The following is a 55554-nucleotide window of genomic DNA, read 5'->3' as shown; positions in this document are numbered from 1 at the left end:
GATCGCCTCCGGTCGTACCGACAGGTACGGGAACTCCAGGCCACAGCCGGCCACCCGGGGAGCCGGTCCGACGAAGTCCTTGCCGGTCAGCCCGACCATCACCAGCAGCGGTTCCACGTCCAGCTCCGGGCCGAGCGTGGGACCCGCGCCGGTCACCGTGGCCCGATCGTCGGTCACCTCGATCGGCAGCAGGCCGGCGCCGCACTCCTGGACCACCTCACCGGCACCGAACCAGCCGCGCCGCCGGGCGGTCACCGCCGCCCCGATGCTCGGGTGCCCGGCAAACGGAAGTTCCTGCTCCGGGGTGAAGATCCGGGCCCGGTACGTCGCCGTGGCGGCCGTGGACGGCAGCACGAACACCGTCTCGGAGAGGTTGAACTCACGGGCGATGGTCTGCATCTGCTCGGTCCCCAGTGCGTGGGCGTCGAAGACGACCGCGAGCGGGTTGCCGGCGAACGGGCGGTCGGTGAAGACGTCCACGATCTCGTACGCCAAGGTCGACATGTTGGTAAAGCCTAGGCGCATAGGCTTGCTCCCGTGACCACGCCGACCCGGGTGTACATCGCCCGCCTTGCCGGGCTGGCCGTCTTCGACCCCAACGGGGATCAGGTCGGCCGGATCCGGGACGCGGTCGCCCGACTCCGCACCACCAGCCGGAACCCGCAGATCGTCGGCCTGGTGGCGGAGCTGGCGATGCGCCGGCGGATCTTCCTGTCGATCAACTGGATCACCACCATCGACGCCGAGTCGGTGCTGCTGGCCAGCGGAACGCTCAACCTGCGCCGGTTCGAGAAGCGCCCGAACGAGTTGCTGGTGCTGGAGGACCTGCTCGACCGCCGGGTGGTGATCGAGCCCTCGGGGCGGCCGGGCACCGTGGTCGACGTGGCGATGGAGTCCAACCGCCAGGGCGAGTGGTCCCTGACCCGGGTCGCCGTACGGGAGCAGACCAGTCGGCTCAGCCGGCGGGGGCACCTGCACCAGTTGGAGTGGGACCGGGCCGGCGGCCTGCTCGGGTTGCCGGAGACGCGGGGCACCGCCAACCTGCTCTCGGTGCTGGAGAACATGCGCCCGGCCGATCTGGCCAACGCGCTCCAGGATCTGCCGGACGCCCGCCGCAACGAGGTCGCCGCCGCGCTGGACGACGAGCGCCTGGCGGACGTGCTGGGTGAGCTGCCCGAGCACGACCAGGTGGAGATCCTGGCCGGGCTGGACCGGGAGCGGGCCGCCGACGTGCTGGAGGAGATGGACCCGGACGACGCCGCCGACCTGCTCAGCGAGTTGCCCCCGCCGGAACAGGACATGCTGCTCGACATGATGGAACCGAACGAGGCCGACCCGGTCCGCCAGCTGCTGAAATACCAGTCCGGTACGGCCGGCAGCCTGATGACCTCCGAGCCGGTGATCCTGCCGCCGGACGCGACCGTCGCCGAGGCGCTGGCCCGGATCCGGGACCCGCAGCTCTCCCCGGCCATCGCCGCCCAGGTTTTCATCGTCCGGCCGCCGATGGCCACCCCGACCGGCCGGTACCTCGGCATGGTGCACTTCCAGCGGCTGCTGCGCGAGCCCCCGGCGGAACTGCTCGGCAGCCTGCTGATCAACGACATCGACCCGTTGCAGCCGTCCACCGGGCTGAACGAGGTGACCCGCCGGATGGCCACCTACGACCTGGTCGCCTTCCCGGTGATCGACCCGTCCAACCGGCTGGTGGGTGCGGTCACCGTCGACGACGTACTCGATCATTCGCTGCCGGCCGACTGGCGTGACCGGGACGCGGTGGTGAGCACGGCGACGGCCGGGGCCGACCCGGGCGCCGGCCGGCCCGCGTCGGGCGGCGACGATGACTGAACCACGCCGGCTGGAACGGCTCGACCAACCGCGCGAGCCGCGCCGGCTGCGTCTGCCCCGGTTCGACCCGGAGGCGTTCGGGCGCTGGTCCGAGGGGATCGCGCGCGGCATGGGTACGGCGAACTTCATCGTCTACATGACCGTGGTGATCGCGCTCTGGTTGCTCTGGAACACCCTCGCTCCCCGGGAACTGCGGTTCGACCCGTACACGTTCACGTTCCTGACCCTGCTGCTGTCGTTGCAGGCGTCGTACGCGGCACCGTTGATCCTGTTGGCGCAGAACCGGCAGGCGGCCCGGGACCGGCTCGCCTCGGAGGAGGACCGGCGGCGGGCGGCGTTGCAGAAGGCGGACACCGAGTACCTGGCCCGGGAGATCGCCGCGCTGCGGATCGCCCTCGGCGAGGTGGCCACCCGTGACTTCCTCCGGTCGGAGCTGGGCCGGCTGGCGGAGGAGCTGGACGAGCAGGCGCAGCGCCGGCAGCGGCTGGAGCAGCGGCAGTACCGCAAGGACCGGCAGCGGCAGGCGGGGCACCCGGTGCCGGCGGAGCGGATCGAGGAACCGCTCGACGAGCTGGACGTCGAGTGAGCGGCGTCGGCCCCCGGCAACCGTGCTGAGCGGGAGGAAGAGCGGGCCGCGCGCCTCAAGGGGCTAGGCGCGCGGCCCAACCTCGTCGATCGTTACACCCGGACGGGTACGACGTCCAGCCTCGAATCGGTACATCCGTATCCCTCGCGCGGCCCGGATCGGGCTGTTTCGGCACTGCGGAGGGCTGGAAGCGGCTGCGGGACGGCCGGGCGCGGACCGCTGCGAATCTGATCGCTCACACCGGGTGCCCGCGACCGCCAACGGGATCCCGTATGCGACGTACGATTGCAGGCATGTCAGCACCCGTCAGCACCGTCGAGGAAGCGGTCCAGGCCGCACTGGCCACCGTCGACGATCCGGAGATCCGCCGGCCCATCACGGAGCTCGGCATGGTGCGCTCCGCCGTGGTCGACGCGGACGGCCGGGTACGTGTCGAGCTCCTGCTCACCGTTGCCGGCTGCCCGTTGAGGGACAAGTTGCGTACGGACATCACGGCCGCCGTCAGCGCGGTGCCGGGGATCACCGGCGTGGAGATCGACTTCGGCGTGATGACGCCGGAGCAGCGGCAGTCGTTGCAACAGCGGCTGCGTGGCGGCGGCCCGGCGACCGAGGAGCCGGTGATCCCGTTCGCCCAGCCCGGCACCCGCACCCGGGTCTACGCGGTGGCCAGCGGCAAGGGTGGGGTGGGCAAGTCGAGTGTGACGGTCAACCTGGCCGCCGCGCTGGCCGCCCGGGGGCTCTCGGTCGGCGTGGTCGACGCGGACATCTACGGCCACTCGGTTCCCCGGATGCTCGGCACCGAGGCCCGGCCGACCCGGGTCGAGGACATGATCATGCCGCCGCAGTCGCACGGCGTGAAGATCATCTCAATCGGGATGTTCACCGACGGCAACGCGGCGGTCGTCTGGCGCGGGCCGATGCTGCACCGGGCGTTGCAGCAGTTCCTGGTCGACGTCTACTGGGGCGAGTTGGACGTGCTCCTGCTCGACCTGCCGCCGGGCACCGGCGACGTCGCCATCTCCCTGGCCCAACTGCTGCCCAACGCCGAGATCCTGGTGGTGACCACGCCGCAGACCGCCGCCGCCGAGGTGGCCGAGCGGGCCGGCGCGATCGCCCTCCAGACGCACCAGCGCCTGGTCGGTGTGGTGGAGAACATGTCCTGGCTGGAGCTGCCCGACGGGTCCCGGATGGAGGTCTTCGGCTCCGGTGGCGGCACGGCGGTGGCCGAGTCGCTCACCCGGGTGGTCGGCGCACCCGTCCCGCTGCTGGGTCAGGTTCCGCTCGACACCCGCGTACGCGAGGCCGGCGACCGGGGCACCCCGATCGTGCTCGCCGACCCGACCGCGCCCGCCTCGGTGGCGCTCAACAAGGTCGCCGACCGGCTCGCGGTACGCCGGGAGTCGCTGATCGGCAAGCCGCTCGGGCTGCGCCCGGCCGGTCGCTGACCCGCACCCGTCACGTTCGGTTCCGCCCGCGTCCGATCCGTCGGAGCGGGTGGAACCCCGTTTCCGGGTCCGCTCGGGCTCAGGTGGCGTCGTCGTCGTACGACCGCGCCTGTGGGCCACCCGCGGGCGCGGTGGCGGCGGTGCCGTTGACCGCCCCGGAGCCGTTGCCGGCGGCGCTCGCCGTACGGCCGCCGTTGCGCAGGTCGGTCGCGGCGGCCACGTCCTTCAGCTCGTCGTGTACGCCGCTGAGGTCGGACTTGACCGTGTCGTAGAGCCCCTGCAACGGCTTGCGCAGCGCGGCCTCGTCGTCCTCGCTGAGCAGGTGCTTGCGGATGAACGCCTTCGGGTGCAGGTCTTCGAGCTGGATGTCGGTGCCCAGCTCGCGGCTGAGATCGCCGGTGGCGTTGCTGGCCATCCGGCGCAGGTTGCGCAGCATCCGCAGCCCGTCGTTGATCACCGTCGGCAGCTTGTCACCGAAGATCAGCAGCGCCAGGAGCAGCAGCGCGCCGATCTCCCACCAGTTCAGGTTTTCGAACACCTCGCCGCCTCCTCGTGCCGGTCCAGGGCAAGACTACGCACGCCGGGGGCGGATCCGGGAGGGGGTGCGGACCGGCTACTTCGCATCTGCGGCGAGTGTCACTGAAGCCTGCTGCCGATCGGTGCCGCGACGGTACTCGACGGTCACCACCGAACCCGGTGCGTATTTGCGGACCAAAGCGATCAGATCAGTCGGTTCCTCCAGGACCCGGCCGTCCAGCCGGAGCAGGATGTCACCGGTCCGCAGACCGGCAGTGGCCGCCGGCCCCGCCGGGTCGACCCCGGCGACGCGTACGCCGCCCTCGGCACCGACCCCGGCGCCGCTGACCTGGGCCCCGATCACCGTACGGCGGGCCTTGCCGGTGTCGATGATCTCCTGGGCGACCCGCTTGGCCTGGTTGATCGGGATCGCGAAGGCGAGCCCGATGTTGCCCGCCGCCGACTCGTCCACCGCCAGCGACTTGATCACCGAGTTGACGCCGATCACCCGGCCCGCGCCGTCGACCAGCGGGCCACCGGAGTTGCCCTGGTTGACCGCGGCGTCGGTCTGGATCGCCGCGTAGTAGCGCACCTGCCCGCCCGGTTCACCGGCGCTGATCGTCCGGTCCAGCGCGCTGACGATCCCCGACGTCACGGTGTTCGCCAGGGCCAGCGGGGTGCCAAAGGCCAGCACCGGGTCACCGACCGCGATCGACTCCGAGTCACCGAACTCGACCGGAACCAGCCCCGGCCGGGACACCTTGATCACGGCGAGGTCGGACTCCGGATCGGTGCCCACCACCGTCGCGGGCGTCGTGGACCCGTCGTTGAAGACCACCGTCGCGCGCCCGTTGCTCCCCTCGACCACGTGATCATTGGTGATCACGTAACCGTCGGTCGACGCGACGAAACCGGAGCCCACGCTCGACCCGCCGCCGCCGTTCACGCGTACGGTCACGACGCTCGGCGCCAGCCGCTCGGCCACCCCCGCCAACGTGTCCGGCTTGCGTTGCGTGGCGGCCGGCGCCTCGGTGCCCTGGCGGCCGAGGACCGTGGTCGGCCCGCCGACCCCGCTGCGGGACGCGAAGACGTACCCCAGGGTGCCGCCGAGGGTGCCGGCCAGCAGGGCGGCGACCAGCGCCACCAGGAAGACCGGGCCGGTCGCCCGCTGGCGCGGCGCGTCCGGGTCGGTGACCGGCTCCGGCAGGGCACTCGCCTGAAGCGGCGGCGCCTGCACCACCACCGCCGTGTGCGTACGCGGGTCCCGCCACGGATCACCCATCGCGTCGGACCACCAGGCCGAGGGCGCCGACCCACCGGCACCCCCCGGTACGGAGGGCACCGTGCCCCCGCCACCACCAGGTCCCGCCGGTATTCCACCCGGCGGGCCCACCAGCGGCGGCACAGGTGCCGTCGTCGGTGTCCCGTCGGGCTGGCGCCAGTTCCAGCCGTCGGTCACGTGCCCTCCCAGTCCGTCCCGGAAAGCGTTCGCCGACCACACGGCGTGAGCCGCTCTCCGGTCGGGGCGTACGGGTTCCGCCTCCAGGATTGCACGGATAGCCGAAGAGCATTCAGCGGTTGGGTCCGGCGTGGACGGGGAACCGGTGGGACGACTGTCGATCACGTACCGGCGCCCTTAGGCTCATAGCGTCACCGCCCCTGTCCACCCCTCACCGTCGCGGAGGTACGCCATCGCCATGGTCGCCCGGTCAGTCACCCCGATGACCGCCCAGGCCCTCCAGTTCACCGAGGCGTACGTCGCCGAGGACCTGGTCCTGCAGACCGCTCGCAGCCTGGCGCGGGAGGTCGGCCTACCGGCCATCACCCCCGGTGCCGGGGCGGCGCTACGGCTGCTCGCGGCAGCCGGCAGTGCGCGTTCGGTGGTGGAGATCGGCACCGGCACCGGCGTCAGCGGGCTGTGGCTGCTGCGCGGGATGCGTCCCGACGGCGTGCTGACCACGATCGACGTCGAGGCCGAACACCAGCGCATCGCCCGGCGGATCTTCCAGGAGGCGGGCTTCGCGGCCGGGCGTACCCGGATCATCACCGGTCGGGCGCTGGACGTGCTGCCCCGGCTCGCCGACGGGGTCTACGACCTGATCTTCGCCGACGCCGACGCGACCGAGTACAGCGCCTGCGTCGAGGCCGCCCTGCGGTTGCTGCGCCCCGGCGGCGCACTCGTGCTGCACGGCGCGCTGGCCGGCGGGCGGATCGGCGACCCGGCCGCCCGCGACCTGACCACGGTGACCGTACGCGAGATCGTCAAGGCGGTACGCGAGTCCGACGACTGGATCCCGGCCCTGCTGCCGGCCGGCGAGGGGCTGCTGGCGGCGATCAAGCGCGGGTGACGGGGGTTCGTCCGCGTCAACCCTTGACGGCGCGGGCGGAGTTCCACAGCACGCCCCGGTTCACCCGGCCGGGGTGCAGGGCGACCATGTAGTCGTACAGCTCCAACGTGGTCTTCGTGCGCGCCATGCCGGCCTCGAAGTCGCGCAGGTAGCCGCGGGTCTCCTCGATGATGTGCGGCCCGTCGTCGGCGCCGTCGCGCTTGTGTCCGGCGACGACGGCACCGGGGCCGAGCGCCTCCACGGTGTCCAGGGCGGCCAGCCACGCCCCGATGCCGCCGTTGCCGGCCTCGCCGAGGTAGAGATGCACGTCGTTGTAGACCGAGTCACCGGCGACCACCAGCCCGATCGACGGTACGTAGAGCGCGGTCGTGTCGTCCGTGTCGCTGTGGCCGAGTTCGACCACGACCAGCCGCTCCCCCTCCAGGTCGAGGGTGTGGTCGGTCAGCGGTTCGGCGACGACCAGCCGGTCGGGCAGTTGGCCGGGGAACTGGACCCGCCAGATGCCGTCGAGCCACCGGGGACCCAGTTGCTGCCGCATCCGCTCGACCACGTGGGCGGTCGCCACCACCTTCGCCGCCGGGAAGCGGTCCAGTACGACGGAGGTACCGAAGAAGTGGTCGCCGTGGCCGTGGGTGATGAAGATCGTGGCCAGGTTCTTGCCGCTGGCGGCGACCCAGTCGGCCAGGCCGGTCGCCTCGTCGACGGTCATCAGGGCGTCCACCAGGACCGCGTCGCGCTCGCCGGAGATGAGGGTGGCGGTGGTCGGAGACCATTTCCGCTGCGTCTCGCCGGGCGGCAGGTCGTCCGAGACCGCCGGTTTGGGCGGCGCGACGTACGTGGAGTAGCTCAGCTGTGCCATGTCACGTCCTCGTGGTTGTCCGGGGTGGCCACGGCGTCGAAGCCGTCCCCGGCCCACACGTAACCATCCGGGAGGTGTCTCCCGTGGCGTAACCGGGCACACCGCCCCCGAGGACGCGCGGCGACGGCTACCCCAGATCACCCAGCCAGCGCAGCAGCGTACGGACGCCGTAGCCGGTGGCGCCCTTGGCCACCGGGCCGTCGTTGCCCTCGGCCCACGAGGGGGCGGACATGTCGACGTGCACCCAGCGGTCGCGCAGCGCCCCGGTGAACTCGCGCAGGAAGAGCGCGGCGGTCACCGAACCGGCACCCCGGTCCGGGGCGCTGTAGAGGTCGGCGATGTCGCTGCCGAGGTACTCGACGTAGTCGTTGGGCAGCGGCATCCGCCAGGCCAGTTCGCCGGCCCGGCGACCGGCGCCGATCAGCGCCTCGGCCAACTCGTCGTTCTCGCTGTAGAGGGCGGCGTGCCGCTTGCCGAGGGCGACCGCGTTCGCACCGGTGAGGGTGGCGATGTCGATCAGGAGATCCGGGGCGAGCCGCTGCACCGCGTACGCGAGCGCGTCGGCGAGTACCAGCCGGCCCTCGGCGTCGGAGTTGGTGGTCTCGCTGGTCAGCCCTCCGTAGTGGCGGACCACGTCACCGGGGCGGAACGCCGAGCCGCTGACCATGTTCTCGGCGAGCGGGGCGAGCGCGGTGATCCGTACCGGTAGGTTCAGCGCGGCGGCGCCGATGGTGGCGGCGGCGATCGCGGCGGCACCGGCCATGTCCTTGCGCATCAGCTTCATCGCCTCGCGCGGCTTGATCGAGATGCCGCCGGTGTCGAAGGTGATGCCCTTGCCGACCAGCACCACGTGGGTGCTGGCGCCGGCCGGTTGCCAGCTCAGTTCGACCAGGCGGGGGCCGGTGGCCGAGCCGCCGCCGACGGCCAGGATGCCGCCGAAGCCCTCGCGGTCGAGCTGCTCGGGTTCGCGGACCTCGACGGTCAGGCCGGGGTGCTCGGCAGCAGCGCCGACGATCTGGTCGGCGAGCCACTGCGGCGACTTCGTCGAGGACGGGGTGTTGATCAGGTCGCGGGCGAGCCGGGTGCTCCGGGCGGTCACCCGGGCCAGTTCGAGGGCGGGTTCGTGGGCGGCCGGGTCGGCGACCGCGACCAGCACCTCGCCGGGGCCGGTGGGCTCGTCCCGGTCGGTCAACCGGAACCGGTACGACGCCAGCCACAGTCCCTCGGCCAGTCCGCGTACGGCCTCCGAAGTCGCATCGACCGGCATGGCTATCGTGATCGAAGTCTCATGAGCGGTACGGGCGATCGCCGCCCCGGCGGCCCGCCAACCGGCCTCGTCGGCGGCGCCCACCCCGACCAGCAGCAGCCGGCTGGGCTGACGCAGCGGCCGGACCGAGAGGTGGGTGGTGCCCGGCGCACCGGTCTGTCCGACCAGCGGCAGCAGTGCCGCCGCCTCGGTCAGCAGGTCGTCCGGGAGGTCCAGCGCGGTCGGCGGCAGCTCGGCGGCGGGTCGGTCGGCGCGGTCGGTGTCGTCGACCCGATCGGGTGCTCCGGTGGCCGTGGCCGGGTCGGTGGCCGTCGCGCCGCTCGGGCGGACGGGCAGGGCGAGGGCGTCGAACCCACCGGGATCGGCGACGAGACGGATGGTCAGCACGCCGACCGTACCTCCAGAAGATCGTGGAACGGACGGGCCGGTGGCGCGGCTGAGCGCGCCCGGACCCGGTTAAACGTGCTGGGCCACCGGCGTCACCGGTGGCCCAGCACGAACGAAGGTCCGGGCACGCGGCGCGCCCGGACCTTCATGATCACTTAGCCCGCGGCGGCCTTCAGCGCGTCACCGAGCGCGTTGGCCTCGTCAGGAGTCATCTCGACGACGAGCCGGCCACCACCCTCCAGCGGAACCCGCATGACGATGCCCCGGCCCTCCTTGGTGACTTCCAGCGGACCGTCGCCCGTCCGCGGCTTCATCGCCGCCATGTTGTCTCCCCTCAGACCTTCATCAGGGTCGGTGGGTTGCCCCACATCCACTTCGTCGGCATCACCGCGCTCACGGCCCGCGGTGCCGACCAACGATTTTCCCTGATGAACACCGCCGGACCCAAACCGAACCAGCAACGCTGTAACAGCGTCTAGCATATCTTGCGAAGGGCTGTCACAATGTGCGGTCATGCAGGCACGGTCGGCACTCTTCGACCTCTACGGCGACTATCTCCGCGCCCGAGGTGGTCGCGCGCCGGTCGCCGCCCTGGTCAAGCTTCTCGCACCGCTGGGCATCGCGCCACCGGCGGTACGGACGGCGGTCTCCCGCATGGTCCGCCAGGGTTGGCTCTACCCGACCCGTCTGAGCAGTGGACCCGGCTACCTGCTGAGTCCGAAAGCCGGCCGCCGGTTGGACGAGGCAGCAGCTCGAATCTACCGTACCGGCAAGATCGGCTGGGATGGTCGGTTCGATCTCATCGTCCTGCAACCCCCGCCGGCCCGCCGGGACCGTCAACGGCTCGACACCAGCCTCGCCTTCCTCGGCTACGGCATGATCGACGAGCAGACCTGGGTCGCCACCCGCACCGGCGAGGAGGTGGACGGGATGCTCAACGAGGCCGGCGTACGTTACGAACGCTTCTCCGCCACCCACACCGCCGGTACGCCGGGCGCGATGGGCCTGGTCCGGCGGGCCTGGGACCTCGACGAGATCGGCCGGGCGTACGACGGGTTCATCGCCGAGCAACGCGCACTCGTCGGCGCGGTGACCGTACGCAGCAGCGACGAGGACGCGTACGCGGTCCGCTTCCGCCTGGTGCACGCCTGGCGTACCTTCCTCTTCCGGGATCCGCAGTTGCCACCGGCGCTGCTGCCGGAGCGGTGGCCCGGCACCAGTGCGGCCGCCTTCTTCGACCGGCACGCGGCCCGCCTGCGTCCCGCCGCCGACCGGTACGTCGAGCACTGTCTCGACGTCAGCAGCAAGGTTCCCCGACAGAAGGGTCCGGAGAAATCGTGACCGAGCCGTTGCTCATCGAGCGTGCCGACGCCGTCGTCACCCTGACCCTCAACCGCCCCGAGGCGATGAACTCGCTCAACGTCGAACTCAAGATCGCGTTGCGTGACACCCTGGCCCAGCTGGAGACGGACCGGTCCTGCCGGGCGGTGGTGCTCGCCGGTGCCGGCCGGGCCTTCTGCACCGGGCAGGATCTGCGCGAGCACGTCGAGACCCTGCGCACCGGCCGGGCCGACCCGCTGAGCACCGTACGGGCGCACTACAACCCGATCGCCGCCCGGCTGGGCAACCTGCCCAAACCGGTGGTGGCGGCGGTGCGCGGCATGGCCGCCGGTGCGGGCGCGTCGCTGGCGTTCCTCTCCGACTTCCGGATCGGCGGCCCCACGACGAAGTTCCTGATGGCGTTCGCCAAGGTCGGCCTGGCCGCCGACACCGGCGCCTCGTGGTCGCTGCCCCGCCTCGTCGGGCACGCCAAAGCGGTCGAGCTGCTGATGCTCGCCGAGCCCGTACCGGCCGCCGAGGCCGACCGGCTGGGCCTGCTCACCCAGCTTGTCGACGACGACGAGGACGTCCTACCGGCCGCCCAGGCGCTGGCCGCCCGGCTCGCCGCCGGTCCGACCGTGGCGTACGGGGCGATCAAGCGGCAGCTGTCGGTCGGCGACGCCGGCACCCTCTCCGAGGCGCTCGCCGCCGAAGCCCAGGCGCAGGCGATCTGCGGTGCCACCGAGGACCACCGGGCCGCCACCGCCGCCTTCGTCGACAAGCAGCCGGCGGTTTTCGTCGGCCACTGAACCGGACTACCCGGCTCTTCGTCGGCCACCGAGCCGGGTGCCCGGAACACCGGTCGCACCCGGCTAAGGGCGTCCCCAGGGCAGCTCGGTGTGCTGGAACCACCAGCCGTCCTGCACGTCGTTCGGCTTGTCGTGGTACGCGCACCGACCCACGAACACCGGGATCTCTCGGTAGATCTCGCGGTAGCGTTCGCACTCGGCCTCGTCGTAGTACGGTCCGCTCGGGTACCAGGTCGCGGCGGACGCGGGTCCGGCCGCCGACGTGGCGAGAATCAGTCCGGAGAAGCAGGTGGCCACTGCCACGGCGACACGGTTGCGCATGACGTCTCCCAGCCTCGACACAGGGGGCACCCCATTATCAACGCACGTCTATCGATGCGACAGCCCCCCGTGGCAGGAATGGGCCCTAGTCGTCGTCCTCTTCCGGGTCCTGGTTGGCCTCGACCCCGAGCACGAACGCCTGCATGGCCAGCTCGTTGCCGGCCGGCGAGACGAACGCCGGCAGCTCCTGCGGCCCGAGGTCGCGCACGTAGGACCAGAAGATCCCGACCGCCTCGGCCGGTGACGCGGCCTCGATCGGCAGGTCCAGGCTGACCAGCCAGGTCTTCCGGTCCGGCGGCGGCCCGATCCGGTCGGCCAGCGCCCGGTAGGTGTCCGGGTCGACCGGGGTCAGCGGCCCGTCGAGGGTGAGCTGGTCGATCTGGGCCGGCCGGTCGAACACCCGCCGGGTGTACGTCACCACCAGCGCGCCGGGCCCCTCACCGTCGGGATCCCGGTCCTGCTCGATCGCGTACGGGGTGATCCGGCCCAGTGCCACCAGGAGTGGGCTGCCGCCGTCGCGCAGCACCAGCACCGGGTCGCCGTTGGCCGGCCGGTGCCGCCCCGCCAGGCCGGTGAACTCCACGGTGTCGTGGTGGAAGAGCCGCTCCGCCTCGTACCGCTCATCGCTGATGACCACCGCCCAGGCGCTCATGCCCGAGCCTCGTTCCGCTGACCCATGGCCCTATCCCATCACGGCCGCTACCGGCGGCTCGGAACGACCGGTGGGGTTCTCCCGTCGGACGTGGCAGCCGACGAGGTGGTCGTCGACCATCCCGGTCGCCTGCATCAGCGCGTACGCGGTGGTCGGGCCGACGAACCGGAAGCCCCGCCGCTTGAGTTCCTTGGCCAGGGCGGTCGACTCGGCTGTACGGGCCGGCACCTCGGCGAAGGAGCGCGGTCGGGCCCGCTGCCCGGTCCGGGCGAAGCTCCAGAGCAGGGCGGAGAGCCCGTCAGGCAGGTCGAGCGCGGCACGGGCGTTGTTGACGGCGGCCTCGATCTTGCTACGGTTACGAACAATTCCGGCATCACCCAGCAGTCGTACGACGTCCGACTCGTCGTACCCGGCGACGGTCTCCAGGTGGAAGCGGTCGAAGGCGGCCCGGAAGGCCTCCCGCTTGCGCAGGATGGTCAGCCAGGACAGGCCCGACTGGAACGCCTCCAGGGTGAGCCGCTCGAAGAGGGCGTCGTCGCCGCGCAGCGGCCGTCCCCACTCCTCGTCGTGGTATATCGCATAGTCCGGCGTGCTCGCACCCCAGCCGCACCGGGCCAGCCCGTCCACGCCGATCACCAGATCCGTCACGGTCACTACGGTAGGTCAGGCCAGCGGCCGATGCTAACCCGTCGGCAAGGCCGTGATCAGGGCAACTGCCCGCTCTCGACCAGCCGGGCGAACCGCTTCAGCGCCTGGCCGAGGCTGAGCTTCGACCCGGGCCAGAGCAACGGCCAGGCCCACCGGCCGACCGTGCCGCCGGGTAGGTGGAACCACTCGTGCCAGACCACCTGGGTCCGCTCACGGTCCATCGGGGTGCAGCGCAGCACGCCGGGACCGCGCAGCAACCGTCCACAGTGCAGCACCCGCAGCTCGTACGGGGCGTCCACCCGGGTCACCCGCATCTCGTCGCGCAGCACCGCCGGGCCGACCGTGGTCACCGCCTCGACCAGGCTGCCCTCGCCGCCGTCACCCTGCACCACCCGGACCCGGGTGAACGGGATCCACTCACCCTGCCGTTCCCACGCGGTGAAGGCGGCGAACACCGTCGCCGCCGGCGCCCGCACGATCACCGTCGCGGTGACCTCACCGGCACCCGGCGCTACGGTGCCGTCCAAACCGTCCGGACCGGTCCCGGTCACCCGCGCTCCGACCGGAGCGCCGGCCCGGCGCTCTCCGCCGGCACGTCCTCCCGCGCCGGTACGTCCTCCCGCGCTGGATCAGGCGCGGGTCCGGTACCGGTCGGCGCGGCGTCGGCCGGTGCCGAGGCGGCGTCCGGCACGGCCGCGCCGGCGCGCGCTGCCGGGGTGCCGGCGCCCGCGCCAGCTGCCGAGATGCTGTCGCCCGGCGCCGCGGCACTGTCACCCGGTACCGGGGTGCCGTCGCTCGCTGCCGGAACGCCGGGGTCGGCCGCGGTGGCGACTGCCGGTGCGGTGACATCGGTCGGGGTGGTCTCGGGTCGGCGGACCGGTGAGGCGTCCGGCACGACCTCTGCCCCGTTGGCGGCCGGCGCGAGCGCCGCCACCCGGGCCCGGTGCAGCGCGTCGGCGTCGGCGGCACGGCCCTCGCGCAACGCCGTCACCTCCGCCTCCAGCACACCGATCAGTTCGTCCTTGTAGCCGATGTCGTAGGCCGCCCGCTGGAACGCCTGGTCGACCTGGCTCATCCGGTACCCGCGCAGCGCGGTGTCGAACCGCACCTCACTGACATCGGACTCCGCCAATGGCCGGCTGCCCGGCAGCGGCACCGCCCGGCCGTCCGGCTCGGCCGGGGCGAGACCGGGATCGCTGCCGGTCAACAGCACGGTCACGCCGAAGACGACCGCCGCGGCGGTCAACGCCACAACCAGGAGGAGGAGAAACTGACCCATAGAAGAATCGTGTCACGACGGGCCCAGCCGGGCGACCCCGCCACCCCGCCGGACTCCCGTCGCACCCGGTCGGTGCCGGCCGGTTAGCGTCGGGACCATCGGTGTCGGCTTTCGAGGGAGGTTCCGGATGGGCCGGACGTTACGGCTGGGTACGCAGACCTTCGGCCCCGGTGACCTGGCCGTGATGGCGATCGTGAATCGTACGCCGGACTCGTTCTTCGATCGCGGCGCGACGTACGCGGCCGACGCCGCCCTGCGCGCGGCCGAACGGGCACTCGCCGAGGGAGCGCAGATCATCGATATCGGCGGGGTCAAGGCCGGACCGGGCGCGGAGGTCGGGGTGGCCGAGGAGATCCGCCGTACGGTGGCCACCATCGCCGCCGTCCGGGCCGCCTTCCCCGACGTGGTGATCTCGATCGACACCTGGCGGGCCGAGGTGGCCGTCGAGGCGGTGGCCGCCGGGGCGGACCTGCTCAACGACACCTGGTCCGGCGCCGACCCGGCCCTCGCACAGGTCGCCGCCGACACCGGCACGGGCCTGGTCTGCTCGCACGCCGGTGGGCTGAGTCCGCGTACCCGCCCGCACCGGGCGGCCTTCGACGACGTGGTGGCCGACGTGGTGTCGACGGTCACCGGGCTCGCCGAGCGGGCGGTCGCGCTCGGCGTACGCCCGGACGGGATCCTGATCGACCCGGCGCACGACTTCGGCAAGAACACCCGGCACTCGCTGGAGATCACCCGTCGGCTCGGTGAGTTGACCTCGACCGGCTGGCCGGTGCTGGTGGCGCTCTCGAACAAGGACTTCGTCGGCGAGACGCTGGACGTACCGGTCGACGAGCGGCTGGAGGGGACGCTCGCGGCGACCACGGTCTCGGCCTGGCTGGGCGCGCGGGTGTTCCGGGCGCACCAGGTACGCCAGACCCGGCGGGCGCTGGACATGGTCGCCTCGATCCGGGGCGACCGTCCGCCCGCGCTCTCCCGGCGCGGCCTGGCCTGAGCCTTCGGCCGACCCGCGCCTCAGTCGGACCAGCGCAGGATGTTCTTGCGCCAGGCGTAGAGGATGCCGAGCGCCAGCACGGCGACGAAGATCGCCATCTCGACGACGGTGACCAGGCCGAAGCCGGGACGGTCGAAGACGACCGCCCAGGGGAAGAGGAAGACCGCCTCCACCGCGAAGAGCACGTACAGGTAGGCGTAGACGTAGTAGCGGATCTGCACCTGTGCCCAGCCGCTGCCGACCGGGTCGACCCCGCTCTCGTAGCTGGTCCGCTTGCCCGGCGGGTCGGCCGGGTGGGCCGGCCGGAGCAGCCGGTTCGCCGAGAACGCCCCGACGAAGACCAGGACGCTGGCGAGCAACAGGAGCCCGAGCGTCGCGTACGACCCGAGATAGCCGCTCATGCGCGGCAGCCTACCGGTACTCCGGGGCCGGTCAGGGCTGACCGGCGCGCAGCAGCCGGCGGCGGGTGCCGTACCTGCGGCGGACCTCGGTGGTGGTGACGCCGAGCGCGAGCGCGATCTGGGGCCAGTTCAGGCCGGCGTTGCGGGCGCGCCGTACCTGGATCGCCTCGGCCTTCTCGGCGCTGCGGCGCCACTCTCCGGCGGCGCGCAGGGCCCGCCGGGGGTCGTCGTCGGATTCCTGTGCGACCAGTGACATGACGGCACCTCCCAGTTCCTACCGTCAACATACGTTGACGAAACCGGATCGTCAACACATGCTGACGATGGCACCCGGACGTTACGGATTTGTTCCGTGTGGAGTCGGCGCACCCGGCCCGGCCGCGTCGAATAATGAGGCAGACCAAGCGGCACCACCGGAGGACTGATGGCAGGCGTGGAGTTCGAACCACGTACTCGCACACCTCGGCACACCGTCCCCCGGGCCGCCGGCCGCAGCCGTACGCCGGGCCGGGCGCGCGCCGGCGCCGCGCTGGCCGTCGCCGCGCTCATCGTGCTCACCACCGTCGGGTCCGCCGCGATCACGGCCGCCGGAGCGGGCCGGGCCGCCGCGACCACCCGCGCGGTGCCCGAGTCGGCGCAGCCGACCGGCGGCGGAACCGCCCCGGAGGAGCCGGAGCCGAGCCAGCCCCCGGAAACCGGACAACCGACGGTCGCCCCGACCACACCACCGGCCACCGAGCCACCGACCACGGGCCCGACAACGAGCGGGCCGACCGACCCGCCCCCGCCGGGCACCCCACCCCCGACCGGCGACCCCGGCACCACCCCGTCCACCCCGCCACCGCCCGGCATCCCGCCCAGACCGCCGACGCGGCCGGGCCCACCCCGCCTCGGGGTCACCGTCACCACCGGCGACATCACCCTCACCGACGCCTACTGGAGCGCCCGGAGCACCACCGCCGAACTGCGGGTCACCGTGACGAACACCGGTGACGGGCCGGCGCTCGTCGGGCTGCGGTACACGCTGCCCGACGGCGTCACCGACGCCGGCACCGAGGGCTGTTCGGCCACCGGGCGTGGGACGTACCAGTGCGGCGCCTGGACCACCACGGCCGGTGCCCGGTTCAGCGCCCGGATCCGGGTGCTGGTCGCCGGCGACGCCTGGCAGCGACTGCCGCTCGACGGCTCGGTGCAGGTCAGCGCCACCGACCCGGTCCGGTCGGGGGTGGCGGCGGTGACCGACGACGAGGGCTTCGCGGTGCTCTTCCCACCCGGCCCACCGTCGGCCGGGGTGACACTCGGCGCCGACGAGGTCAGCTTCGACGTGACCGGGACGCCGACCACGCTGGTGGTCCGGCTCGGCAACACCGGTGCGGCCGACGCGGCGGGCACCATCGAGGTCGTCCTGCCGGCCGGGGTCACCGTGCCGACCCCGCCGGCCGGGTGCCGATCCACCGCGCCGTCGCCCGCCACCCCGGCACCGAGCGGCCCCGACCCGGCCGGCACGTCGCGCGTCGGCTGCGACCTCGGCCGGATCCGGGCCGGGCAGACGGCAACCGTACGGCTGCCGGTCGCCGCGACACCCGACGCCCAGCGGATGGCACCCCTGTCCGGTGCCGCCATCGGCACCCTCACCCCGGCGCACGGCCGGACCGGCCGGATGCAGATGAGCTTCCGGATCAGCGCGGTCGCCGCCGGCACCACCACGACGGCCGGCGTGACGCCGGTCGGTTCGCAGGGGGTCCTGCCGGTAGTGCGACCCGTCTCACGCCCGGACGACGGGCTGACCGGTGTGCAGCGAACCGCGATCGGGCTGATCGTGATCTCCGGTCTGCTGGTGGCGCTCGCGCTGACGCTCGCGGCCGTGACGCTGCGCCGGCACACCCTCTGACCGGCACGGACCTTCGCGATCGTGCGGACTTCAGGAACTGCCGGGCAATCAGCGGTGACGGCGTCGACCTCGGGCGATGATGGATCGGGAAGCGGACCGAACCCCAGTGATCTGGGTTACGTCGATAAAGTTTGACCGGGCAAATACCGGCAAATCCGCTTTCTTGCCCTTCCCATCCGACGGACCTGGGGGAAGGTTTACCTAAGGGTCCGACGTAGGCTCTCGATGAGAGACAGGGCGGGGACAGACCGCAACGTCCGAACCGCCGCCGGCGACAGGAGGTCACGTGACCAAGCAGGTCCGTCAACTGGATCGGGTGGTGATCCGGTTCGCCGGCGACTCCGGCGACGGGATGCAGCTCACCGGCGACCGCTTCACCTCGGAAACCGCGCAGCTCGGCAACGACATCTCGACGCTGCCGAACTTCCCCGCCGAGATCCGGGCACCCGCCGGCACCCTGCCCGGCGTCTCCAGCTTCCAGGTGCACTTCGCCGACTACGACATCCTCACCCCGGGTGACGCGCCGAACGTCCTGGTCGCGATGAACCCGGCGGCGCTGAAGGCCAACCTGACCGACCTGCCCCGTGGCGCGGACATCATCGTCAACACCGACGAGTTCACCAAGCGCAACCTGGCCAAGGTCGGCTACACGGTCAGCCCGCTCGAAGACGGCTCCCTGGACGCGTACGCGCTGCACCCGGTCGCGCTGACCTCGATGACCATCGGGGCGCTGGCCGAACTGAACGTGGCCAAGAAGGACGCCGAGCGGGCCAAGAACATGTTCGCCCTCGGCCTGCTCTCCTGGATGTACTCCCGGCCCTACGCCTCCACTATCCGCTTCCTCGAACGCAAGTTCGCCAAGCGGCCGGAGCTGATCGCGGCGAACACCGCCGCCTTCAAGGCCGGTTGGAACTTCGGCGAGACCACCGAGGACTTCGGCGTCCGGTACGAGGTCAAGCCGGCCAAGATGAACCCCGGCACGTACCGCAACATCACCGGCAACGCGGCCCTGTCGCTCGGCCTGGTCGCCGCCGGAGTACGCGCGAAACTGCCGGTCTTCCTCGGCGCCTACCCGATCACCCCGGCCTCGGACATCCTGCACGAGCTGAGCAAGCACAAGCGGTTCGGCGTCACCACGATGCAGGCCGAGGACGAGATCGCGGCCATCGGCGCGGCACTGGGCGCGTCGTACGGCGGTGCGCTCGGCGTGACCACCACCAGCGGCCCCGGCGTCGCCCTCAAGGGCGAGACCATCTCGCTCGCGGTCGCGCTCGAACTGCCGCTGGTCATCGTCGACGTGCAGCGGGCCGGCCCGTCGACCGGCCTGCCGACCAAGACCGAGCAGGCCGACCTGAACATGGCCCTGTACGGCCGGCACGGTGAGGCACCCGTCGCGGTGATCGCCCCGAGGTCCCCGTCGGACTGCTTCCACGCCGCGATCGAGGCGGCCCGGATCGCGCTGACGTACCGCACACCGGTGATCCTGCTCTCGGACAACTACGTCGCCAACGGCTCCGAGCCGTGGCTGCTGCCCGAGGTCGACTCCCTGCCCGACCTCCGGGTCGAGTTCGCCACCGAGCCCAACGGCGAGGACGGCACCACGTTCCTGCCCTACCTGCGCGACCCGGTGACCCTGGCCCGGCCGTGGGCCATCCCCGGCACACCCGGCCTGGAACACCGGATCGGTGGGCTGGAGAAGGCCGACAAGACCGGCGACATCTCGTACGACCCGGCGAACCACGACTTCATGGTCCGTACCCGGGCGGCCCGAATCGAGGCCATCCCGGTGCCGGACCTGGAGGTGGAGGACCCGGACGGCGACGCCCGGGTGCTGGTGCTCGGTTGGGGTTCGACCTACGGCCCGATCGGCGCCGCCTGCCGGGCGCTGCGGCAGAACGGGCTCTCGGTGGCCCAGGCGCACCTGCGCCACCTGTCGCCGATGCCGGCCAACGTCGGCGAGGTGCTGAAGGCGTACGACCGGGTGGTCATCCCGGAGATGAACCTCGGTCAGCTCGCGCACGTGATCCGGGCCCGTTTCCTGGTCGACGCGATCAGCTACAACCAGGTCCGGGGCCTGCCGTTCACGGCCACCGAGCTGGAGTCCATGCTGGAAGAGGTAGTGAAGAATGCCTGAGCCCCTCGCTCTCAAGCTCACCGCCAAGGACTTCAAGTCCGACCAGGAGGTGCGCTGGTGCCCCGGCTGCGGTGACTACGCGATCCTGGCCGCCGTGCAGTCGTTCATGCCGGAGTTGCAGATCCCGCGCGAGCGGACCGTGTTCGTCTCCGGCATCGGCTGCTCGTCCCGGTTCCCGTACTACATGAACACGTACGGGATGCACTCGATCCACGGGCGGGCGCCGGCGATCGCGACCGGCCTGTCGGTCTCCCGGCCGGACCTGTCGGTCTGGGTGGTCACCGGTGACGGCGACGCCCTCTCCATCGGCGGCAACCACCTGATCCACGCGCTGCGCCGCAACGTCAACCTGAAGATCCTGCTGTTCAACAACCGGATCTACGGCCTCACCAAGGGGCAGTATTCGCCCACCTCGGAGGTCGGCAAGATCACCAAGTCGACCCCGGTCGGCTCGGCGGACTCGCCGTTCAACCCGCTGTCGCTGGCGCTCGGCGCGGAGGCGACCTTCGTCGGCCGCACCATCGACTCCGACCGCAAGCACCTCCAGTCGGTGCTCCGGGCCGCCGCCGAGCACCAGGGCTCGGCGTTCGTCGAGATCTACCAGAACTGCAACATCTTCAACGACGGCGCGTTCGACCAGCTCAAGGAGCCTGGCACGCGCGACGACTACCTGATCCGGCTGGAGCACGGTGCGCCGATCACGTTCGGCGCACAGGGGCAGTTCTGCGTCGTACAGACGCCGGGCGGCTTCGGCCTGGAGGTGCGCGACACCGCCTCCGTACGCCCCGAGGACATCGTCGTGCACGACACCGGTGTGACCGAGCCGGCGTACGCGTTCGCGCTCTCCCGGCTGCCCGGCTTCGACCTGCGCAACACCCCGATCGGGGTGCTCCGCAGCGTCTCCCGGCCGTCCTACGACAGCATCGTGCAGGAGCAGGTGGCGACCGCCGTGGCGGGCAACACCGACACCCCGGAGCAGCAGCTCGCCGGCCTGCTGAACAGCGGCGACACCTGGACCATCATGTAGTCCACCGGACATCGGCAGACACGAGCAGGGCCCCGCGGTCGTCCGTGGGGCCCTGCTCGTGTCGTACGGGAGGGGTCGGAGCGGTCAGACCTGTGCCGTGGACGGGCGGTCGTCGCGTACGTAGACGAGCATGTCCCCGGTCTCGATCCGCACCCCGGCCGGTTCCACCACCGAGACCACCTTGCCGCGCCGGATCAGCGCGATGACCAGCGCCTCCACCTCACGGGGCGAGGTGCCGACCTCGTGCCGCTCGGCCGAGCGCATGGCCAACGCCATGCCCTGGCCGGGGGTGAGCAGGTCCTCGACCACGTCGATCAGCGGCGGGGCGGAGGTGGACAGGCCGAGCAGCCGACCGGCGGTGGCCGACGAGACGATCACGTGGTGCGCGCCGCTCTGCTTCAGCAGGGGGGCGTTCTCGGCCTCGCGTACGGCCGCGATGATCCGTACCTGGCCGGCGGTGAGCTGCCGTACGGTGAGCGCGACCAGCACCGACGCGTCGTCGCTGTCGGTCGCGATGATCACCGCTTTGGCGTTCTTGACGTGCGCCTCGTTGAGCACGGAGGACCGGGTGGCCGAGCCCTCGATCGCGACCAGACCGGCGGCGGTGGCCTGCCGTACGGCGGTCGCGCTCCGCTCCACCACGACGATCTTCGACTTGTCGTATTCGGTCTCCAGCAGGGCGCTGATGGCGCTGCGCCCCTTGGTGCCGTAACCGCAGATGATGACGTGGTCTTTCACAGTTTTCCTCCACCGCGTCATGCGGAGGTTGGTGCGGTACTGCTCGGTCAGGACTTCCAGCGTGGTACCGACCAGGATGATCAGGAACAGCACCCGGGCCGGGGTGATGATCAGGACGTTCACCAACCGGGCGGAGGGTGAGATCGGCGTGATGTCGCCGTACCCGGTGGTCGAGAGGGTGACCACCGCGTAGTAGGCGGAGTCGAGCAGGGTGAGGTTGTCCTCGTTGACATCCCGGTAGCCGTCCCGGTCGATGTAGACCACGAAGACGATGATCAGCACCAGCCCGATGGCGGCGAGAAGTCGCAGGCTGAGGGCACGCAACGGGCCCTGCCGGACGGCGGGGAAATGGATCACCGCGGGTCCGGTCCGGTCGCCACACTCTGCTGCACGCCCACAACATAGCGGGTACGCCCGGCCGGGAGTGCACGGGCGGCCGACACCCCACGTCGACCTGCACGGCCGCCGGTCACCCCGCCGTCACCGGTGGTTCCGACCTGATGACGCTGGTTTGATGCACATGCGTCTGTTTCGACGCATGTCGACAAATATTCATGCCAGATCGAGATCGACGTCCGACGATTCATCGAGACTGGGCAGACCCGGTAACCCGCCGGTAACAAACCCCCCACCCCCCGGGTGCCCAACAGGGCATCGCTTCGTCCGGAGGTATCCCCCATGCCCCGTCGGTTGACCACAGTGCTCGCCGCCGCAGCGTTTGCCCTGCTCGGCATCCTCGGCGTCGCCTCGCCCGCAGCCGCGGTGACGCCCGCCCAGAAGCTCTCCGTACTGACCGGTTGGACCCAGACCAGCGCCGCCAGCTACAACAACTGGAACGCCGCCCGGAACAACAAGGCGCCCTGGGCCGACTACAACTTCGACTGGTCCACCGACTACTGCTCGTCGAGCCCGGACAACCCCCTCGGGTTCAACTTCGAACTCTCCTGCTACCGGCACGACTTCGGCTACCGCAACTTCAAGGCGGTCGGCCAGTTCCCGAACAACAAGTCCCGGCTGGACAGCGCCTTCTACGAGGACCTCAAGCGCTCCTGCGCCACCTACAACTCGGTCGTACGTCCAGCCTGCTACAGCCTGGCCTGGATCTACTACGAGGCGGTGAGCATCTTCGGCAAGGTGGCCGTGAGCCAGGCCGACCTGGACCGCGTGGCCAAGATGAAGTCCGACGCCGAGCGCAGCGCCGGCCTCGTCCACTGAGCAGGTTCCACCGGCCGGGCTCGTCCGCCGAGCCCGGCCCGGCGGGCTGACCGGTTCCGGTCAGGAACCGGGATGCTCCCGGCGGTCGGGGGTCTCGCGCAGCGGGTCGGAACGGACCGAGGCGCGCCCGGCCCTCGACCGCTGTGCCGCCTGCTCCACCCCGGAGAACCGGATCGATCCGGCGGCCAGGTCGGGGTGATCGACCGCGAGCGCCACCGCCGCCGCCTCCTCCAGCGTCAACTCGGCCCCCTCCGCGTACGCCGCGTCGAACGCCGCGTCCCCGAGCACAGCCCGCAGGCCGGCCTGCTCCTCCAGCCAGTACGGACCGAACATCCCGGCCGTGCTGCGCATCGCGGACCGGGTCGCCTGCGCCGCACCGAACAGACGGGCGGCGGTGACCGGGTCACCACCCCAGGCGCAGCGCACCGCGATCGCGTTGATCGTGTCGCAGGCCCGGCCGTGGAACCCGTGCCCCATCCGGGAGCGGAGCGCGACCACCAGGTGGTCGTGCGCGGCTACCAGGTCCCCCCGGGACAGCGCCACCATGCCGAGCAGCATGTCCACCGAGCGCCGGGCCCGCTCCGTCGGACGGGCCGCCTCCACCGGTCGGGCGGCCCCGAGCAACTCGGCCGCCTCGTCCAGCGCGCACCGGCGCCAGAGCAGCTCCGCCAGGCTGTAGACGGCGAACAGCGCATCGCCGGAGACGTCGTTCTGGTGCGCCCAGGCGATCACCTCGCGGCAGACCCGCTCGGCCTCGGCGAGCTGGCCCATGTCGATCAGCGGTGCGGCCCGGCCGGCGAGCACCCGCGCCTGCAGACCGGCGTCACCGGCCTGCCGGGCGGCTGACTCGGCCCGCTGCGAGAAGCGCAGCTCCTCGGCGAACTCGCCGTCCGCACCGGCGTGCAACGAGTGCATGTGGTACGCCGCAGCCAGCTCCGCCTCGGGAATCCGCTCACCGGTCTCGGCGATCCGACCGTAGAGCCGGAACAGCCAGAGTCGCCCCTCCCGGGCCAGCCCGCGTTCGCGCCACCACTGGTCGAGCCCACCGGCCAGTTGCAGGCCCTGGCGGGCACTGCCACCGGTCGCCGTCCAGCGCAGCGCGGCGCGCATCTCGTCGGCGAGCGGGTCGAGCGCGTACAGCGACAGGGTGACCGGCCGGTCGTCCGGCCCGAGGTACGCCCGTTGCAGGGCGTGCAGGGACCAGGCCACGTGCCGGTCCCGGGCGCTCTGCTCCTCCCCGGCGTCGACCAGCCGGCGGGCGGCGTACGCGCGGATCGGGTCGAGCATCCGGTAGGTGCTGCCGGAGATGTGCGGCTCGACCTGGATCATCGACTTGTCGGCGAGCACCGAGAGCGGGTCGAGCGGGTCGTCGTCGAGCAGCCACTCCACGGTGGCCAGGTCGACCGGGCCGGAGAAGACCGCGAGCCAGCGCAGCAGCCGCGCGGCGCGGGGCCCGAGGGTCCGGTACGACCAGGTGACGGTCGCCTGCATGGTGACGTGTCGCTGGGTCGCCGAGCGTTGGGCGGCGCGGGCGGCGGCGACCGGCGCCACGCCCAGCGCGGCGGCGGCCAGGTCCACGGTGTCGTGCTGGTTGGCGATCCACCGGGGCGCCGGTTCGGCGGGCTGCTCCGGCTCGTCCCGCCCCGCGTCCAGCGCGCCGAGCACGTCGTCCAGCCGTCCGGCGAGTTGGCTCGCGGAGAGGATCCGCAGCCGGGCGGCGGCCAGCTCGATCGCGAGCGGGAGGCCGTCCAACCGGGCCACCACCCGTTCCAGGTCGGCCGACTCGGCGGGGCTGGACCGGCGGCCGCCCCGGGCGGCGATGGTCCGGTCGAGCAGCAGCGCGATCGCGTCGCTCGGGCCACCGCCCGGCCCGGGCTCCACCGACAGCGGCGGGATCCGCCACACCACCTCGCCGGGCAGGCCGAGCGACTCCCGGCTGGTCGCCAGCACCCGGACGCCGCTGCCGCCGGTGAGCAACCGGGCGATCACCTCGGCGCAGGCGGCCGGCTGGGCGTCACAGGTGTCCAGCAGGACCAGCATCCGCCGCGAGGCGGCGTACTCGACCAGGGTCTCCGACATCGGCCGGCCGGGCTCGGGACGCAGGCCGAGCACCGCCGCGATGGCGAAGGCCACCAGGCCCGGATCGGTCACCGCCGCGATGTCGACGAACCAGACCCCGTCCGGGTACGTCTCCACGTCGGCCCCGACCACCTCGACCGCGAGCCGGGTCTTGCCCGCGCCACCGGCCCCGACCACGGTGACCAGCCGGTGCTCGTTGACCAGCCGGTCGAGCTCGGCCCGTTCCGCCCGGCGCCCGACGAACGAGGTGACCTGGGTCGGCAGATTGTGCGGTACGGCATCCGCCGTGCGCGGTCGGGGGAACTGCCGCTCCAGGCCGGGCGCGACCAACTGGAAGAGGCGCTCCCGGTCGTCGAACCCGCGCAGCCGGTGCAGTCCCAGGTCGAGCAGCGATGCTCCGGGCGGCAGCGGTGCCGCGTGCCGGGCGGTCGCACCGGAGCAGAGGACCTGCCCACCGTGCGCCGCGGCGGCGATCCGGGCGGCGCGGTGCACCTCGGCGCTGGCGTACTCACCGGCGAGCGGTTCGGCGTGTCCGGTGTGCAGTCCCATCCGGACCCGTGGGGTGGCCTCGGGGGTCGGCCACTCGTGGCTGGCCAGGGCCCGCTGTGCGGTCAGGCAGGCGTCGAGGGCGGCGGCCGCGTCGGCGAACGCGATGAAGAACGAGTCGCCCTCGGTGAACAGCTCCGTGCCGTCACTGGCGGCCAGGGTGGAGCGGAGCAGCCGTCGATGCTCGCTGAGCACCGGGCGATAGCCCGAACCGAGCATCTGGGCCAACCGGGTCGAGCCCTCGATGTCGGTGAACATGAAAGTCACCAGCCCACTCGGCAGGTGGATCCGTACCGACATGCGTGGAACCTCCGCCCCCTGGAAGTCGCGTTTATGCTGCCGCATTTCGACGTCACCGCGCATCGTAGGAACGGACGGGGCGAGCCCGACCCAAGGTGCCAACCCACTACGCGACCATGGAAGAACGACTAAATGTCAGCTCTTGGGCAATCTAGACGCTCGGGGCACATCGGGCATCATGCGCAGTTGCCGCAGAATGGAAAGGAGGCGAGCAGCGGGGCACCACTCAGCAGCCGCAGCCGCCGCCGCAACAACCGCCACCGCCACCGGCCGGGCGGGCCCCGGCGGAGCCACCCGCCACCGAACCACCGCGACCGGTCACCGACACGGCGGAGAGCAGCTTCACCGTGTCCTCATGGCCCTGCGGGCAGGTCGCGGGCGCGGACGCCTCGGCCATCGGTCGATTCATCTCGAAGGTGTCACCGCAGGCGCGGCAGCGGAACTCATACCGGGGCATGGCAACAGGGTACGACCGCCCCTGACGATTTTCGCCGGGGTGGGTAATACTCGACGCGTGGCGGACGGGGAAGAACGCGTGACCAACGGCGCGGACAGCTCGGCGGCACGGCCGCTGCGGCGGGCCGCACCCCTGCTCGACGGCCCGCTCGCCAGCTCGGGAGCGGCACCGGAACCGATCCGGCCGGAGCAAGCCGTCCCGGTACCGACGGACGGCACCGCGACCGGCGCGAAGCAGCCCGAGCCCGGCGAGTCGACGTCGACCGGCACCGAGCCCGGCGAGCCGACCGCGACCGACACCGTGACGGCCACCACCCCACCGAACGACGCCCCCCGCGCCGACGTGAAGGCGGCCGACACCGCACCGGCCCCGGAGACGACAGCCGGCACGAAGCCGACCGACACCGCACCGGACGCGGAAAAGGCGCCCAGCGCCGAACCGGACCCGCAGAAGACGGCCGACACCAAGGGCGCCGACACCGGACCGGACGCGGAGAAGACGCCCGACACCAAGGCTGCCGACACCGCACCGGACGCGGAAAAGCCGGCCGACGCCGCCGCGGCGGGCGCGGCCACCGGTGGCCGGCGCAACCGGGTGCCGTTCGCGCACGCGCTGCGCCGGTTCCCGCCACCGCGCCAGATCCCCGCCGCGACCATCCGCGCGGTCCGCTCCTGGGCCCGGGGTGGCAGCGGGCGGCTCGTCCTGCCCGCGATGCTCATCCTGGTCCTGATCGCCGCCGCCGGCCTGGCCGGCGGGGTGCTGATCCCGGCCACCTCGCACGTGCCGCCGTCGCGTGCCGGCGGCGCCGGTGGCCCCAACCCTGACCTCAGCGCACCGCCCACCGGGCTCGACGGCGCGGTCGCCCCGACCGACGGCGCCGGCCTGCCGATCAGCCCGCTGCCCTCCAACGGCCTGCCCGGTGCACTGCCGGCGACCGCGCGACCCGCCGACGTCCTCAGCAGCTGGGCCCAGCAGGCATCGACCCGGACCGGGGTGGCGCCGCAGGCGATGGAGGCGTACGGATACGCCGAACTGGTTCTCGCGCAGACCAAACCGGCCTGCAAACTGACCTGGACCACATTGGCCGCGATCGGCTATGTCGAGTCGCGACACGGCACCGCCAACGGCGCCCAGCTCGACGCAAAGGGAGCGTCCACCCCGAGGATCATCGGTGATCCACTCGACGGCCAGGGCAACCGAATGCGGATCATGGACACCGACCGTGGCGTGCTCGACGGCGACGTCACCTACGACCGGGCGGTCGGTCCAATGCAGTTCATCCCGACCACCTGGCAGGAAAGCGGCGTCGACGCGGACAACGACGGGGTCAAGAACCCGCAGGACCTCGATGACGCAGCCCTCGCGGCCGGTAACTATCTGTGCAAGGGCAGCCGGAACCTCTCCGTGATCGAGGACTGGTGGAACGCCATCCTGTCCTACAACGACGTGCGGGTTTACGCTCAGGACGTGTTCAACAAGGCCAACGAGTACGGCGCCAACAGTCGGGCGTAGTCTAGACGTAGCGTAATGGTCCACGTACATTGAAGAATTGGCCACTTTCGCCAGACTGCGGTTAGCGGCAAGCTGTAGAGGTGATGGTGCGCGAGTGGGATCCCCGGACCGCGTCGTCCGCCGAGATCGAGTCGTTGCTGGACACTGTCAACGCGGTCTTCGCGGCTGACCTTCCGGCGGATCCTCAGTGGCGGAACAGCTCACTTCGGGAGTATCTCGCCGAGGTGATGCCGGGTGAACGACGAATTTCCTGGATCGCCCAGGAGCAACCGACCGCCGACGGCACGGCCGGCCGGATCGTGGGCCACATTCACGTCCTGCTGCTCGGCGACATCGGTGTGATCGACGTGGTCGTCCACCCGGACGCGCGCCGCCGGGGGCTCGGACGGGAACTGCTGGCCAAGGCGGCCCGGCGGACGTACCAGGAGGGTTTCTCCTCGCTCGGGGTGGAGGTCATCGGGGACACCCCGGCGATCCACTTCTTCGAGGCGCTCGGCTTCGCCCGGGAATACGTCGAGACCCGCAGCGTCCTGCCTCTTTCCACGGTGGACTGGGTCACCCTGGAGGAGATGGCCAACGGCATCAGCTCCGGCTACCGGCTGGAGTTCTACCCCGGTGGTCCGCCGGACGAGATGCTGGACGCGTACGCGCGGGCCAAGGCCGAGATCCGCGACATCGACGACGGTGACCTGGACCTACGGCCGAGTTCCTACGATCCGCAGCGGCTGCGGGACAGCCTGAGCTGCCTGCACCGGCGGGGCATGAAGCCGTACATCGTGCTCGCCGTGCACGAGCGCACCGGCGAGGTCGCCGGGTTGACCGAGGTGGTGGTGCCGGCCCAGCACCCGACCCGGGCCGACCAGTACGACACGATCATCGTGCAGGACCACCGTGGGTACGGCATCGACCGGGCGATCAAGGCACGGATGCTGTTCGAGCTGCGTACGGCCGAGCCGGACCTGGCCGAGGTGCAGACCTGGAACGCGCAGGCGAACGAGCCGATGCTCAAGGTCAACGCCGAGCTGGGTTTCCGGGCCGAGCGGGACTGGTGCGAGTACGGCGTGAACGTGGCCGAACTGGTGCACCGGCTCGACGCCAGCGGGGCCGGTACGCCGTAGCGCCCCCGGCCCCGACCGTCGCAGTGGGTCAGTAGCTCTCGCGCAGCATCTTGGCCGCCTCGACGGCCCAGTAGGTGAGGATGATCTGTGCCCCGGCCCGACGGATCGAGGTCAGGGTCTCCATGATCGCCCGGTCCCGGTCCACCCAGCCGTTCGCCGCGGCGGCCTCGACCATCGCGTACTCGCCGGAGACCTGGTAGGCGGCGACCGGCACGTCCACCGTGTCGCGGACCGCGGCCAGCACGTCGAGGTAGGGCAGCGCCGGCTTGACCATCACCAGGTCGGCGCCCTCGCTGATGTCGAGCTGCACCTCGCGCAGGGACTCCCGCAGGTTCGCCGGGTCCTGCTGGTAGCCCTTCCGGTCGCCCTCCAGGGCCGACTCGACCGCGTCCCGGAACGGGCCGAAGAACGCGGAGGCGTACTTCACCGCGTACGCCAGGATCGAGGTGTCCTGGTAGCCGGCCGCGTCGAGGGCCCGACGGACCACACCGACCTGGCCGTCCATCATCCCGGACGGGCCGACCATGTGGGCGCCGGAGGCGGCCTGGACCACGGCCATCTCGGCGTACGCGGCCAGGGTCGCGTCGTTGTCCACGCTGCCGTCCGGGGCGAGCAGGCCGCAGTGCCCGTGCGAGGTGAACTCGTCCAGGCACAGGTCGCTCATCAGCACCGTGCTGTCGCCCAGCTCGGCGTGCAGGTCGCGCAGCGCCACGTTGAGGATGCCGTTCGGGTCGGTCCCGCCGGAGCCCCGCTCGTCGCGGGTCGCCGGCACCCCGAAGAGCATGATGCCGCCGACTCCGGCCTGGACCGCCTCGACCGCCGCCTTGCGCAGCGAGTCGCGGGAGTGTTGCAGCACTCCGGGCAGGGTGGCGACCGGCCGGGGCTCGGCCAGCCCCTCCTTGACGAACATCGGCAGCACCAGCTCGGCCGGTGCGACCCGGGTCTCGCTCACCAGCCGGCGGATCGCCGGGGTGCGCCGCAACCGTCGCGGCCGGGTGTCGGGGTACGACATGGGTCCTCCAGTACCACCGGTCGGCGCGACCCGCCTGGTCGCACCGACCGTTCCTCGGTCGGTCAGCGGAACCGCAGCGCGGTCGGCCCCTGCACCTTCGAGCCACGGCGCTGCTTCGCCGGCATCGCCGCCAGCTTCTCGCGCAGTTCGACGGCGTACGAGGCGAGTGCCTCGACGAGGTCGGGCACCGAGGCGTTGCTCGGCTGGGCGTCGACCCGCAGGCCGAACTCCGTCGCCGTCTCGGCCGTCTTCGGCCCGATCACTGCCACCACCGTACGAGGGTGCGGCTTGCCCGCGATACCCACCAGATTGCGCACTGTCGATGAGGACGTGAAGAGGACGGCGTCGAATCCGCCGGACTTGATCGCGTCGCGGATCTCGGCCGGCGGCGGGGCCGCCCGGACGGTCCGGTAGGCGGTCACGTCGTCGACCTCCCAGCCCCGCTCGGTCAGCCCGGCGGCGAGGGTCTCGGTCGCGATGTCGGCGCGCGGCAGCAGCACCCGGCCGACCGGGTCGAGGATCTCGTCGTGCGGGGAGAACTCGGCCAGCAGCCCCTCCGATGACTGGTCCCCGGCCGGGACCAGCTCGGGCTGGATGCCGAAGGCGCGGACGGCGTCGGCGGTCGCCTCGCCGATACAGGCGATCTTGACACCGCCGAAGTGGCGGGCGTCCAGGCCGTGCTCGGCGAACTTCTCCCAGACCGCGCGTACGGCGTTGACCGAGGTGAAGATCACCCAGGCGTACCTGCCGTCGACCAGACCCTTGACCGCCCGCTCCATCTGGGCCGGGGTACGGGGCGGCTCGACCGCGATCGTCGGCACCTCGCACGGGATCGCCCCGTACGCGCGCAGCCGGGCGCTCATCACGCCGGCCTGCTCCTTGGTACGCGGGACGAGCACCTTCCAGCCGTACAGCGGGCGGTTCTCCCACCAGCTCAGCTTGTCCCGCTGGCTGACGCCCACACCCAGGGTGAGTACGACACGGCCGGTGAAGCCGAGCGCGGCGGCGACGAAGCTGTCCACGGTCGAGGTGGTGGTGTACTGCGTCTCGCCGGTGCCGTCGCCGGTCACGCCGACCGGGGTGGCGCCGTCGACGCCGACCGCGAGCAGGCCGTCGCGGACGGCGGCGAGGTCACCAGCGTCCACGGCGAGCGCGAGCGAACCCCGGTTGACGGCGGCGGCGAGCGCCTCGAAGTCCAGCGCGGTGACGTCGTCGACGTCGGCGGCGGTGCGTACGCCCGGCAGCGGGACCCCGGCGTAGCTGGCCACGCCCTCGGCCTGGCCGATGCCCGGCACCACCTCGAAGTGCACCGCGGTGCGGACGACCGCCTGCACCTCCTTGACCACCGAGTCGTGGCCGAACGGGTCACCGGCTACCAGGTGCACCGCCGACAGCCCGGACCGGGCCGCGGAGATCAGTACCTTGGCGACGTCGCCGGGGGCGCCCTCGGCCGGGCTGAACTGGGCGTCCTCCTTGGCCTCGGCGCGCAGGACATCGAGCAGCGACTCGGGGACACCCCGGTCGAAGATGACCTGGTCCGCCTCGACCAGCGCGTCATGCGCCCGGCGGGTCAGCAGGCCTGGGTCGCCGGGGCCGGCCCCGACGAACGCGATGTGGCCTGCGGGCTTACGGGTGCGGATCATGGCTGTGCTCCAAAATGCTGGGTCCTCGCGCCGGGGTGCGAAGGCGTACCGAGGATCGAGTCGGCGCCGCGGTCGAGGAGTTCGGCGGCGAGCGCCTTACCGATCCCCTCGGCGTCGGCGGGCGTACCGGTGCGGGACAGCCGGAGGTCATGGGCCCCGTCCGGACTGATCACCGCCCCGCGCAGGTAGATCTCATCGCCGTCGTCGCCCTCGGCGAGTTCCGCGAATGCGGCGACCGGTGCGCTACAGCCGGCCTCCAGGGTGGCCAGCAACGACCGTTCCGCAGTGATCGCGGCTCGGGTCGGTGCGTGGTCGAGTACGGCGAGCAGCTCGATCAGGTCCGGATCGTCGATCCGGCATTCGACCGCGAGGGCACCCTGAGCGGGTGCGGGCAACATCAACATCGGATCGAGCGTCTCGGTGATCTCGGCGGTACGACCGAGCCGGGTCAGTCCGGCGCGGGCGAGTACCACCGCGTCAAGGTCCGCGTTCGGGCCGAGCACGCGCTGGACGCGGGTGTCGACGTTGCCGCGGATGGGCACGACCTCGAACTGGAGGCCGAGCGCGTGCAGTTGGGCGATCCGGCGCAGCGCACCGGTGCCGATGGTCGAGCCGGGGGCCAACTCGGCCAGGGTGCGACCGTCGCGGGCGACGAGCGCGTCGCGCGGGTCCTCGCGCTCGGGTACGGCCGCGATGTGCAGGCCGTCGGCGGGCGCGGTGGGCAGGTCCTTGTACGAGTGCACGGCGAAGTCGATCTCGTGGGCGAGGAGCGCGTCGCGCAGTGCCGAGACGAAGACCCCGACGCCGAGCCGTTGTACCGGGGCGGTGGACCGGTCGCCGGCGGTGACCACCTCGACCAGTTCGACCTCGCGGCCGGTGGCGGCCCGGACCGCCGCGGCGATCTGGCCGGACTGGGCCAGGGCCAGGGCACTGGCCCGGGTTCCCAGGCGTAGTGCGGTCATCGGTCAGCTCCGGAGGCGGGTGGCGACATCCGGGGGGCGATGTCGGGGACGGTGTCGACCTGCGAGGTGCTCGGCACTTCCAGGTCGAAGAGTTCACGCAGCAGGGCGGTGTACTGGTCGCCGCCGGGCTCGGCGGCGAGCTGGCGGACCCGTACGGTCGGCTGGTGCAGCAGTCGCTGCACCACCCGGTGCACGGTGTGCGCCACGTCGGCCCGCTGGTCGTCGGTGAGATCGGGCCGGCGCTGGGCGAGCCGACGCAGCTCGGCGGTGACGACCTCGTCGGCGCGGGCGCGCAGGGCGGCCACGGTCGGCACCACGTCGGCGCCGCGCAGCCAGGTGAGGAAGGCGGCCACCTCGCTGGTGACGATGTCGGCGACCGCGGCGGCGTCGGTGGCGACGGGTCCGTCGGCGAGGTCGGCGGCGAGCCGCTCGATGTCGACCACGAGTACGCCGGGCAGCTCGGCGACGGCCGCGTCGACGTCGCGGGGTACGGCGAGGTCGAGCAGGACCAGCGGGGTGGCGGACCCGTTCGCGGCTCGCCGGGCCAGGGCGGCGGCCACCGTGTCCCGGGTGAGCACCGGCTCGATCGCCGCCGTGGCGGTGACTACGATGTCCACAGTGGACAGCGCTACGGTAAGATCGTCGAAGGGCACGGCGGTGGCGCCGTACGCCTCGGCCAGGCGCGACGCCCGGTCCGCACCCCGGTTGGTGACCGCGATCGAGCCGAGCCCGAGCCGGGTCAACGTCGCCACGGCCAGCGCGCCCATCGCACCCGCGCCGATCACCAGCGCCGGTCGGTCGGACAGGGATCCGCCGAGCCGGTTGGCGGCGATCTCCAGCCCGGCGCTGACCACACTCTGGCCCGCCTGGTCGATGCCGGTCTCGGCGTGGGCCCGCTTGCCGACCCGGAGCGCCTGCTGCATCAACTCGTGCAGCTGCCGGCCGGTCGCGTCGGCCTCGGTCGCCGCGTGGTAGGCGTCCCGGAGTTGGCCCAGGATCTGCGCCTCGCCGACGACCATCGAGTCCAGCCCGGTGGCGACCCGGAACACGTGCTCGACCGCAGCCTCGTCGTAGTGCACGTAGAGGTGGTTGGCCAGGTCGGCGGTCGGGCAACCCGCCTCGGCGGCGAGCAGCGCGCAGATGTCACCGAGCCCACCGTGGAAGCCGGAGACGGCGGCGTAGACCTCGACCCGGTTGCAGGTCGAGACCACCACCGCCTCACCGACGTAGGGCTGGGCGAGCAGGCGGTCGAGGATCCGGGGCAGGTCGGCCGTGGATACCGAGAGCCGCTCCAGGGTGGCGACCGGGGCGGTGCGGTAGGACGCGCCGACGACGAGCAGGTTCACGAGCCGACCACCTCCGTACGGGTCGAGCGGGTACGGCCCGGCGGGGCGGGTTCCTTGGTGCCGGTACCCGCGCCGGTGCCGCTGACGTCCTCGGTGCCGGTGGCGGCGAGGTCCGGATCGGCCTCGGCCCGTCCACCGGGTAGTGCGGTCAGCGATGCCTTGCGGTGTTCGTGGAAGGAGAGGATCTGCAACTCGATCGCGAGGTCGACCTTGCGCACGTCCACCCCCTCGGGCACCCCGAGCACGCAGGGCGCGAAGTTGAGGATGCTGGTCACGCCGGCGGCCACCAGCAGGTCGGCGACCCGTTGCGCGGCGGAGGCGGGGGTGGCGATCACACCGATCGCGATCGCCTCTTCGGCCGCGGTCGCCGGCAGGTCGTCGATGTGCCGGACGGTCAGCCCGTTGATCTCCTCGCCCACCCGGGCCGGGTCGGCGTCGAACAGGGCGGCGATCCGGAACCCACGGCTGGCGAAGCCCGCGTACCCGGCCAGCGCGTGACCGAGATTACCCACGCCGACCAGCGCGACCGCGCGGCGTTGGGTGAGGCCGAGGACGTACTCGATCTGGTCGATCAGGAGGGCGACGTCGTAACCGACCCCCCGGGTGCCGTACGAGCCGAGGTGTGAGAGATCCTTGCGCAGCTTGGCCGAGTTGACCCCGGCCGCGGCGGCCAGCCCCTCGCTGGAGACCGTGTCGTCGCCGGCCTCGGCGAGGTTGTGCAGGGCACGCAGGTATTCGGGGAGCCGGGCGACCGTCGCCTCAGGAAGATCCGGAAGCGCCGGAACGGCACCGGCGCGCCCGGACGCGCCTGCGGGGCGGTGCTGACTCATGTGACTCCGTGCGGTGCGATCCTCGACCAGCCGGAGTGGCGGGCCATTACAGGGCTCCCGCTTGCGACCGCTGTGACCGGCTGTGCTAGCAGGGCTCGTCGGAGTAACAGAGTAGGCGCTTGTGAAGACGTGCACAAATCGCGATCTTGAAGCCCCGCGACACGGCTTCACCAGGAACTCCATTCACAAGATCGGCTTGAGGGCGGGATGCAGCCGCCGTGTCGATTATTGCTCAATTCCGACTATTGTTGCCAACTCGACAGGCTAACGTGGGTACGCGTGGACCGCCCAGGTGAGGCCAGCCCTACCGGAAATAGGCAGGCCGACGGGATATGGACCGGTCGTCCGGTTGCCTAGCGTGGAGGACATGACCACCGTCACCGCCAACGCCGGACCGGCTCCGTCGACGATTCTTCGCCAACTCGGCGTCGATTCGGCGTACGTGCTGCTCGGGTTCCCACTCGCGCTGGCCAGTTTCGTCGTATTGATCATCGGCTTGGCGCTCGGCATCGGCCTGATGGTGACCGTGATCGGACTGCCGATCCTCGCCGGCACGCTCTACGCCGCCCGCGGCTGGGCCGACATCGAACGGCGACGCCTGCCCTCCGTACTGCACCAGCCCCGGATCCGGCCGCAGTACCGGGCCGCCGAGCCCGAGGCCAACGCCTGGCGGCGGATCTTCGTACCGATCGCCGACGGCCAGTCCTGGCTCGACCTGGCGCACGGAGTCGTCAAACTGATCGTCGCCGGGGCCACCTTCGTCGTCACCGTCGCCTGGTGGGCCGGGGCCATCGGCGGGTCGCTCTACTGGGCGTACGACTGGACCCTGCCCCAGGGCGACGGGAACGAAGGCCTGAACGTGCTGCTCGGACTCGGTGACTCGGCCGGCGCCCGGATCGGCCTGAACAGCGCCTTCGGCATCTTCCTCCTGATCACCCTCCCGATCGTGGTACGCGGCTGCGCACTGCTCCAGGCCAGCTTCGGCCGGGCCCTGCTCACCGGCGTCGCCGAGATGCGCAACCGGATCACGGTGCTGGAGGAACAGAAACGCGCCGCCGTCTCCGCCGAGGCCAGCGCCCTGCGCCGGCTCGAACGCGACATCCACGACGGCCCCCAGCAACGCCTGGTCCGGCTCGCCATGGACATCAGCCGCGCCCAGCACCAGCTCGCCACCGACCCGGACGCCGCCCGGCGCACCCTTGACGAGGCGCTGACCCAGACCCGGGACACCCTCGCCGAACTGCGGGCCCTCTCCCGGGGCATCGCGCCGCCGATCCTGGTCGACCGGGGCCTGCCCAGCGCGCTGGCCGCGCTCGCCGGCCGGGGACTGATCCCGGTCGAACTCACCGTCGACCCGCAACTCGGTACGCCCACCGGCCGGCTCGACCCGGCGGTCGAGAACGCCGCCTACTTCGTGGTGGCCGAAGCCCTGACCAACGTCGCCAAGCACAGCCGGGCCAGCGAGTGCTGGCTCACCGTCACCCGCGCCGACCGGCAACTGCACATCGCCGTGATCGACGACGGCGAGGGCGGGGCGCACCTCTCCAAGGGGCACGGCCTGGCCGGCATCGCCGACCGCGTACGCGCCACCGGCGGCACCCTGACCGTGATCAGCCCCACCGGCGGCCCGACCGAGATCCGCGCCGAGCTTCCGTGCTGAGGCCCGAGCAGATGACGCAGACCGACCCGGTGACGGAAACCGACCCCGCGATCAGCGCCGCCGCCAGCGGGGTGGACGAGAACGTGGTAGACAACCGAGCCATGCGTGTAGTGATCGCCGACGACGCGTTCCTGCTCCGCGAGGGGCTGGCCCGGCTGCTGACCGAGCACGGCCACGAGGTGGTCGCCGCGGTCGGGGACGGCACCGCCCTGGTCGAGGCGGTGGTCGCACACCTGCCCGACGTCTCGATCGTCGACGTACGGATGCCACCGAGCCACACCGACGAGGGACTCCGGGCGGCGGTCGAAGCCCGTCGGCTCGTCCCCCGGGCCCCGATCCTGGTCCTCTCCCAGTACGTCGAGGTCTCGTACGCCGACGACCTGCTCGCCACGGTCAACCCCGGACCCGGCGCCGGCGGCGGGATCGGCTACCTGCTCAAGGACCGGGTCGCCGCGATCGACGAGTTCCTCGACGCGCTCCGCCGGGTGGCCGGCGGCGGCACCGTGCTCGACCCCGAGGTGGTAGGCCAACTGCTGGTCCGGCGCCGCCGCGACGACCCGCTGCGCGAACTGACCCCGCGCGAGCGTGAGGTACTGAGCCTGATGGCCGAGGGACGCTCCAACACGGCCATCGCCCGCGCCCTGGTGGTCAGCGACGGAGCCGTCGAGAAGCACGTCCGCAACATCTTCACCAAGCTCCGCCTCCCCCCGGACGAGGAACAGCACCGCCGCGTCCTGGCCGTACTGACCTACCTGCGGGGATAGGGCTGACCTACCTGCGGGGATAGGGCTGACCTACCCGCGGGGACGGGAAGGGTCAGCCGGCGGCCAGCCGCACCGCTTCGGTGAGGGTGTCGGCCACCGGGCGACCGGAGGCGCGGAGGCGGTCGGGGTCGGTGAAGCCGCCGGTGTAGAGGACACAGGTGGCGCCGACCGATTCCGCCGCGTCGGCGTCGTCGATGGAGTCGCCGATGAGCACCACCGACGAGCCGTCGATGCCGATCTCGGCCAGGTGACGGGCCAGATGAGCGGCCTTGTGGTCACCCCCGACGGTGCCCCGCAGACCGTCGACCCGGCTGAACATCCCGGTCAGGCCGTACGTCTCGACGGCCGGAACCAGCTCCTCGTGGAACCACATGGACAGCAGCGACTGGGTTCCGGTCCAGGAGCGCATCGCGGTGGTGGCGTCCTCCGCCAGCTCACACGTGGTCAACCCGGTGCGGTACGCGTCGTGGAAGATCTTGTCGAGCGAGCCGAACGCGTCGGCGTCCACCGCCCGACCCAGCACGTCGGCGTAGTACTCGGAAATCGGTCGCCGGAACCTGAACCGGTGCTCCTCGGCCGTCACCACGGGCCCACCCACGCTCGCGAACACCACGTTCGTCGACGCCACGACCAGCCCGAGATCGTTGAGCAGGGTCCCGTTCCAGTCCCACACCAAATGCCGCCCCGTACCCACCCCAGCACCCTACCCCGCCACCCCGACTTCCGTTGATCTAGGGCAAATGGTGGTGATCAGAGATCAACTAACCCGCATTCGCCCTAGATCGACGACGCCACCGGGGGTGGGACGCCGCGGGGGTGGGACGCCGCGGGGGTGGGACGCCGCGGGGGTGGGACGCCGCGGGGGTGGGTTAGGGGGTTTGGGTCAGGGCTTGGTGGAGGCGGGGTTCCTCGACTCGCCAGTAGCCGTGTTCCTTGCCGTCGAGGAGGATCACCGGGACGCGGTCGCCGTACTCGCGTTCGAGTTCCAGGTCGTCGGTGATGTCGACCTCGACCCAACGGTCGCCGGTGGTGGCCACCACCCGCTCGATGGCCTCCCTGGCCACCTCGCACAGATGACACCCGGGTCGGGTGATCAGAGTCAGTCGCGGCTCGCTCGCCATGGCGTTCTCCCAGGTCCGGCACAGATCGCAGAAGTCTGGCACAGACCCGTCCCGACCGGTGCCGCGCATCGACGCACAGCTGCCCCTCGACTTCGCCGGTGCGTCACGGTACCGTCCACGAGACCGGGTGCCCGCATGGAAATATCACGAACGGGACCGGCGATCACCGCTAGCACTCATGCCGGCGGCACGCCAAGCCGTGCCGTTTCTCGGCGTGTCGCGGCATCTTCGCAGCTCACGGGTGTGTTCACTCCACTGTCTGGGATCCGACAACGCACATTTGGTCCGGTCCAGAACGGCAAATCTGGGAAATACTTTGGCTCTGTGTAACGGACTCGCCACGCGTGGGTGACGTTGGCCCTATCATCACTCGGGTCGGCTCACCCCTTTTGCTGTGAGTCGACACCCCTCAGCCCGAGGAGGCCGCCGTGCCCGTAACCGCACTGCACCCGCACCTCATGGATGCGTGCCGCCAACCGGGGCTAACCGCCCCCGGTCCGGTGGATCGTGCCGGTCCAGGCCTCGATCGCGGCATCGTCGCCGCGACATCGCGGCGACCGGTCCCGCTGGCGTACCGGCTCGGGGAGGGCCTGTGAGCACTTACGGATACGCGGACTCCACACGTCACCACGAGGTCCAGTCCGCCCGCGCCGCCCTGAACCAGGGGCTGAACATGCTGCGGGCGTCCATGCTGCGGATGCCCATGGACGACATGCTGAGCCTGGCCGTACGCGGCGAGGGCAGTCCGAAACGGACCCGGAACCGACCACATCCGAACGAGACGCCGTCCCGACACACTCCACCGGGCAACAACGCCCGGCCGATCAGTGGTCGGGTGACCAGCCCGACCCGACCGACGATGCCGGCCCAACCCGGCCCCGGACAGACCAGCCCCCGGCCGGACGCGCCGGAGACCGAGACCGCCATCCTGCCGGTCGTACCCGGTGTCGAACCGGCCCCGGGACCGGCGGAGCCGCCGCCGACCGGCTACCCGGACCGCCCGGACCCGTCGGACCCCGCGACCGAGGTGTGGAAGCTGATCGAGCGGGCCCAGCAGGGCGAGTCCGAGGCGTTCGGCCTGATCTACGACCGGTACGTGGACACCGTCTTCCGGTTCGTCTACTTCCGGGTCGGCAACCGGCAACTCGCCGAGGACCTGACCTCGGACACCTTCCTGCGCGCACTGAAGCGGATCGGCAGCTTCACCTGGCAGGGGCGCGACCTCGGCGCCTGGCTGGTGACGATCGCCCGGAACCTGGTCGCCGACCACTTCAAGTCAGGTCGGTACCGACTCGAAGTTACTACGGGTGATGTGTTAGATGCGGATCGTGAGGACCGGGGTCCGGAAGGAAGTCCCGAGTCCGCAGTGGTCGAACACATCACCAACATGGCACTGCTCGGCGCGGTCAAACAGCTCAACCCCGAGCAGCAGGAATGCATCGTGCTCCGGTTCCTGCAGGGCTTCTCCGTCGCGGAAACCGCACAGACGATGGGCAAGAACGAGGGCGCGATCAAGGCCCTGCAATACCGCGCCGTACGGGCCCTGGCCCGGCTGCTCCCGGACGGGTTCCAGCCGTGAGTCCGGCAAATCCCGGATACTCAGGCCCGGCAACACCCATCACTCATCGTGATACTGCGGCCGAACGGCCCGTAACCGGGTGGGCTTACCGGCCGTTTGTCCCGATGCGACGGGCGGTTGCCCAGGCAGACCGCCGGCCCGTCGGTCCGGTCGACTGATTCGGCCACGGCCACGCGGCCCGGATTTTTCCAGCCGCCGTCGCGCGGTCGGCGACGATGCCGCCCGTATGGCCGTGACCAGCGAAGGGAGGTGCCCGCGGTGAATCTCAACCTATTCTGCCGCTGGCGCGCCGAGCGCTTCGCGCAACTTCTCGACGAAGCCAACGGCGGCCGTCGACACCACATCCGTTCCCGCGCCGACGACGACCTTACCGAACTGGTGACGGTCGGACAGCGAATGCGCGGCACCCGGCAGTCCGTCGATGTCGAGGTCGATCCCGAGTTCCGCAGCGGGTTACGGCTGATGCTCGTGGCCGCTGCCGAACAGGCGGCGATCGAGGCGGCGGCAGCCCCGGAGCGCAGTGTCGGCAAGCGTGCCGGCGCAGTCGTACGCCGTCCCGCGCGCAACGGCCAACGTACCCGCGCCCGGGTACGCGGCTCGATCATCGTCGGCGTGGCCGTCGGCGCGATCGCGGTCTCCGGCATGTCGGCGGCCAGCGAGAACGCGCTACCCGGCGACGCCCTGTACGCGGTCAAGCGGTCCACCGAACGGGCCCAGCTCGCACTGGCCAGTTCGGACCTGAGCCGGGGTCAGCTCTTCCTCGACTTCGCCCAGACCCGACTCGCCGAGGCGGTCGCGGTCCAGGGCGACCCGGTCGGCTTCGTGGCCGTCCTCGACGACATGGACGACGACACCCGCCAGGGCATCAAGCTCCTGAACACCTCCGCCGCGCAGCGCCGTGACGTTGCCGCGCTGGACGCGATCGGCAAGTTCCTGAGCGGCCAGCGCCGGCAGATCACCGGGCTGCTGGGCGGGGCGACCGCCGCCGAGAGCCAGCGCGTCGGGGACTCGCTCGACCTGCTCGACTCGATCGGCAAGCGCGCCGACCTGCTGCGTGCCGCGTTGCAGTGCGGCGCCGAACCGGCCAGCCGGATCGACCACCTCGGCCCGTTGCCCCGCGCCTGCGGCACCAGCCGGGGTGCCGTCGGGCTACCGCACGGTTCCCCGCAGGAGAGCCGCCCGAGCACCCCGCGGACCACGAGCGCGCCCCGACCGGAGGCGACGGAGGAACCCGAGGTGACCCCGACCGGGACCCCGGACCGCCCGCTGGAGAACGGGTCGAACGTCAAGAAGCCGATGGCTGACAGCACCACGCCGGTCGACGGCCGGCCCGCCAACTGACGGGTGCACCAACGAGCACGTCGAGCAACCGTGGGGTCCGGGCCTTTGGTCCGGACCCCACGGCCTGTACGCCGACAGCACGGCGTACACCAGTCGCGATCGTTCGACTACCCGGTGGAATCGTCGGGGCGGGTCCACGGCGGGACCGTGCTGCGGTGTGACGGACCCGACTAGGCTCGCTGCAGGCACCGACGCATCCAACGAGCGGAGGGAGGTCCGCGTGGCCCGGACCCGAAAGGTGACCGTCAGTACGGACGCACACGGTCACACCGCCGGCTGGGCCGCGACGGAACTGGAGGCGGCCCCCACGGCTCCCCCGGACCAGCGCGCCGCCGCCTTCTTCGACGTCGACAACACGATGATGCAGGGCGCCTCCATCTACTGGTTCGCCCGTGGACTGGCCGCGCGCAACTACTTCACCACCACCGACCTGGCCCGGTTCGCCTGGCACCAGTTGCGGTTCCGGCTGCTCGCCACGGAGCACGCCGGAGACATGTCCCACGCCAAGGAGGCCGCGCTCGCCTTCGTGGAGGGGTGGCGGGTCGAGGACGTCGAACGGCTCACCGAGGAGATCTTCGACGAGTTGATGGCACCCCGGATCTGGGCCGGCACCCGCGCCCTGGCCCAGTTGCACCTCGACGCCGGCCAGCGGGTGTGGCTGGTCAGCGCGGCACCGGTCGAGATCGGCCGGGTGATCGCGGCCCGGCTCGGCCTGACCGGTGCGATCGGTACGGTGGCCGAGATCCACCACGGGGCGTACACCGGTCGGCTGGTCGGGGACCTGATGCACGGTCCCGCGAAGGCGGACGCGGTGTGCCAGCTGGCCGCGGTGGAGCAGCTGGACCTGTCCCGCTGTGTGGCGTACAGCGACTCCTCGAACGACCTGCCGATGCTCTGCGCCGTCGGGCGGGCGGTGGCGATCAACCCGGACAACAACCTCCGCCGGGCCTCCCGGATGCGGGGCTGGGAGGTGCGCGACTTCCGTACCGGCCGCAAGGCGGCCCGGATCGCCGTACCGTCGACGGTCGCCGCCGGGCTGCTGGCCGGCGCGGTGACCGCCGGGCTCGCGATGCGTCGACGCCGGCAGGGCCAGTGACCGCGCCGCCGAGCACCGAGCCGGCCACCCGTACGGCCACCGAGCCGGCCGGGGGGCCGGCGCCACACCCGAAGCGTCACCGGCTGGCCGGCTCGGTCGGGCTGGTGGCGGCACTGGCCGCGAGCGGCGTGCTGCTCGCCCTGCCCACCGCCGACCCCGACCCGGTGCCCGGTGCGCAGGTGCAGACGATCGCCCAGGTGTGGCCGGACGCCCGACCGGTGGAGATTCCGGCCGCGCTGGCGGACGGGCCGGCGTACAGCCCGGTTCTCTTCCTCGACCCGCGCACCTCGGTCGGCACCGCGCCCAGCCCGGACGGAACCCACCTGCGGCTGGTGCTGCGCTCCGCCGACGGCGCGATCCGCGAGCTGCGCCGACTGCCGATCGCGGACGGAGCGCAGTACGCCGGGTTCGCCCGCGACGGCGACGAGTTCGCCTGGGCCGAGTCGATCGCCGGGGCGGGCGGTCACGGGCGTACCGAGCTGTGGGCGGCGAACCTGACCTCCGGCACGCCGGCCCGACGGCTCACCTCGGACGGCGGTGACATGGTCTTCTTCAACTCCCAGTACGACATGGTGGTCAACGCCGGTCGGCTCTACTGGGCCTCGGTCGCACCCGGCGACGAGACGGCGACCGAGATCCGTTCGGTGGCGCTCACCGGCGGGGAGGTGTCGGTGCGTACCGAGCCGGGCGCCTGGGCCGTCTCCGCCTATCCGTGGCTGGTCAGCGCCGGCACCGGGACGAGCGGCCCGGTGCAGCTGCGCGACCTGGAGCAGCGCAAGGTGATCGAGGTCGACGCCACCGGTTCCGAGCTGGTCACCTGTAGCCCGGCCTGGTGCCGGGTGCTGGTGCTGGCGGCCGACGGGCCGGGGCGGATCGAGCTGATGCGCCCCGACGGTACGTCCCGGCAGCGGGTGGCCGGCGGGGTGGCGACCGCCGCCGTCATCGACGTCGCGGTGCTCGACCGGTTCGAGGTGCTCTCCCTCGCCGATGCCGGCCGGACCGCGACCGACAGCCAGCAGTTGCTGCTGTACGACGCCCGGGAACAGCGAACCGTGGTGGTGACCGACGGCAGTGGCCTGGTGCTCTGCCGGGACGGCATCCTCTGGTGGTCGACTGGGGGCAGTGACGTCACCGCCTGGCACAGTCTGGACCTGCGCGCCCTGACGTAGACCCTGACGCCGGTCAGGGGCCGAACGGGTCCGGCCGGCGTTCCAGCAGTTGGTGCAGGGTCTGCTGGATCGTCTCGCGTACCTGGTCGGCGAGGTTGAACACGACCAGCGGGTCGTCGGCCTGGTCGGCCATCCCCTCGGTCGAGATCGGCGGGCAGAACTCGATCAGCCACTTGCTCGGCAGCGGCACCAGACCCAGCGGACCGAGCCAGGGGAACGTCGGCGTCACCGGGAAGTACGGCAGCTTGAGCAGCCGGGCCAGCGGCTTGATGTCGGCGAGCATCGGGTACGTCTCCTCGGCTCCGACGATCGCCACCGGGATGATCGGGGTGCCGGTACGCAGTGCCGCCGACACGAACCCGCCCCGGCCGAACCGTTGCAGCCGGTACCGGTCGGCGTAGAGCTTGCCGACGCCCTTGAAGCCCTCGGGGAAGACCCCGACCAGTTCGCCCCGGCCGAGCAGCCGCTCCGCGTCCGGGTTGCACGCCATCGTGCCGCCGGTCTTGCGGGCCAGTTCGGAGACGACCGGCATCCGGAAGACGATGTCGGCGCCGAGCAGGCGCAGGTAGCGGTGGGCCGGGTGCCGGTCGTGCAGCACCGTGGAGAGGATCAGCGCGTCCAGCGCGACGGTGCCGGAGTGGTTGCCCACCACCAACCCGGCTCCCTCGACCGGCAGGTTCTCCACCCCGGTGACCTCGGTGCGGAACCAGTCCCGGTAGAGCTGGCGCAACAGCGGGTGGAACACCCGGTCGGTCAGCTCGGGGTCGAACCCGAACTCGTCGATCTCGTACTGGCCGCCGAGGCGGCGGCGGAGGAAGGCGAGCCCGGAGGCGACCCGCCGGTCCCAGACATCACCGGGCTGGTCGGGGACCGCTGCTCCGATCGGCTCCGGCGCGGGCGAGCGCCCGTTCTCACTCATCGACGGTCACTCACCGGTGTTCGTTGGTCCGGGGGGATTGGCCACCGCGGCGCGTACCTGCCGGATGCCGTCCAGGATGGCCCGTTCGGCGGCGGCGAGCTGGTCGGCCCGGACCACCGTACGGTCGGTGTGTCCGCCGACGAAGTCGTCGAACGCGGCGGCGGTGGAGCGCGGGGTGAAGCCGTACTCGTTGGTGAGCCGGGTGGTGTCGACGACCCGGCCGTGCACGAAGAGGTCGACCTGGTCCAGACCGTAGCGCCCGAAGCCCAGCGTACGGGCGATTCCGGCGGCTCCGGACAGGCCGGGTTCGAGTACGGGTACGGCGACCCGCCCGGATCGCCGGATCGCCTGCGACAGGGCGAGTACGCCCGGACCGGCGACGTTGTAGGTGCCGCCGTGCTCCTCGGTCACCGACCGGTGGAGCACTTCGAGGGCGTCGTCGATGTGCAGGAACTGCAGTCGCGGGTCCCGCCCGAGCACCGTCGGCACGACCCGTTGGGCGAAGTAGCGGGTCAGTGTCGTGTCGGCGGTGGATCCGATGAACGGGGCGAAGCGCAGCACGGTCGCGGTGACGTCGGGCCGGCGGCGGCGGAAGCCACGGACGTAGCCCTCGATGTCGAGGATGTCGCGGGCGAACCCACCGCGCGGTACCGCGTGCGGCTCGGTCTCCTCGGTGAAGACCGCCGGGTCCCGGAACGACGCCCCGTACGCGGCGGTGGAGGAACGGACCACCAGCCGGCGCAGCCGGGGCGCGCGTTGGCACGCGGCGAGCAGCTGCATGGTGCCGATGACGTTCTGTTCCTTCATCGCCGCCCGCCCACCGTGCTGCTGGTCGGGGGCGGTCACCAGCGCGAGGTGGACCACCGAGTCGGCGGCCAGGTCGTCGATCACGGTGCCGACCGACGCCGCGTCGGCCCGTACCCGGTCGACCCCGTCGAGCAGGGGGGCGAGTTCGGTGGACGGGTCGGCGGCGTCGAGTCCGACCACCCGTCCGATCCGGGGATCGGCGGCGAGCCGGGCGGCGACGTGGGCGCCGAGGTAGCGACTGACTCCGGTGACCACGACAACCCCCGGTGCACCCGAGGTGCGGCCGGGGGTCATCCCATGCTCCTCTTCAGCGGGTACGGGCGCGCGGGCCCGGACCACCGCGACTGCGTCACGGGTGCCTCCGAGGGTCGACGGGTGGCAAGTGGCGCCTTGAGCCGGGCGTTGGCCCGGCCCAGGTCACTTGCCGAGCTTGCGACGCTGGACGCGGGTCTTACGCAGCAGCTTGCGGTGCTTCTTCTTAGCCATGCGCTTGCGGCGCTTCTTGACCACCGAGCCCATACGACAGCCCTTCCGATGCAACGTGCGGGTCGGCCCGGAAGCCATCGTCGGATGGCTCCGGGAACCGAACTGGACAACGGACCGGATCCGGCTGGTGGGTGTTGGACGCACCAAGATGGGATCACGGTCGCGGTCCAGGGTAGCCGTCGCCCCTGCACAGGCCCAACGCGACCCCATGCACAGCCGTCACGGCCCCGGCCACGACCACCCCGGCCTGCACCGTCCCGACGCCGACGGGCGTCGCGGACGGGATCAGGCCGTTTCTTGGAACGCCCCGCGCAGGTACTCGTGTACGGCGTGCTCGGGCACCCGGAACGACCGGCCGACCCGGACCGCGGTGAGTTCACCGGAGTGCACGAGCCGATAGACGGTCATCTTCGAAACCCGCATCAGAGTCGCCACCTCGGCGACGGTCAGGAACCTGACCTCCGACAACCGAGCGTCGGACTGTGGTGATCCCGTCATGGCTCACCGACCCATTCCATTCCCCGGCGCGTGCCCCCGAGCGGGCTGCTCCCGCGCCACGGCGGGCAACGCGCGTGTTACCAGTACGGTAGCGGGACGGCTGTGACCTCCGCGATCCCTTCACGGTGTTGATCATATGTCGTCAAGCTGCCACACCGACCCGAGCAGGCATTTTCCACCCGGTAGGGGACAGAATCCCGACTCTGGCCGAGGACGGGCAGCACCGCCGCCCCTGACGGTGGGTGCTGACGAACTCACTCGGCGCGCAGGGCGACCACCGGGTCGAGCCGACCGGCGCGACGGGCCGGCAGCACCCCGAAGACGATGCCGACCGCCGCCGAGACACCGAAGGAAAGTGCCAGCGACCAGCCGGTGACGATGGCCGGCACCGGGGTGAGCCCGGCCACCAGCACCGCCCCGCCGATACCGAGGCCCATCCCGACCACCCCACCGAGCGCGGTCAGCAGCACCGCTTCCAGCAGGAACTGCAGACCGATGTCGCGGGGCCGGGCCCCGACCGCCTTGCGCAGCCCGATCTCACGGGTCCGTTCGTGTACCGAGACCAGCATGATGTTGGAGACGCCGACCCCGCCCACCAGCAGCGAAATGCCGGCGATCGCGGACAGCACCCCGGTCAGCACCCCGAGGATGTCGCCGAGTACGCCGAGAATCTGTTCCTGGGTGACCGCGCTGAACTCGGTGTCCGGATGCCGGGCGGACAACTCGCCGATGATCACGTTTCCCAGTTCGGTGATCCGCTCCCGGTCCGGCGCTTTCACCGCTATCCCGTCGATCCGCGTCGTACCGTAGAGCCGGTGCGCGGCGGTGACCGGTATGTGCACCTCGTGGTCCCGGTCCACGCCGAGACTCTGCCCCATCGGTGCGAAGGTCCCGATCACCCGGAACCGCACCGAGGCGATCGACACCTGCCCGCCGACCGGATCCCGGTCGCCGAAGAGCGCGGTCGCCACCCGCGACCCGAGGACCGCCACCCGTCGTGCCGTGTCCACATCGGACGAGGCGAGGTAGACGCCCCGGTCGAGGTCGCGGACGAAGACCCGCTGGGTGGTTTCCAGCACGCCCTGCACGGTGCTGAACGCCGAGTTGGTTCCGGCCCATACGGTCTCGCCGGAGGCGACCGTGGCGGTGACCTGACCGGCGTCGCCGACCAGCCGGGAGACCGCGGCCACGTCCGACAGGTCGAGCCGGGACACCGCCGGTACGGCACCGAGCTCCAGCCGGCCGGGCACCACCACGAGCAGGTTCGAACCGAGCCCCTCGACCTGCTGCTCGACCTCGCGCTTGGCACCCGTGCCGATGGCCACCAGCAGCACCACGGCGGCCACGCCGATGATCACGCCGAGCATGGTCAGCCCACTGCGCATCCGGTTGGCCCGCAGCGCGTCCCGCGCCACCCGCCAACCCTCAGCCAGCCGCACGTGCCACCGGGCCGGTCGAGCTCCGCCGGATCGAGTTCCGCCCGGTCACATGCTGCCGGGTCACGTGCTGCCGCCGCGGCGGGGCGTGGGCAGGGGATGCGGCGGGCGAAGGCGCCCGGTGGCTCCGGCGGCGCCACCGGAGCCACCGGACGGGTGCCCCGACTCGCTTCCGGACGCGAACCGGGGCTCCGCGCTGGGAGCGGCGTCCACTATCTCAGGTGAGGAAACCGGCCCTGCCGGCACCGGCTCGTCCCCGACGATCCGACCGTCCCGGATGATGATCTGTCGTCGCGTACGGGCCGCCAGCAACCGGTCGTGGGTCACGATCACCACCGCCACCCCGCGTTCGGCGTTCAACTCCTCCAGCAGGGCCAGTACGGACTCGCCGGTGACACTGTCGAGGTTGCCGGTCGGCTCGTCGGCCAGCAGTACCGCCGGTTCGGTGACCAGTGCCCGCGCGATCGCCACCCGCTGCTGCTCGCCACCGGAGAGCTGGTTGGGCCGGTGCCCGAGCCGGTGCCCGAGGCCGACGCGGACCAGGGTCTCGGTGGCCAGGGCACGCCGCTGCCGGACCCCGAGCCCCCGGTAGACCAGCGGCAGTGCCACGTTGTCCACCGCGCTGGTCCGGGGCAGCAGGTGGAACGACTGGAACACGAAGCCGATGGTCCGGTTGCGCAGATTCGCCAACTCCGGGGCGGTCAGCGTGCCGACGTCCCGGCCGCCGATGCGCAACGTACCGCCGGTGGGCCGGTCCAGGCCGCCGATCAGGTGCATCAGGGTCGACTTGCCGGATCCGGACGGCCCGACGATCGCGACGTGGTCTCCGGGCGCGATCCGCAGCGACACGCCCCGCAGCGCCGCCACCTCGCCCCCACCGAGGTCGTACGTCCGGGTCACGTCGATCGCCTCGACGGCCGGTTCGACCGTGAACCCGACCGTGGTGTCGGCGCCGGTCAAGGAAGCTGCTGTCCGGTACGGATCCGCTCGGTGCCACCGACGACGAGTTGCTGTCCGGGTTGCACCCCGTCGAGGATCTGCACCAGTTCGGCCCCCTGGACGCCGACGGTCACCGGCACCCGCTCGGCCCGCCCGGCGCGGACCAGCCAGACGTTGTCCCGCCCCTGGGTGGAGAAGACGGCGGTGGCGGGCACGGTCACCGCGTCGTCGGCCTGGCGTACCCGCAAATGGGCGATGGCGCTCATGCCGGGCCGGGGTGCGGGAGCGGGCCGCCCGTCGGGGTATTGCCCGTCTGCGAGCGCGAGCCGGACCCGGTACCCGACCCCGGCTCCCGCCCCGCCGGCCGGCAGGACGTCGACGGCCCGGACCCGGGCGTCGTACGTGGCGCCCGCGGCGGCGTCGAGCTCGACGGTCGCGGCGAGTCCGGGCTCGACCAGCAGTACGTCGGTCTCGTCGACCTCGGCGACCAGGCCCGGTTCGGCGAGGTCGACCACGGTCATGATCGGGGTACCGGCGCTGACCCGGCCGCCCAGGGGCACGGTGCCGTCGACGCCGGGCACCGCCGGGCCGGCGAGCGGACCGAGGCCACGGCCGGCGGTCCCCGCCGCACCGGCACCGCCGCTGATGCCGGCCGCGCCGAGCAGTCCGGTGAGCGCGTCGGCTCCTCCGGTGCCGTCGGCGGTGCCGCCCAACTGGATCACCCCGCCGACCGGCGCCCGCAGGGTGAGCGCGTCCACCGTCGACTTCGCCAGGTCGTACGCCTGCTGGGCCTGGATCCGCTGGGCGGTGCCGAGCGCGCCGACCGCCGCGCCGAGCTGGGCGACGCCCCGCTGGGCGGCTCGTACGGCCTGGTCGGCGGCGCGGGAGGCGCTGGCGTACTGCTGTTCGGCGGCGCGGATCTGGCCGAGTTGGGCGTCCCGGAGTCCGGGATCGGTGATCTTCCGGGCGGCGTCCCGGGCGGCGGTGAAGGCGCGGGCTGCGGCCTCGTCGGTGGCCCGCTGGTTCCGTTTCAGGTCTGACCGCCGGAGGCCGCCGCCACCGCTGCGGCTCGCCCGCTTCGCCGCGTCGAGGGCCTGTTCGGCCTGTTCAAGGCGGTTCCGGGCGGCCGGTGAGTCGATCACGGCGAGGGTCTGGCCGGCGGTGACGGTGTCGCCGGGGTCGACCCGCAGCTCGGCCAGGACGCCGTCGGCGGGCGCGCTGAGCGTCGCCACCGCGCGGGCGGTGACGCTGGCCGGGGCGTCGACCAGTTCCGCGACGCTGGCCCGCGCCACGCTGCCGAGCGCCACCGGCGCGGGGTCGTCACCGCAGGCGGCCGCGCCGAGGCTGACCAGGACGGCCGAGCCGACGAGAAGAGCGGGCAGGAGGGGCCGCGACGCTACGTGCGCAGGCGGCGACGGAACGCGACTCACGGCCTCATGCTACGAGCATCACCCCTGGTACGAGCGCCGCGACGCGCGGTGCAACCTCCCCCGCGCGACGGTCAGCGGGCGACGCTGCGGGCGTAGCCGACACACTCGTCGTGCAGCGGTCCCCACTCCGTGCCGAACGCCTCCCGCGCGGCGTCCGCCACCGCACGGCCGTCGTGCACGATCGACTTGTAGAAGGCGAGCATGTCCTCCTCGCCGAACCGCTCCGCCAGGTACCGGATGGCCAGGTAACCCACGCCGTAGCTGCCGGAGACCCGCCAGTCCTCCGCGCTCTCGGCCGGCTCGACCGACGCGAGCTTGCCGTTCCAGCCACCAGCGGCGCCGAGCAGCCGGGTCACGTCGGCGAGTCCCTCGTACTGGGCCACCGGGCGGCCACCGGCACCGGCGTACTCCGCAATCCCCTCGACCAGCCACCAGTTCTCGCTGCTGGCGTAACCCCGGCCGGGCAGCGAGGCCGCGTGGGTCATCTCGTGCCGCAGCAGGTCGTCGACGGCCGTACGGTGCAGCCCGTCGGCATTGAGCACCACGTCGAACCGGTCCCCGCCGATACCGACCGCGTACCCGCCGGTCCAGGCCGGACGATCGCCGCCGTACCAGCGCTTCCACTCGGCTGCGGGGGCGTAGAAGATCCGGTAGACGTCCGGACGGGTGCCACTGACGGCGTACCGGTCGGCCACCACGGCCGCCTGTTCGGCCGCCTTGAGCAGGTCGGGCAGTTTGTCGCGTACCGTCTGCGGCACCGCGACCAGGGTCCGGGCGCCGGTGCCGACCGCGAGGTCGCTGACCTCCCACGGCCTCGGCCCATCCGTCCCGGACATCGACGGCTCGATCGCGGTCAGGCGCGGCTGCGGCCGTACGTCGTCCCACCGGGTACCGATCGTCACCGGACCGGTACGGCAGTCGGTCACCACGAAGCAGTGCCCGATGGTGACCAGCACCCGCCACTCACTGGTGTTGCTGTTCATCCGGGTCGGGCGACCGTTGAGCGACGGCTGCCAGGCGGCGACCTTCATCGACCGGAGCACCCGGAACTGCCGCTTCAGGTCCTCGGCCGCCGGTGAGGCCGGATCGGCCACCGCCAGGAAGCCCTGCTCGTCGCCGCGCAACAGGGCCTGCGCCTGCTGGTCCAGGATCGCGTCGATCCGCTCACCGAGCCAGGCCGCGGTCACGTCCGCCGGGTCACCCGGCTCGGGGCTGAGCGCCGGGGTCGCGCTGGCTGCCGATTCGGGCAGGCTCACCGGCTCCGGCATCCGGGCGATCAGCACCGCCGTCAGGCCGATCGGAAGCCCGCAGAACAGCAGCACCCCGACCACACCGAGAGCCACCCACAACGGCCACCGCCACCGACGTACCGGCCGCTCGTCCACCCCGTCGATCACTCACGGGAGAGTACGACATCCGCCTGTACGTCGGATGGCCGCATATCCCCCGTACGGCAATCATCCGTACGTGCCGGATTCCTCTGTGGACGCGGCGCCCCGGCGGGGCGGCGGCTACCGCCTGGAGAGCAGGGCGCGGGCGAAGAAGACCAGGTTCGCCGGGCGTTCGGCGAGCCGGCGCATCAGGTAGCCGTACCAGTCGCTGCCGTAGGGCAGGTAGGTCCGGACCGTGTGCCCCTCGCCGGCCAGCCGGATCTGCTCCTCCGGGCGGATGCCGTAGAGCATCTGGAACTCGAACTCGTCCGGCGTGCGGTCGAACCACCGGGCCCGGTCCTGGCCGATCGCGATCAGGCGCGGGTCGTGGGTGGCGAGCATCGGGTAGCCGGCGCCAGAGAGCAGGATGTTGAGGCAGCGGACGTACGACTTGTCGACGTCGCGGGTCGACTGGTACGCCACCGACTCCGGCTCCTTGTACGCCCCCTTGCAGAGCCGCACCCGCGAGCCGGCGGTGGCCAGCTCCCGGCAGTCCGCCTCGGTCCGCCGCAGGTACGCCTGGAGCACCGCCCCCGTCGACGGGAAGTCCTTGCGCAGCCGCGCCAGGATGTCCAGGGTCGAGTCGGTGGTGGTGTGGTCCTCCATGTCGAGGGTGACCGTGGTGCCGGCGGCCGCGGCGGCCACGCAGATCGCCCTGACGTTGTCGTAGGCGAGTTTCTCGTCGAACTTCTGCCCGAGAGCGGAGAGTTTGACGCTGACCTCGGCGGCCGGGGTCAGGTCGGCCCCGGCGAGCACGGTCAGCAGGGTGAGGTACTCCTCCCGGACCGCGGTCGCCTGTTCGGGGGTCACGGTGTCCTCGCCGAGGTGGTCGAGGGTCACCGCCAGACCGCTGGCGACGAGTTCGCGGGTGGCGCGGAGTGCGTCGTCCGTGGCGGTGCCGGCGACGAACCGGCGTACGACGTCCCGGGTGTACGGGGCCGTTTCGACGAGCCGCTCGACCCGGGATGACCGGGAGGCGGCGAGGATGACCGAGCGCATGCTGGGAGCGTATCCTCCGCCGCCGGACCGGAACCGGGCAGCGGGCAGGTCCGATCCGTCGGACGGACGTTCGGGCCGGCGCACCGGTCGGGTGGACCGGCGTCCGTGGAAGTTGCGACTTCCACACATGGTGTTAGTCGCCGCGCCGTGAGAACTTTTTCCGGAACACCCATAGCTGTTGCCGGCATTTCTCGATTCACCACCTCGTATGACGAACTATGTCGCCGACGAGTGATCCGGCGCAGGTCAGGCAATCGCAAAGTGAAAGCCTTATCACCGATGCCGACCGCTTCCCGCCGTACTAAGGTCGTCCGCCACTACGGCCACGAATCGTCTACGGTTGTCGGGTGAACTTCGACGCGTACGCCCGGACCGGAGTTGACCTTGTCAACGCGCGCCTGGACGACCTCGACGACCTGAAGGCGCTCTTCGCCGACGAAAACCTCTGGATGCGCGATGAGGTGGCCGAACGCGACGTGGCGATATTCCGCCGCGCACAGAAGCGTCTGCGTGACGTCTTCGAATTCGGCACCTCCGGCCGCGACGCGGCCGCGGTGACCGAACTGAACTCGCTACTGGAGTCCTTTCCCGTGCAGCCGCGTATTTCCGGTCACGGATCCAGCGACTGGCACATGCACGTGACCAGCCGGGGTGCCTCGGTCAGCGCGGAGTATCTGGCCGGCGCGGTCTGGGGCCTGTCGGTCTGGCTCTGCGAGTACGGCAGCGCCCGGTTCGGCGTCTGTGCCGACGACCGCTGCGGCAACGTCTACCTGGACACCTCGTCCAACTGCTGCCGCCGGTTCTGCTCGGAACGGTGCGCCACCCGCTCGCACGTCGCCGCCCACCGGGCCCGCAAGCGGGCCGCGGTCCAGGGGGCGGCGGTGCAGGCGGCGGCCGTACCGAAGCCCAGCGTGCCCAAGGCGACCCTGCCGACGCAGACACTCAGCAAGGTCTGACCCTCCCCCGACCGACCCGAGCCACCACCGGGGTCCGAGCCCCCACCCCACCCGGAACCAGCCGGTTCCGGTTCACCTCTTCAGGGTGGGGGCGGCGGCCAGGTGCTCACGGGCGAAGGTCAGGGCCGCACCCAGGTCGGCCTCGCGGGCGGCCCGACTCTTGGCGCCCCGGGTCGACACCTCGACCGCGATCGCCCCGGTGAAGCCACGACCGGCCAGCGAGGAGAGCAGCTCGGCGCAGGGCTGGTTGCCCCGACCCGGCACCAGATGCTCGTCCCGCCCCTCGCCGGTGCCGTCGCCGAGGTGGACGTGCGCGAGCTTCGCCCCCATCAGGTCGGCCATGTCGAGCGAGTCGGTGTGCGACGCGGCACAGTGCGACAGATCGAGGGTGTACGCGTCATAGCCGGTCTCGGTCGGGTTCCAGCCCGGCACGTACGGCACGAACTCCCGACCGGCCATCCGGACCGGGTACATGTTCTCCACCGCGACGCGTACCCGTGGGTGGTCCTGCGCCAACCGGTCCAGCAGCTGCGCGAAGGAGCGGGCGTAGTCGCGCTGCCAGGTGAACGGCGGATGCACCACCACCGTCGGCGCGTCCAGCGTCTCGGCCAGCTCGACCGCCCGGCGCAGCCGCTGCGCCGGGTCGTTGCTCCACACCCGCTGGGTCACCAGCAGGCACGGGGCATGCACCGAGAGCACCGGTACGCCGTAGTGCTCGGCCAGGCCGCGCAGCGCACCGGCGTCCTGACTCACCGCGTCGGTCCAGACCATGACCTCGACACCGTCGTAGCCGAGCGCGGCGGCCAGCTCGAAAGCCGCCGCCGTCGGCTCGGGGAAGACCGAGGAGCTGGACAGGAGCACAGGGGTCGCCACGGTTGTCAGCGTAGCTCCCGGCCCGACAACCGCCACCGACAAGATGCCCTAAACCGCCCGTATCCCCAGGTCAGATCATGCCGGTTCGAGTTGGTCGAGGCGGCGCAGGATGACCCCTTCGCGCAGCGCCCACGGGCAGATGTCCAGCGATTCGAGGCCCAGCCGCCGCATCACCGCCTCCGCCACCACCGCCCCGGCCAGCAGCTGGTGCGCCCGGCTGGCGCTCACCCCCTCCAACTCCGAGAGCTTGCTCGGCGGGATGTGCCGGATGAAGCCGATCACCTGCCGCAGCCCGTTCAGGGAGAGGCTGCGCCGGGCCCAGAGCCCGGCGCTGGACGGCGCCGCCCCGGCCAGCCGGGCCAGCATCCGGAAGGTCTTCGAGGTGGCCACCGGCCGCTCCCAGCCGACCTGGGTCATCCGCTCCACCACCGGGTCGAGCATCACCTCGACGTACTCCTGGAGTTCCGCGACGGCCAGGGCCGACGGCGGCTCGGTGGTGCTGGGGTCGGTGCCGAGCCGCTCACGGGTCAGCCGCCCCGCGCCCAGCGGCAGCGAGAGCGCGATGTCCGGGTCCTCGTCGATGCCGGCCGCGACCTCCAGCGAACCGCCGCCGATGTCGAGCACCAGCAGCCGGCCGGCGGACCAGCCGAACCAGCGGCGGACCGCGAGGAAGGTCGCCCGCGCCTCGTCCGCCCCGGAGAGCACCTCCAGCGCAACGCCGGTCTCGGCCCGCACCCGGCCCAGCACGTGCGCCGCGTTCTTCGCGTCCCGAACCGCCGAGGTGGCGAACGCGAGCAGGTCGTCGACGGTCAGCCGGGCGGCCGACGCCTTCGCCTCGGCAACCGCCGTCACCAGCGCATCCTCGCCCGAGCCGGTCAGCGCACCGTTGCGGCCGATCTGTTCGGCCAGCCGCAGTACGGCCTTCTCCGAGTGCGCCGGCCAGGGGTGGGCGCCGTGGTGGGCGTCGACCACGAGAAGGTGGACGGTGTTGGAACCGACGTCGAGTACTCCGAGTCGCATGCCGAAACCCTAGACTCGCCCGTTGCCGCCATCCGCCCGCACCCGGTGCACCGCGCCCGAAACAGCAGCTATCCGACCTGGTAGAGCCGCCGGGCGTACGCTGACCAGGTGGCAGGCCGTACCCAGCTCCGCATTCTGGTCCAGGACCCGACCGATCCCCGTTCCCGGGAGGTCGATCTCGACTTCCCCCGGGAGTGGATCGAATTCCTCGACCCGGCGGACTCCGAGCATCTCGTCCGCGCCGACCTGACCTGGCTGTTGTCCCGCTGGACCTGTGTCTTCGGCCGGGGCTGCCACGGCATCATCGCCGGCCGGGCCGCCGACGGGTGCTGCTCGCACGGAGCGTTCTTCACCGACGACGACGATGAGCAGCGGGTACGGGCGGCGGCCGGCCGGCTCACCCCGCAGACCTGGCAGCACTACCGGCGGGGTTTCAAGAAGTACACCGAGCTGGACACGGTCGACGGCAAGACGCCGGCCCGGCGTACCGCGACCCAGTCCGCCGAGGGGCCGTGCGTCTTCCTCAACGACGCCGACTTCG

The 55554-nt window shown here is 71.8% G+C and carries 53 protein-coding genes and 2 pseudogenes (2 of these 55 cut by a window edge); 21 read left to right on the top strand and 34 right to left on the bottom strand.

Annotation, left to right across the window (positions count from 1 at the left end; genetic code table 11):
* Nucleotides 1-504, bottom strand: the 5' portion of a protein-coding gene (locus ACZ6QQ_RS25165; protein WP_465879526.1) for a PhzF family phenazine biosynthesis protein. Its footprint begins 366 nt before the window's first position; 504 of the gene's 870 nt are visible here — the first part of the coding sequence; its start codon is at nt 502-504; the stop codon falls past the left edge of the window.
* Between the two features lie 33 nt (nt 505-537).
* Between ACZ6QQ_RS25165 and ACZ6QQ_RS25160 the strand changes: the two genes are divergently transcribed.
* The 3 genes from ACZ6QQ_RS25160 (at nt 538) to ACZ6QQ_RS25150 (ending at nt 3876) form a co-directional block, all read left to right on the top strand.
* Nucleotides 538-1845 carry a magnesium transporter MgtE N-terminal domain-containing protein gene (locus ACZ6QQ_RS25160; RefSeq protein WP_465879524.1) on the top strand — a complete coding sequence of 436 codons (1308 nt, stop codon included), beginning with the start codon at nt 538-540 and terminating at the stop codon, nt 1843-1845.
* On the top strand, nt 1838-2431 hold the full coding sequence (locus ACZ6QQ_RS25155) for a DUF1003 domain-containing protein (RefSeq protein ID WP_465879522.1): 594 nt from the start codon (nt 1838-1840) through the stop codon (nt 2429-2431). The genes ACZ6QQ_RS25160 and ACZ6QQ_RS25155 overlap by 8 nt, the downstream gene beginning before the upstream one ends.
* 293 nt (nt 2432-2724) lie before the next feature.
* Nucleotides 2725-3876 (top strand): Mrp/NBP35 family ATP-binding protein, encoded by a 1152-nt coding sequence (locus ACZ6QQ_RS25150; protein ID WP_465879521.1) that lies wholly within the window; start codon nt 2725-2727, stop codon nt 3874-3876.
* Nucleotides 3877-3955: 79 nt separating this feature from the next.
* Here the strand turns inward: ACZ6QQ_RS25150 and ACZ6QQ_RS25145 are convergent, their stop codons facing one another.
* Together ACZ6QQ_RS25145 and ACZ6QQ_RS25140 are read right to left on the bottom strand one after the other, a co-directional pair.
* Entirely contained in the window at nt 3956-4414 is a 459-nt protein-coding gene (locus tag ACZ6QQ_RS25145; protein WP_465879519.1) for a twin-arginine translocase TatA/TatE family subunit, read from the bottom strand.
* Nucleotides 4415-4489: 75 nt separating this feature from the next.
* On the bottom strand, nt 4490-5851 hold the full coding sequence (locus tag ACZ6QQ_RS25140) for a S1C family serine protease (RefSeq protein ID WP_465879517.1): 1362 nt from the start codon (nt 5849-5851) through the stop codon (nt 4490-4492).
* A gap of 262 nt (nt 5852-6113) precedes the next feature.
* Between ACZ6QQ_RS25140 and ACZ6QQ_RS25135 the strand changes: the two genes are divergently transcribed.
* A complete protein-coding gene (locus ACZ6QQ_RS25135; protein WP_465879578.1) occupies nt 6114-6740 on the top strand; it encodes an O-methyltransferase in 627 nt (208 codons plus the stop codon).
* Between the two features lie 16 nt (nt 6741-6756).
* On the opposite strand, the gene ACZ6QQ_RS25130 is transcribed toward ACZ6QQ_RS25135, so the two are convergent.
* The 3 genes from ACZ6QQ_RS25130 to ACZ6QQ_RS25120 form a co-directional block, all read right to left on the bottom strand.
* Nucleotides 6757-7599, bottom strand: coding sequence for an MBL fold metallo-hydrolase (locus ACZ6QQ_RS25130; RefSeq protein ID WP_465879516.1), 843 nt, complete (start codon nt 7597-7599; stop codon nt 6757-6759).
* 127 nt (nt 7600-7726) lie between these two features.
* Nucleotides 7727-9253 (bottom strand): leucyl aminopeptidase family protein, encoded by a 1527-nt coding sequence (locus tag ACZ6QQ_RS25125; RefSeq protein ID WP_465879514.1) that lies wholly within the window; start codon nt 9251-9253, stop codon nt 7727-7729.
* A gap of 155 nt (nt 9254-9408) precedes the next feature.
* Entirely contained in the window at nt 9409-9576 is a 168-nt protein-coding gene (locus ACZ6QQ_RS25120) for a DUF3117 domain-containing protein (protein WP_007455245.1), read from the bottom strand.
* 190 nt (nt 9577-9766) lie between these two features.
* On the opposite strand from ACZ6QQ_RS25120, the gene ACZ6QQ_RS25115 reads away from it, so the two are divergent.
* Nucleotides 9767-10594, top strand: a complete 828-nt coding sequence (locus ACZ6QQ_RS25115) for a PaaX family transcriptional regulator (protein ID WP_465879513.1) — start codon at nt 9767-9769, stop codon at nt 10592-10594.
* Nucleotides 10591-11382, top strand: a complete 792-nt coding sequence (locus ACZ6QQ_RS25110; RefSeq protein ID WP_465879512.1) for an enoyl-CoA hydratase-related protein — start codon at nt 10591-10593, stop codon at nt 11380-11382. Before ACZ6QQ_RS25115 ends, ACZ6QQ_RS25110 begins: the two co-directional genes overlap by 4 nt.
* A gap of 63 nt (nt 11383-11445) precedes the next feature.
* Here ACZ6QQ_RS25110 and ACZ6QQ_RS25105 read toward each other — a convergent pair whose 3' ends face one another.
* The 5 genes from ACZ6QQ_RS25105 to ACZ6QQ_RS25085 form a co-directional block, all read right to left on the bottom strand.
* Entirely contained in the window at nt 11446-11703 is a 258-nt protein-coding gene (locus ACZ6QQ_RS25105; protein WP_465879511.1) for a hypothetical protein, read from the bottom strand.
* An 85-nt stretch (nt 11704-11788) separates the two neighbouring features.
* Nucleotides 11789-12355: a hypothetical protein gene (locus ACZ6QQ_RS25100; protein WP_465879509.1), complete on the bottom strand. Its 567-nt coding sequence runs from the start codon at nt 12353-12355 to the stop codon at nt 11789-11791.
* A 30-nt stretch (nt 12356-12385) separates the two neighbouring features.
* The gene (locus ACZ6QQ_RS25095; protein ID WP_465879508.1) at nt 12386-13003 is read right to left on the bottom strand and encodes a DNA-3-methyladenine glycosylase I; all 618 of its coding nucleotides are present in this window, start codon (nt 13001-13003) and stop codon (nt 12386-12388) included.
* 56 nt (nt 13004-13059) lie between these two features.
* Complete coding sequence (locus ACZ6QQ_RS25090) at nt 13060-13554, bottom strand: SRPBCC family protein (protein ID WP_465879507.1); 495 nt, start codon at nt 13552-13554, stop codon at nt 13060-13062.
* Nucleotides 13551-14282, bottom strand: a complete 732-nt coding sequence (locus ACZ6QQ_RS25085; protein WP_465879505.1) for a DivIVA domain-containing protein — start codon at nt 14280-14282, stop codon at nt 13551-13553. Before ACZ6QQ_RS25085 ends, ACZ6QQ_RS25090 begins: the two co-directional genes overlap by 4 nt.
* 127 nt (nt 14283-14409) lie before the next feature.
* On the opposite strand from ACZ6QQ_RS25085, the gene folP reads away from it, so the two are divergent.
* Nucleotides 14410-15279 (top strand): dihydropteroate synthase, encoded by an 870-nt coding sequence (folP, locus tag ACZ6QQ_RS25080; RefSeq protein WP_465879504.1) that lies wholly within the window; start codon nt 14410-14412, stop codon nt 15277-15279.
* Between the two features lie 20 nt (nt 15280-15299).
* Here the strand turns inward: folP and ndhC are convergent, their stop codons facing one another.
* Nucleotides 15300-15680, bottom strand: a complete 381-nt coding sequence (gene ndhC, locus ACZ6QQ_RS25075; RefSeq protein ID WP_329104743.1) for an NADH-quinone oxidoreductase subunit A — start codon at nt 15678-15680, stop codon at nt 15300-15302.
* A gap of 31 nt (nt 15681-15711) precedes the next feature.
* Entirely contained in the window at nt 15712-15936 is a 225-nt protein-coding gene (locus ACZ6QQ_RS25070; RefSeq protein WP_465879503.1) for a hypothetical protein, read from the bottom strand.
* A 168-nt stretch (nt 15937-16104) separates the two neighbouring features.
* On the opposite strand from ACZ6QQ_RS25070, the gene ACZ6QQ_RS25065 reads away from it, so the two are divergent.
* The 3 genes from ACZ6QQ_RS25065 to ACZ6QQ_RS25055 all read left to right on the top strand — a co-directional run bounded on the left by ACZ6QQ_RS25065 (nt 16105) and on the right by ACZ6QQ_RS25055 (nt 20732).
* Nucleotides 16105-17571, top strand: a complete 1467-nt coding sequence (locus tag ACZ6QQ_RS25065) for a hypothetical protein (RefSeq protein ID WP_465879502.1) — start codon at nt 16105-16107, stop codon at nt 17569-17571.
* Between the two features lie 286 nt (nt 17572-17857).
* Nucleotides 17858-19705 (top strand): 2-oxoacid:acceptor oxidoreductase subunit alpha, encoded by a 1848-nt coding sequence (locus tag ACZ6QQ_RS25060; RefSeq protein WP_465879500.1) that lies wholly within the window; start codon nt 17858-17860, stop codon nt 19703-19705.
* Nucleotides 19698-20732, top strand: coding sequence for a 2-oxoacid:ferredoxin oxidoreductase subunit beta (locus ACZ6QQ_RS25055; RefSeq protein WP_465879499.1), 1035 nt, complete (start codon nt 19698-19700; stop codon nt 20730-20732). The genes ACZ6QQ_RS25060 and ACZ6QQ_RS25055 overlap by 8 nt, the downstream gene beginning before the upstream one ends.
* 84 nt (nt 20733-20816) lie before the next feature.
* On the opposite strand, the gene ACZ6QQ_RS25050 is transcribed toward ACZ6QQ_RS25055, so the two are convergent.
* The gene (locus tag ACZ6QQ_RS25050) at nt 20817-21827 is read right to left on the bottom strand and encodes a potassium channel family protein (RefSeq protein WP_465879498.1); all 1011 of its coding nucleotides are present in this window, start codon (nt 21825-21827) and stop codon (nt 20817-20819) included.
* A gap of 321 nt (nt 21828-22148) precedes the next feature.
* Here ACZ6QQ_RS25050 and ACZ6QQ_RS25045 point away from each other — a divergent pair, with 321 nt between their 5' ends.
* A complete protein-coding gene (locus ACZ6QQ_RS25045) occupies nt 22149-22685 on the top strand; it encodes a phospholipase (protein WP_465879497.1) in 537 nt (178 codons plus the stop codon).
* A gap of 60 nt (nt 22686-22745) precedes the next feature.
* Here ACZ6QQ_RS25045 and ACZ6QQ_RS25040 read toward each other — a convergent pair whose 3' ends face one another.
* Both ACZ6QQ_RS25040 and ACZ6QQ_RS25035 read right to left on the bottom strand, forming a co-directional pair.
* On the bottom strand, nt 22746-25610 hold the full coding sequence (locus ACZ6QQ_RS25040) for a winged helix-turn-helix domain-containing protein (RefSeq protein ID WP_465879496.1): 2865 nt from the start codon (nt 25608-25610) through the stop codon (nt 22746-22748).
* 226 nt (nt 25611-25836) lie between these two features.
* Entirely contained in the window at nt 25837-26067 is a 231-nt protein-coding gene (locus ACZ6QQ_RS25035) for an FmdB family zinc ribbon protein (RefSeq protein WP_465879495.1), read from the bottom strand.
* 57 nt (nt 26068-26124) lie between these two features.
* Here ACZ6QQ_RS25035 and ACZ6QQ_RS25030 point away from each other — a divergent pair, with 57 nt between their 5' ends.
* Nucleotides 26125-27579: a lytic transglycosylase domain-containing protein gene (locus tag ACZ6QQ_RS25030; RefSeq protein WP_465879494.1), complete on the top strand. Its 1455-nt coding sequence runs from the start codon at nt 26125-26127 to the stop codon at nt 27577-27579.
* Between the two features lie 83 nt (nt 27580-27662).
* Nucleotides 27663-28697, top strand: coding sequence for a GNAT family N-acetyltransferase (locus tag ACZ6QQ_RS25025; protein WP_465879576.1), 1035 nt, complete (start codon nt 27663-27665; stop codon nt 28695-28697).
* A gap of 28 nt (nt 28698-28725) precedes the next feature.
* Here the strand turns inward: ACZ6QQ_RS25025 and hemB are convergent, their stop codons facing one another.
* The 5 genes and pseudogenes from hemB to ACZ6QQ_RS25000 form a co-directional block, all read right to left on the bottom strand.
* Nucleotides 28726-29709, bottom strand: coding sequence for a porphobilinogen synthase (gene hemB, locus ACZ6QQ_RS25020; protein ID WP_465879493.1), 984 nt, complete (start codon nt 29707-29709; stop codon nt 28726-28728).
* Between the two features lie 62 nt (nt 29710-29771).
* Nucleotides 29772-31352 (bottom strand): bifunctional uroporphyrinogen-III C-methyltransferase/uroporphyrinogen-III synthase, encoded by a 1581-nt coding sequence (locus ACZ6QQ_RS25015; protein WP_465879492.1) that lies wholly within the window; start codon nt 31350-31352, stop codon nt 29772-29774.
* The gene (gene hemC, locus ACZ6QQ_RS25010) at nt 31349-32314 is read right to left on the bottom strand and encodes a hydroxymethylbilane synthase (protein ID WP_465879491.1); all 966 of its coding nucleotides are present in this window, start codon (nt 32312-32314) and stop codon (nt 31349-31351) included. Before hemC ends, ACZ6QQ_RS25015 begins: the two co-directional genes overlap by 4 nt.
* Nucleotides 32311-33660 (bottom strand): glutamyl-tRNA reductase, encoded by a 1350-nt coding sequence (locus tag ACZ6QQ_RS25005; protein ID WP_465879489.1) that lies wholly within the window; start codon nt 33658-33660, stop codon nt 32311-32313. Before ACZ6QQ_RS25005 ends, hemC begins: the two co-directional genes overlap by 4 nt.
* Before the next feature lie 74 nt (nt 33661-33734).
* Nucleotides 33735-34490, bottom strand: a pseudogene (locus tag ACZ6QQ_RS25000) (redox-sensing transcriptional repressor Rex); the annotation flags it as partial.
* 367 nt (nt 34491-34857) lie between these two features.
* Between ACZ6QQ_RS25000 and ACZ6QQ_RS24995 the strand changes: the two are divergent.
* On the top strand, nt 34858-36150 hold the full coding sequence (locus ACZ6QQ_RS24995) for a sensor histidine kinase (RefSeq protein WP_465879488.1): 1293 nt from the start codon (nt 34858-34860) through the stop codon (nt 36148-36150).
* Nucleotides 36151-36251: 101 nt separating this feature from the next.
* On the top strand, nt 36252-36914 hold the full coding sequence (locus tag ACZ6QQ_RS24990) for a response regulator transcription factor (protein WP_465879575.1): 663 nt from the start codon (nt 36252-36254) through the stop codon (nt 36912-36914).
* 52 nt (nt 36915-36966) lie between these two features.
* Here the strand turns inward: ACZ6QQ_RS24990 and ACZ6QQ_RS24985 are convergent, their stop codons facing one another.
* Both ACZ6QQ_RS24985 and ACZ6QQ_RS24980 read right to left on the bottom strand, forming a co-directional pair.
* On the bottom strand, nt 36967-37608 hold the full coding sequence (locus ACZ6QQ_RS24985; protein ID WP_465879486.1) for an HAD family hydrolase: 642 nt from the start codon (nt 37606-37608) through the stop codon (nt 36967-36969).
* Nucleotides 37609-37783: 175 nt separating this feature from the next.
* Entirely contained in the window at nt 37784-38035 is a 252-nt protein-coding gene (locus tag ACZ6QQ_RS24980; RefSeq protein WP_465879485.1) for a glutaredoxin family protein, read from the bottom strand.
* Between the two features lie 592 nt (nt 38036-38627).
* On the opposite strand from ACZ6QQ_RS24980, the gene ACZ6QQ_RS24975 reads away from it, so the two are divergent.
* The 4 genes and pseudogenes from ACZ6QQ_RS24975 to ACZ6QQ_RS24960 all read left to right on the top strand — a co-directional run bounded on the left by ACZ6QQ_RS24975 (nt 38628) and on the right by ACZ6QQ_RS24960 (nt 43220).
* The gene (locus ACZ6QQ_RS24975) at nt 38628-39614 is read left to right on the top strand and encodes an ECF subfamily RNA polymerase sigma factor, BldN family (RefSeq protein WP_465879482.1); all 987 of its coding nucleotides are present in this window, start codon (nt 38628-38630) and stop codon (nt 39612-39614) included.
* Nucleotides 39615-39872: 258 nt separating this feature from the next.
* Nucleotides 39873-40751 (top strand): annotated as a pseudogene (locus tag ACZ6QQ_RS24970) (DUF5667 domain-containing protein); the annotation flags it as partial.
* Between the two features lie 424 nt (nt 40752-41175).
* A complete protein-coding gene (locus ACZ6QQ_RS24965; RefSeq protein WP_465879481.1) occupies nt 41176-42051 on the top strand; it encodes an HAD family hydrolase in 876 nt (291 codons plus the stop codon).
* Nucleotides 42048-43220 carry a hypothetical protein gene (locus tag ACZ6QQ_RS24960; protein WP_465879479.1) on the top strand — a complete coding sequence of 391 codons (1173 nt, stop codon included), beginning with the start codon at nt 42048-42050 and terminating at the stop codon, nt 43218-43220. Before ACZ6QQ_RS24965 ends, ACZ6QQ_RS24960 begins: the two co-directional genes overlap by 4 nt.
* A 13-nt stretch (nt 43221-43233) precedes the next feature.
* Here the strand turns inward: ACZ6QQ_RS24960 and ACZ6QQ_RS24955 are convergent, their stop codons facing one another.
* The 9 genes from ACZ6QQ_RS24955 to ACZ6QQ_RS24915 form a co-directional block, all read right to left on the bottom strand.
* Complete coding sequence (locus ACZ6QQ_RS24955) at nt 43234-44139, bottom strand: lysophospholipid acyltransferase family protein (RefSeq protein ID WP_465879477.1); 906 nt, start codon at nt 44137-44139, stop codon at nt 43234-43236.
* A gap of 6 nt (nt 44140-44145) precedes the next feature.
* Nucleotides 44146-45240, bottom strand: coding sequence for an NAD-dependent epimerase/dehydratase family protein (locus ACZ6QQ_RS24950; RefSeq protein ID WP_465879475.1), 1095 nt, complete (start codon nt 45238-45240; stop codon nt 44146-44148).
* A 123-nt stretch (nt 45241-45363) separates the two neighbouring features.
* Nucleotides 45364-45465, bottom strand: coding sequence for a 30S ribosomal protein bS22 (locus ACZ6QQ_RS24945; RefSeq protein ID WP_020520584.1), 102 nt, complete (start codon nt 45463-45465; stop codon nt 45364-45366).
* 252 nt (nt 45466-45717) lie between these two features.
* On the bottom strand, nt 45718-45930 hold the full coding sequence (locus ACZ6QQ_RS24940) for a helix-turn-helix domain-containing protein (RefSeq protein ID WP_121157347.1): 213 nt from the start codon (nt 45928-45930) through the stop codon (nt 45718-45720).
* A gap of 254 nt (nt 45931-46184) precedes the next feature.
* The gene (locus ACZ6QQ_RS24935) at nt 46185-47369 is read right to left on the bottom strand and encodes an ABC transporter permease (RefSeq protein ID WP_465879472.1); all 1185 of its coding nucleotides are present in this window, start codon (nt 47367-47369) and stop codon (nt 46185-46187) included.
* A 60-nt stretch (nt 47370-47429) separates the two neighbouring features.
* Nucleotides 47430-48326 (bottom strand): ABC transporter ATP-binding protein, encoded by an 897-nt coding sequence (locus ACZ6QQ_RS24930; RefSeq protein WP_465879471.1) that lies wholly within the window; start codon nt 48324-48326, stop codon nt 47430-47432.
* Entirely contained in the window at nt 48323-49735 is a 1413-nt protein-coding gene (locus ACZ6QQ_RS24925) for an efflux RND transporter periplasmic adaptor subunit (protein WP_465879470.1), read from the bottom strand. Before ACZ6QQ_RS24925 ends, ACZ6QQ_RS24930 begins: the two co-directional genes overlap by 4 nt.
* A gap of 71 nt (nt 49736-49806) precedes the next feature.
* A complete protein-coding gene (locus ACZ6QQ_RS24920) occupies nt 49807-51132 on the bottom strand; it encodes a hypothetical protein (protein ID WP_465879468.1) in 1326 nt (441 codons plus the stop codon).
* A gap of 114 nt (nt 51133-51246) precedes the next feature.
* A complete protein-coding gene (locus ACZ6QQ_RS24915; RefSeq protein ID WP_465879467.1) occupies nt 51247-52164 on the bottom strand; it encodes a proline dehydrogenase family protein in 918 nt (305 codons plus the stop codon).
* Between the two features lie 347 nt (nt 52165-52511).
* Between ACZ6QQ_RS24915 and ACZ6QQ_RS24910 the strand changes: the two genes are divergently transcribed.
* Nucleotides 52512-53120, top strand: coding sequence for a CGNR zinc finger domain-containing protein (locus ACZ6QQ_RS24910; protein ID WP_465879466.1), 609 nt, complete (start codon nt 52512-52514; stop codon nt 53118-53120).
* Between the two features lie 72 nt (nt 53121-53192).
* On the opposite strand, the gene ACZ6QQ_RS24905 is transcribed toward ACZ6QQ_RS24910, so the two are convergent.
* Together ACZ6QQ_RS24905 and ACZ6QQ_RS24900 are read right to left on the bottom strand one after the other, a co-directional pair.
* The gene (locus ACZ6QQ_RS24905) at nt 53193-53993 is read right to left on the bottom strand and encodes a sugar phosphate isomerase/epimerase family protein (protein WP_465879465.1); all 801 of its coding nucleotides are present in this window, start codon (nt 53991-53993) and stop codon (nt 53193-53195) included.
* 75 nt (nt 53994-54068) lie between these two features.
* Nucleotides 54069-55013 carry a Ppx/GppA family phosphatase gene (locus ACZ6QQ_RS24900; RefSeq protein WP_465879463.1) on the bottom strand — a complete coding sequence of 315 codons (945 nt, stop codon included), beginning with the start codon at nt 55011-55013 and terminating at the stop codon, nt 54069-54071.
* Between the two features lie 132 nt (nt 55014-55145).
* Between ACZ6QQ_RS24900 and ACZ6QQ_RS24895 the strand changes: the two genes are divergently transcribed.
* On the top strand, nt 55146-55554 hold the 5' end (the start) of the coding sequence (locus tag ACZ6QQ_RS24895) for a DUF3109 family protein (RefSeq protein WP_465879574.1). Its footprint extends 437 nt past the window's final position; 409 of the gene's 846 nt are visible here — the first part of the coding sequence; the start codon lies at nt 55146-55148; the stop codon falls past the right edge of the window.

The sequence above is a fragment of the Micromonospora sp. NPDC049529 genome (genome assembly GCF_055586685.1).
The sequence above is the reverse complement of the archived record's forward strand: the minus strand, read 5'-3'. Positions and strand labels throughout refer to the sequence as shown.

Excerpts from the sequence above, each read along its gene's own strand:
- ACZ6QQ_RS25085 (WP_465879505.1), bottom strand. The coding sequence starts at position 14,282 with ATGGGTCAGTTTCTCCTCCTCCTGGTTGTGGCGTTGACCGCCGCGGCG.
- ACZ6QQ_RS25065 (WP_465879502.1), top strand. The coding sequence starts at position 16,105 with ATGGCAGGCGTGGAGTTCGAACCACGTACTCGCACACCTCGGCACACC.
- ACZ6QQ_RS24955 (WP_465879477.1), bottom strand. The coding sequence starts at position 44,139 with ATGAGTGAGAACGGGCGCTCGCCCGCGCCGGAGCCGATCGGAGCAGCG.
- hemB (WP_465879493.1), bottom strand. The coding sequence starts at position 29,709 with ATGTCGTACCCCGACACCCGGCCGCGACGGTTGCGGCGCACCCCGGCG.
- ACZ6QQ_RS24940 (WP_121157347.1), bottom strand. The coding sequence starts at position 45,930 with ATGACGGGATCACCACAGTCCGACGCTCGGTTGTCGGAGGTCAGGTTC.
- ACZ6QQ_RS24950 (WP_465879475.1), bottom strand. The coding sequence starts at position 45,240 with ATGACCCCCGGCCGCACCTCGGGTGCACCGGGGGTTGTCGTGGTCACC.
- ACZ6QQ_RS25130 (WP_465879516.1), bottom strand. The coding sequence starts at position 7,599 with ATGGCACAGCTGAGCTACTCCACGTACGTCGCGCCGCCCAAACCGGCG.
- ACZ6QQ_RS25045 (WP_465879497.1), top strand. The coding sequence starts at position 22,149 with ATGCCCCGTCGGTTGACCACAGTGCTCGCCGCCGCAGCGTTTGCCCTG.
- ACZ6QQ_RS25070 (WP_465879503.1), bottom strand. The coding sequence starts at position 15,936 with ATGTCACTGGTCGCACAGGAATCCGACGACGACCCCCGGCGGGCCCTG.
- ACZ6QQ_RS25025 (WP_465879576.1), top strand. The coding sequence starts at position 27,663 with ATGGTGCGCGAGTGGGATCCCCGGACCGCGTCGTCCGCCGAGATCGAG.
- folP (WP_465879504.1), top strand. The coding sequence starts at position 14,410 with ATGGGCCGGACGTTACGGCTGGGTACGCAGACCTTCGGCCCCGGTGAC.
- ACZ6QQ_RS25105 (WP_465879511.1), bottom strand. The coding sequence starts at position 11,703 with ATGCGCAACCGTGTCGCCGTGGCAGTGGCCACCTGCTTCTCCGGACTG.
- ACZ6QQ_RS25135 (WP_465879578.1), top strand. The coding sequence starts at position 6,114 with ATGACCGCCCAGGCCCTCCAGTTCACCGAGGCGTACGTCGCCGAGGAC.
- ACZ6QQ_RS25155 (WP_465879522.1), top strand. The coding sequence starts at position 1,838 with ATGACTGAACCACGCCGGCTGGAACGGCTCGACCAACCGCGCGAGCCG.
- ACZ6QQ_RS25115 (WP_465879513.1), top strand. The coding sequence starts at position 9,767 with ATGCAGGCACGGTCGGCACTCTTCGACCTCTACGGCGACTATCTCCGC.
- ACZ6QQ_RS25120 (WP_007455245.1), bottom strand. The coding sequence starts at position 9,576 with ATGGCGGCGATGAAGCCGCGGACGGGCGACGGTCCGCTGGAAGTCACC.
- ACZ6QQ_RS24915 (WP_465879467.1), bottom strand. The coding sequence starts at position 52,164 with ATGCGCTCGGTCATCCTCGCCGCCTCCCGGTCATCCCGGGTCGAGCGG.
- ndhC (WP_329104743.1), bottom strand. The coding sequence starts at position 15,680 with ATGAGCGGCTATCTCGGGTCGTACGCGACGCTCGGGCTCCTGTTGCTC.
- ACZ6QQ_RS25150 (WP_465879521.1), top strand. The coding sequence starts at position 2,725 with ATGTCAGCACCCGTCAGCACCGTCGAGGAAGCGGTCCAGGCCGCACTG.
- ACZ6QQ_RS25055 (WP_465879499.1), top strand. The coding sequence starts at position 19,698 with ATGCCTGAGCCCCTCGCTCTCAAGCTCACCGCCAAGGACTTCAAGTCC.
- ACZ6QQ_RS24995 (WP_465879488.1), top strand. The coding sequence starts at position 34,858 with ATGACCACCGTCACCGCCAACGCCGGACCGGCTCCGTCGACGATTCTT.
- ACZ6QQ_RS25040 (WP_465879496.1), bottom strand. The coding sequence starts at position 25,610 with ATGTCGGTACGGATCCACCTGCCGAGTGGGCTGGTGACTTTCATGTTC.
- ACZ6QQ_RS25015 (WP_465879492.1), bottom strand. The coding sequence starts at position 31,352 with ATGATCCGCACCCGTAAGCCCGCAGGCCACATCGCGTTCGTCGGGGCC.
- ACZ6QQ_RS25035 (WP_465879495.1), bottom strand. The coding sequence starts at position 26,067 with ATGCCCCGGTATGAGTTCCGCTGCCGCGCCTGCGGTGACACCTTCGAG.
- hemC (WP_465879491.1), bottom strand. The coding sequence starts at position 32,314 with ATGACCGCACTACGCCTGGGAACCCGGGCCAGTGCCCTGGCCCTGGCC.
- ACZ6QQ_RS24945 (WP_020520584.1), bottom strand. The coding sequence starts at position 45,465 with ATGGGCTCGGTGGTCAAGAAGCGCCGCAAGCGCATGGCTAAGAAGAAG.
- ACZ6QQ_RS24900 (WP_465879463.1), bottom strand. The coding sequence starts at position 55,013 with ATGCGACTCGGAGTACTCGACGTCGGTTCCAACACCGTCCACCTTCTC.
- ACZ6QQ_RS25100 (WP_465879509.1), bottom strand. The coding sequence starts at position 12,355 with ATGAGCGCCTGGGCGGTGGTCATCAGCGATGAGCGGTACGAGGCGGAG.
- ACZ6QQ_RS24990 (WP_465879575.1), top strand. The coding sequence starts at position 36,252 with ATGCGTGTAGTGATCGCCGACGACGCGTTCCTGCTCCGCGAGGGGCTG.
- ACZ6QQ_RS24980 (WP_465879485.1), bottom strand. The coding sequence starts at position 38,035 with ATGGCGAGCGAGCCGCGACTGACTCTGATCACCCGACCCGGGTGTCAT.